Genomic DNA, 51,850 nt, shown 5'->3' with positions numbered 1-51,850 from the left:
CGCGAGACGCGCCCAGAAGCCTTCGTAATCCTGCTCGGCCTCGGCGGCCAGCGCCTGGTAGGCCGGCATGCCGGAAAGGGTCGCGCGCTCGCGCGTGTCGGCCGACGGTTCGAAGATTCGGCGTTCCTGCAGGATCGATACGAGGGCAGTCAAGGTGTTCTCCATGGAAATCGTAGGGTGTGGCCTGACTGTTGAAACGCAACTTGCATGCCAATCGCGCGGGTATTCGGCCGGAACGGCGTACGTGCGCGTTGTCGTGCGGCTTTCGCCAATCTATCTGCACTGCAAAGCAATTACCGCTCGAACGCCCGGCGATCCTGTCGGCCTGCGTGTTGCGTCGAAATGCAGCAGCGGGTGTTGCAGGCGTCAACACGGCGCACGATGCGCGGCGTGCACGCCGCGGGCCGGACGCCGTGCTATGCGATGAACGACCGGAGCACGTCGAGCGCGTCGGACGCACGCAGGCGCGCGAGCGCCGACGCCTCGATCTGCCGCACGCGTTCGGCGGACAGGTTCAACTGGCGGCCGATGTCGCGCAGCGAGCAGCCTTCGTCCGTGTGCAGCCCGTAGCGCAGCCTGAGGACCATCGCCTCGCGCGGCGGCAGCCGGTCGATCGCGGCAGCAATCGTATTGCGCAATTGCATGGCGCCGGCGGCATCTTCGGGCGACGGCGTCGACACGTCCGGCGCGACGTCGGCGAAGGTCATGTCGCCTTCCGGCGAGACCGGCACGTCGGCCGACACCGGTTCCTTCACGATCGCCATCAGGTCGCGCACCTTGTCGACGGGCTCGCCCATGTGGACGGCCAGTTCGGCCGGCGTCGCCGCCGTGCCCGCGCGTTGCCGATGCTCGCGCGCGAGCCGCGTCAGCTTGTTCAGCGCGTCGACCGTATGCGTCGGCACGCGGATCGTCCGGCCGAGGTCGGCGAGCGCATGGGTGATCGCCTGCCGGATCCACCAGGTCGCGTAGGTCGAGAACCGGAAGCCGCGCCGGTGGTCGTAGCGCTCGATGGCTTTCAACAGGCCGATGTTGCCTTCCTGGATCAGGTCCGCGAACGGCAGCCCGCGATCGGGATAGCGCTTCGCGATCGACACGACGAGCCGCAGGTTCGCGTCGAACAAGCCCGTGCGCGCCGGCTGCATCGCGCGTTCGATCGCACCGAGCCGTGCATCGAGCGACGCGGTCGCGCCGGGCGGCAGTTCCGACGCGGGGGAGCCGCGCACGATCGCGTCGCGTGCATCGACGAACTCGGCCGCGCGCCGGGTCAGCGTCGGCCCGCAGGCGGGATGCGCGGCAATGCATGACGCGAGCCAGCCGGCGTGGTCGTCGCCGGTTGCCTGTGCGAACGAGGGCGGGATGCCCACGCCGGCCAGCAGTCGCTCCAGCCGGCCGCGCAACGCGCGATGCCGGCGTGCGCGCACGCGCAGCGGCTCGTTCATTCGCTCGAGCGCGCGGGCGGACAGGCGCAGGGTGCCGAGCAGCGCCGCGGCGTCGCGTACATGCGTGCGATACGCGGCGCAAGCGCTGCCGCCGGACGCCAGCGCCGCACGCAGGCCGTCCGCGAGAGCGTCGATGCGTGCGAGCCGCGCCACTACCGCGTTGCGCCAGGCCGCATCCTCCGTCCGCGTATCAGTCTCGGTGTCGTCACGCGCGGGGTCGTCGGTGGTGGCGGCTGGCGAAGCGCCCGCATCCGCATGATCGGCCGGCGTGTCGTCGCGCGGGCCGTCGTCGAGAAAGGTCACATAGGTCGCTGCCGCGGTCCGGCATGCGGCGATTTCGGTGCGGATCGAGACCAGCGCGTCGAGCGCGTCGGGGTCGCCGCACAGTACCGCGACCGACGCGGCACGGCCGCGCTCGATTCGCTGCGCGTACGCGAATTCCTCGTCGCGCGTGAGGAGCGGCGTCGTGCCCATCTCGCGCAGGTACAACCGGACCGGATCGGTCGTGCGCGGTGCGAGCAGGTCGGCCGCGGCGAGCGTGCCGACGCCGTCGACCCACGCGCGCGCGGGCGGCGCGGGCCGGAAGTAGCGCTCGAGCGTCCAGCCGCTCGTGGCATCGGCGCTGTCGCGCACCGCGATGCCGAGTTCGCCGAGCACCGCGGCGGCCGCGTCGATGTCGCTTTCGTTCGCATCGTCGTCGGGCAACGCGTCGATGATGTCGCCGTGCGTGACGAATCCGCGTGCCAGTCCGGTCGAAATCAGCGCGTGGAGATGGGCGGCCGCGCGTTGCGGTGCGTCGTTGTCGGGGCCGGCGGCGGACGCCGGCGCGTGCCGCGGTGCGGACCGCGCCGGCATCTCGCCGCGCGACGCGTCACGCGCGCTTGGCATACACGTTGCACCAGCCGTCCGCGGCAACCGACTTGCCGGCGAACATCGCGCACGTGCCGGCGGCATCCGCCGCCTCGCCCTTGTAGAAGCGGCAGTTCGAGCAGCGCTGGCCGGGCTGGTATTTCGGGAATTGCGCGGCGTCGACGCTCGACGCGCGGGCGCGATAGCCGAGCGCCTTGGCCGCGGCGTCGTTTTCGTCGACGAGGGGCGGGGCAGCCAGCGCGGGGCGTGCCGCGGCAAGCGCCGCGCACAGTCCGATGGTCCGGACGATGAAGGTTCTGCGAGTCGTGGTGTGCATCACTGTCGTTTCCTGGTGAAGAAGAAATCGTGGCGCCGTGCGGCCCGGCATGCGCATCCGGGCCGCAGGCGCGGTTACTGGCTGGCTTCCCTGTGTCCCGCCGGGCCGACGACGAGCGGCGCGGCCGATGCGCGCGCCGTATCGGCGCTCAGCTTGTTCTTGCTCGCGGCATAGCCGTTCGATGCGAGCAGGAACGCCATCAGGTCCGCATAGTCGTCGTCCTTCAGCTTGCCGGGCTGGTCGGCGGGCATGTTGGTCGCCATGTAGCCGAACACGCCGCCGATCGTCAGGTGCGAATGCGCCAGCGGCGCGAACGACGGACCGCTCAGCGCGGGCGCGGTGTCGCCTTCGAGGTTGGCGCCGTGGCACTTGGCGCACGCATTGCCGTACAGCGTCTTGCCATGTTCGACCTGGGCCGCATCGAATGACGGCGCGGCATCGCCGGTGCTCCCGGAGACCCGCATGAAGCCGCCGCCGGCCGGTACGCCGCGCGCGCGCAGCAGGCCGGCGCGCGACGGTCCGGCGGCCGCCATCGCGCCGTCGAGAAAGCGCGGCGTCGCGCGCGAATCGTGCGCCTCGAGCGCACTGCCGGGCAGCGCCCACTTGCGGGTCAGCGCGGCGAGCCGGCCGTTGTTCTTCATCTGCGCGAGTGCCGCGTCGATACGCTGCTGCAACGCGGCCGAGCGCGGCGCGAACGCGAACGTGAGCTGCCACTCCGCATACGGCGACGAGGTCGCGCCGATGCGGAACGCCTGCTTCGGATGCGCGGCCTGATACGCGACGACCGCCGGGTACCAGACGATCGCGCGATGCGCGCGGCCGCTCGCCACGGCGGCGACCGTTTGCTCGGACGTGTTCTCGAGATCGAAGCGCGCGTTCTTCTGCTGGACCGCGATCAGCTGCGCGGGGCTCGCATAGGTGGCCGCGACGATCTCGCGGTCGGTGGCCGCTGCGCCGGCATCGCGGCGCGTGACGCTCACGTAGCCCGAGCGCAGGTAGCCCTGCGAGAACAGCAGCTTCGTTTCGGATGCGTCGGCGATGGCCGAGCGCGGAAAGCCGGCGAGCACGTCGCAATCGCGTTCGAGGATGCCGGCGAGTTCGTGCGCGGACACGCCGTCGTCGTCGCTGCCGCCGGCGTCATGCGCGGCGAACGTCGCGGCGATGCCGGCCGTGCGGAACGCCTCGCGTGCGACGGCCTTGTCGAGCGAGGCCGTCGGCGTACCGGGCAGCGAGCAGACGCGCACCGGCGTCGCGGCCGTGGAGAGCGCCGGTGTCAGCGCCGTGCCTGCCGCGAGCGCACAGGCCACGGCGAGGCGGGAGAGTCGAATGTTCATGATCGTACGCCCGGATGGGAAGGGGGGAAGGCACCCGCGCCGGCGGCGCGGGCACACTGCGGGTGGCCGGAAGACGGTCAGCCGCGATCGAGGGCGAACACGTACAGCGTGCCGCCGCGCGGCACGTCGTCAGCCGCCTTGGCCATCGGGCCGCCCCAGATCGGGTTCGCACCGCCGTAGCCGGCGAGTACTGCTACGTACTCCTTGCCGTCGACTTCGAACACCGACGGCTGCGCGATGATCCCGCTCGCGAGCTTCGGGCTCTCCCACAGCACCTTGCCGCTGGTGACGTCGAACGCGTACAGGTGGCCGTCGAGCGAGCCGCTGAACGCGAGGCCGCTCGCGGTCGTCGCGACACCGCCGTTCCACGGCAGCTTGCTCCAGTGGCTCCACACCTTCTTGCCGGTGTTGACGTCGATCGCCTGGAGCTCGCCGTAGCCTTCGCTGCCCGGCTCGGGCTTGATCTCGAAGCCTTCGCCGAGATACGGCAGCCCTTCCATGTAGTTGACCGACTTGCCCGACAGGCTCATGCACGCATGCAGCGCCGGCACGATCGCGAGATGGCGTTCGGGGTCGTACGACACCGACCACCAGTTCTTGCCGCCGAGGAAGCTCGGGCACGTGTCGATGGTCGTGCCGACCTTCGGATACTTCGCGGGATCCTGGATCGGCGCGCCGTCTTCCGTGTAGCCGGTGACCGATGTCGCCTTCACGAACGGCTCGGCATAGATCAGCTTGCCGCTGTCGCGGTCGATCGCGTGGAAATAGCCGTTGCGGTCCGCGTGGATGATCGCGTCGTGCTCCTTGCCCTTGTACTTGATCGTCGCGAGCACCGGCGTGTTGACGCCGTCATAGTCCCACGTGTCGTGCTTCGTGTACTGGTAGTGCCACTTGAGGTCGCCGTTCTTCGGGTCCAGCGCGAGCAGCGAATCGGAGTACAGGTTGTCGCCGGGGCGCAGGTCCGCGAGCCACGGCCCCGGGTTGCCGACACCCCAGTACAGCGTGCGCGTCGCCGCGTCGTAGGTGCCGGTCAGCCAGGCCGGTGCGCCGCCGTGCGCCTGCATCCCGTCGGGCCAGGTATCGGCGTGCTTCTCGCCCTGGCCCGGGATCGTGTAGCGCTTCCACAGCAGCGAGCCGTCGTTCGGGCTGAGCGCGGCGATGAAGCCGCGCGCGCCGTATTCGCCGCCCGAGCTGCCGACCACGAGCGCGCCGTCGAGCGCGAGCGGCGCGAGCGAGAACGAGTAGCCGAGCCCCGGCTCGAACATTCGCTTCTTCCACACGAGTGCGCCGGTCTGTGCATCGAGCGCGGCCACTTCGCCGCTCAGCATCGCGACATACACGTTCTTGCCGTACAGCGCGACGCCGCGGTTCACGACGTCGCAGCACGCCGTCTTGAACGACTCCGCGCCGAGCTTCGGCTCGTATTTCCACAGTTGCGCGCCGGTGGCCGCATCGAACGCGTACACGTTGTCCTTCGGCGTGGTCACGAACAGGTAGCGGCCGTTGACGATCGGCGTGGCTTCGAAGCCCTGCTTCAGCTCGGCCGGAAACTTGTAGCTCCACGCCTGCGTGAGCTGCTTCACGTTCGACGCGTCGATCTGCTTGAGCGGCGAATGCGCCTGGCCGTTGTACGTGCGGTAGTAGGTGAGCCAGCCCGGATCGCGTTGCGCATCGGTGAGCCGCTGGTACGTGACGGCCGGATAATCCGCGGCGGCGTCCACGAGGCCGGGATTCAAGGCGATGGCGGCTGCTGCTGCGATTCCGATCGTTGCCAGTCGGCTCGTCGAAGCCGAGAGTTTTTTCATGGTTGTCTCCTGAGTCATTGTGGTCGCACCGCGGCCAACACATGGCCGGGCCGGCAGGGGTGGGGATCCGGGTCCAGTGCGCAACCAGTCACGCAAATCGCATGCCACTGCGGCGAGAGCCTTGCCGCGCAAGACAGAGCGGTCGATTGCGCGCGAGGCGGCGATGCGCGCGACGCGGTGCGGGTGACCCGCGTGTGTTGCGTTCGGGGACAGCCGCGGGCGGAGTGTTGCGAAACATGACAGTGCGGTGCGCGCTCAGGCGCATCGTCTGCGCGGCGCATGGCGAATTGCGGCGGCCTGCCGTGCGTGCATGCGCGAACGCGTCGACGTGCGACCGCGGGAATGCGGTCGCCTTCGACGAAGCGGGCCGATCTCGCGCGGCCCGGTGCGATCGACGCATGTGGCGTGCACGGTGTGCACCCCGGAAACGCGATCGTTCCGGGCGACGAGCGCACGCGCGCCGGGAGGGATACCGTGCCGGTGACCCAAATTGGCACAGGTTCGACAGGGGTGGCACGAACGGCAAGCTGTCGCGTCGCTCGGCCCACCTGCTCGACAGGCGCTACGCGAGCGTCGGGATGCTCGGCCGGAACTTGTTCGACGGTCCGAATCATTCGTTCGACGGGCGCAATCCCGTCGACGCGAAGTTCGTCGGACTGGGCGCGACGCGCGGCGCGTGGGTCGGCGCGCGCTATGCGTGGGACGGAGCGGGCGACCCGGCAGCGGGTGGCGCGTCCGCGCTGACGGCCAGCATTTCGCGCAGCGCGCGAGCGACGCCATGCGCGAGCGCATCGTCGCTCGCGAGATGCCCGGCTCGCACGCGTTCGACGGTGGCGGCCGGCACCGCGCGCGCGAGACGGCCGACGTTGTCGACCGGGCACACGCGATCACGCGTGCCGTGCACGGCATGCAGCGGCACGCGGGCCTGCGCGGCCTGTCGGGCCAGCGCGAGCAGCCGGCGCTCGCCGAGCCAGCACGCGTGTTGCAGGTAATGCGCCTGGATCCGGTATTTGTCGATCAGCCGGTCGACGGCGGGTTGGGTCGGCCGAGCGCCACGTGCCGGCCGCCCCGTCAGGATCGCGTCTTCATACGCATTCCAGGCCAGCGCGACCGCACGTTGCCGCGCCGCGCCGGCCCCCGGCTGGAGACGCCGCGCGCAGCAGGCGATCAGGCGATCGGCACGCGCGGTGCCGGCGGCGGCTGTGAGGCGCTGCCATGCCCGCGGTGCCCGCGCGCGCGCGCCGACGAAGAGGCCGCGCACTTCGCGCGACGATGTGAGGAACAACCCGCGCAGCACGACGCCGGTCACGTGCGACGGATGGTGTCCCGCATACGCGAGCGCGAGCGCCGCGCCCCATGACCCGCCGACGACCGCCCAGCGTGTGATGCCCAGACGGATGCGCAATGCCTCGAGGTCACCGATCAGCCGCATCGTGTTGTTGTGACGCAGGCCGCCGCGCGGCGTCGACGCGCCCGCACCGCGCTGGTCGACCAGCACGACGCGCACGCGCGTCAGGTCGAACAGGCGCAGCACCGCCGGCCGGCTGCCGCTGCCGGGCCCGCCGTGCAGTACGACGACGGGCTGGCCGAGCGGATTGCCGGCATCCGTCCACGCGATCCGGCATGCGTCGCGGGACAGGGCAGGCCGGGAGCCGGAAGCGGAGCGGAGCAGTCGGTGCGTCATGGCGTCATGTCGTCGGGGTATCGGGAGCGGCGTCGCGGCCGGGTGCCACGGAAAGCGCGAACAGACCGGGGCTTGATCCACATCAAAGCCAGAATCGCGCCAGCGACCACGATCGGGATGGACCGGGTAGCGGCGGCGGGCGGATTCGCGATATGACGTCAGCAGTCGTCGCTTCGCATGCGGTCGACTGTTTCTTTCATTATGCTTTCGACCGGCGTCGGCGCAACGATATCCGGCAATCGGCCCGGGCGCCGCCGGCAGCGTGGCCCGAAGCTTGCTTGATCCAGCACAAAGAGTCCGGCACCGACCGGAAGGATCCCCGGAGGAGACAATGCGCGATGACGTTCATCCGACGGCCAACGCACGGGCCACGCATGCGCCCGGCTGGCCGACGCCGACGATCCAGAAGTCCCATGAGCGGTCCGAGACGTTCGGCCTGCAGGCATCTGCACGTCCCGACTACGACCTGCTGTCCGGCGCGGCGCTGGCGCTCAAGCGCGAGCAGAACCGTGTGCTGTGCGTGCATGCGATGCCCGTGATGGAGTCGCTGCACGAACAGATCGTCAATACGCAAAGCATGATCGTGCTGACCGATGCGGAAGGGTTGATCCTGCACTCGATCGGCGACGACGACTTCCTGCGGCGCGCGGAACGGGTTGCGCTGCGCCCGGGCGCGAACTGGGCGGAGAACCGGCAGGGCACCAACGCGATCGGCACCGCGCTCGCGGAGCTGTGTCCGATGGTCGTGCACGGCGACCAGCACTACCTGGCCGCGAACCATTTCCTGACCTGCTCGAGCGTGCCGATTCTCGATCCGTACGGCGACGCGATCGGCGTGCTCGACGTGACGGGCGACCACCGCAGCTATCACCAGCACACGATGGCGCTCGCGAAGATGTCGGTGCAGATGATCGAGAACCACCTGTTCACGACGACCTTCCAGGAGACGCTGCAGGTGTCGTTCCACGGCCGCCCCGAATTTCTCGGCACCTTGATGGAAGGGATCGTCGCGTTCACCGCGGACGGCCGCTTCCTGTCGGCCAACCGCAGCGCGCAGTTCCAGCTCGGGATGCCGCTCGCCGCACTGCGCGCGCATACGCTCGCGTCGCTGTTCGACGTGACGAGCGCACAGCTGATCGACCGGATGCGCGCGAGCACCGAGCCGCACGTGTCGCTGAACCTCGGCAACGGCGCGGTGGTCTGCGCGCGCGTGCAGTTCCGGCGCGCGTTGCGGGCCGAGGGCAGCCGGCCTGCGGAAGTGCACGACGGCGCCGCGCGGCCGCCTGCCGCGCAGGGCGCGGCGAGCCTGTCGCGGCTCAGCTATCTCGACACCGGCGATCCGCAGGTCGCGGCGGTGATCGCGAAGGTCCGCAAGGTGATCGGCAAGGACATTCCGGTGCTGATCACCGGCGAGACCGGGACTGGCAAGGAACTGCTCGCGCAGGCGATCCACAACGACTCGCCGCGCCGTGACGGGCCGTTCGTCGCGGTCAACTGCGCATCGATTCCGGAGACGCTGATCGAATCCGAGCTGTTCGGCTACGAGGAGGGCGCTTTTACCGGCGCACGCCGCAAGGGCGCGACCGGCAAGCTGCTGCAGGCCAACGGCGGCACGCTGTTTCTCGACGAAATCGGCGACATGCCGTATCCGCTGCAGGTGCGGCTGCTGCGCGTGTTGCAGGAGCGCATCGTCAACCCGCTCGGCTCGACGAAGGCGATCGGCGTCGACATCGCGATCATCTGCGCGACGCACCGCGACCTGCGCGACATGATTGCGCAGAACCGCTTTCGCGAGGACCTGTACTACCGGCTCAACGGCCTCGTCGTGCGCCTGCCGCCGCTGCGCGATCGCACGGACCTCGCGGTGGTCGTCCAGAAGATGCTGCAACGGGAGACGCTGTCGGGGCCCGGGCGCCGCCCGCTGAGCGTCGCGCCCGACGTGATGGCGCTGTTCGAGCGCTGCGCGTGGCCGGGCAACTTCCGGCAGCTCGCGAACCTGCTGCGGACGGCATCCGCGATGGTCGAAGACGACTGCGAGATCCGCTGCGAGCATTTGCCGGACGATTTCTTCGACGACGTGCGGCGCGACGGCGGGCCGGCGGCGCAGGGCACCTGTGCGCCGCCGCTCGCCGCGCAAGCGCCTGCATGCGTGGCCGCGGCCGCGGCCGGCGATGCGCGGTTGCAGGACGTGGCCGCGTCCGCGATTGCGGCCGCGCTCGCGCGCCACGGTGGCAACGTATCGGCCGCCGCCCGCGCGCTCGGCGTGTCGCGCAACACGATCTATCGCAAGATGCCGGCCGCCGGGCCGGATGCGCTGGAGCCGGACGAACCCTGACGGCCTGCGCGACTGTCACACGGGTGTGTCAGGTTGCAACACCCGGTGTTCAGGGATTCAACACTTGTTCAACCGGCCGCGCATGCCACGAGCCTTCGCCGGAAGGCTGTCGAAATATTTCCGTATGAAAATCGAAAGAATCCCGGTGGCGTGACCCACCGGCGGCTGCCGCATGCCCGCGCGCGCTGCTGCGCGATGCAAATCCAGCCCCGGCACGCTCCTTGCTGAATGGGTATCGGCCGCTCGATCGATGCGGTTTCATCGACTCACTTACTCAACCAGGAGACACATCATGCAATGGACCACCCCGGCTTATACCGACCTGCGTTTCGGCTTCGAAATCACGATGTACATCGCCAACCGCTGATCGACGCGCGCAGTGCCGCCCGCAGCGACGGACACGATGCGGGCGGCACCGGGAGCACATGCAGATGAAGATCAAGATACTCGGCTCGGGCGCCGGCGGCGGATTGCCGCAATGGAACTGCAACTGCGGCAACTGCCGTCGCGCGCGGGCCGGCACCGACGGCATCGTGCCGCGCACGCAATCGTCGATCGCGGTCAGCGGCAACGGCATCGACTGGGTGCTGGTGAACGCGTCGCCGGACATCCTCGCGCAGTTGCGCGCCGCCCCCGACCTGCAGCCGGCCCGCGCGATCCGCGACAGCGCGATCGTCGCCGTCGTGCTGTGCGACGCGCAGATCGATCACGTGACCGGCCTGCTGATGCTGCGCGAGCGCACGTCGCCGCTGCCGCTCTACGCGAGCGCGCCGGTGCTCGACGATCTGTCGACGGGGCTGCCGCTCGTGCCGCTGCTCGGCCACTACTGCGGCGTCGATGTGCACCCGATCGCGCCGGGCGAGCCGTTCGCGATACCGGGTGCCGCCGGCATCCGCCTGACCGCGGTGCCGGTCGACAGCAAGCCACCGCCTTATTCGCCGCGCCGGGAGGCGAGCGTGCCGGGCGACAACATCGCACTCCTGATCGAGGACACGGCGACCGGCCGGCAGGCGTTCTACGCACCGGGGCTCGCCGACGTCGACGACAGCGTGCGCGCCGCGATGCGCGACGCCGATCTCGTGCTGGTGGACGGCACGTTCTGGACCGGCACGGAGATGATCGACCTCGGCCTGTCGTCGAAGCACGCGGCCGACATGGGCCATCTCGCGCAGTGCGGCGACGCGGCGCGGCCGGGGATGATCGACCGGCTGCGGCAGTTGCCGGCGCGCACACACAAGGTCCTCACGCACATCAACAACACGAATCCGATTCTCGATCCGGGTTCCGCGCAGCGTGCGCAGTTGCGCGAACACGGCATCGAGGTCGCCCACGACGGCATGCAATTCGAGGTCTGACAATGAACGCACCGATTCCCGCCGCGGCACTGCACGCGACGCCCTGGAGCGCGCAGGAGTTCGAGGCGCGCCTGCGCGCGCTCGAATCGCGCTACCACATCCACCATCCGTTCAACCGGCGCCTGAATAGCGGCGCATGCTCGCCGGCGCAGATCCGCGGCTGGGTCGCGAACCGTTTCTACTACCAGGTCAGCATTCCGCTGAAGGACGCGGCGATCCTGTCCAATTGCCCGGACCGCGATACGCGCAGGTTGTGGGTCGAGCGGATTCTCGACCACGACGGTCACGGCGGCCAGGAAGGCGGGATCGAGGCATGGGCGCGGCTCGGCGAAGCGGTCGGCATCGAGCGCGCGGAACTGTGGTCGCTCGCGCACGTGCTGCCCGGCGTGCGGTTCGCGGTCGACGCGTACGTCAATTTCGCGCGGCGCGCGCCGTGGCAGGAAGCCGTGTGCTCGTCGCTGACCGAGATGTTCGCGCCGCAGATCCACCTCGACCGGCTCGCGGGCTGGCCGTCCCACTATCCTTGGATCGAGGCGGACGGGCTGCAGTATTTCCGCAGCCGCGTGCCGCTCGCGCAGCGCGACGTCGAGCACGGGCTCGCGGTGACGTTGAGCCATTTCACGACACCGGACGCGCAACGGCGCGCGCTCGACATCCTGTCGTTCAAGCTGGATGTGCTGTGGTCGATTCTCGATGCGATTGAAAAGGCGTACCCCGCATGAACTCCAACGACGCCGTCAGCGGCGTGCCGCTGCGCCCCTCGCTGAGGGGCATGTACCGCCTGCAGTGGGAGGCGGCCCAGGATGCGTACGTGCTCCTGTATCCGGAAGGCATGGTCCGGCTCAACCCGAGCGCGGGCGAGATTCTCGCACGCTGCGACGGCACGCGCGAGCTCGACGACATCATCGACGAACTCGAGCGGCTGTTCAGCACGTCGGACCTCGCGTCGGACGTCTACCGCTTCCTCGATCATGCGCGACTGCGCGGCTGGCTCGACTGACATGGACATGACACCTCCTCCGAACCGGCCGTCCGCGCCGCTGTGGCTGCTCGCCGAGCTCACGTACCGGTGCCCGCTGCACTGCGCGTTCTGCTACAACCCGGTCGACTTCGCAACGCACGGCGCCGAGCTCGATACCGACGCGTGGCGCACGGTGATCAGCGATGCACGCGCGCTCGGCGCCGCGCAGATCGGCTTTTCCGGCGGCGAGCCGCTGCAGCGCGACGACCTGGAGGTGCTGGTCCGGCATGCGCGGTCGCTGGGTTTCTATACCAACCTGATCACGTCGGGCGTGGGGCTGAATGCCGCGCGCATCGACCGGCTCAAGGCGGCCGGGCTCGATCATATCCAGCTGTCGCTGCAGGATTCGACGCGCGAGCTGAACGATTTCCTGACCAGCACGCGCACCTTCGACCTCAAGCGCGGCGTCGGGCGGCTGATCAAGTCGCACGGCTATCCGATGGTGCTGAACTGTGTGCTGCACCGGTACAACCTGCCGCACGTCGGCCAGATCATCGAGATGGCGCTCGACCTCGGCGCGGATTTCCTCGAGCTCGCGAATACGCAGTACTACGGCTGGGCGATGCTGAATCGCGACCAGTTGATGCCGACCGCCGAACAACTGCGCGAAGCCGAGGAAACGGTCAACCGCTACCGGAAGCTCGTCGGCGAACGGTGCAAGATCCTGTTCGTCGTGCCCGACTACTTCGAGCAGCGGCCGAAGGCCTGCATGAACGGCTGGGGCTCGGTATTCCTCGGCGTCGCACCGGACGGCACCGCGCTGCCGTGCCATGCCGCGCGCTCGCTGCCCGGCCTCGCGCTGCCGAACGTGCGCGACCGGTCGCTGAAGGAGATCTGGTACGACAGCGATGCATTCAACGCGTTTCGCGGCGACGGCTGGATGCGCGACCCGTGCCGCACCTGCGACGAGCGCCACGCGGATCATGGCGGGTGCCGCTGCCAGGCGTACATGCTGGCCGGTGATCCCGCGGAAGCCGATCCGGTCTGTGCGAAGTCCGCGCATCACGGCCGGGTCGAGCAGGCCGTGCAATTCGCGCGACGGGCAGGGCGCCAGGACGAGCGTCCGCTGATCTTTCGCAGTGCTGCCAATTCGATCGGCCGTTGAGCGGTGCAGTCCGCCGTATTGATGCCGGTCATTCAAACGCACGTTTGATGCGTGCGCGGCGCATTCGTGTGCCGTGCCGCGCGTGCCCGCCCGAGACAGATTTCCCCCATTCGACCGACGCACGACGGTCATGAAAACGATTCGACCGGGATGCGATTCGGTTCGAGCACACGTCGGACGAGAACGAGATCGCATGCGAAGAATGCATGCCGACAATTCCTCTGAATGATAGAGGATTCACGTGGCATATGAGTCTCGAGTAATCCCGGGTAATGCTGCGTGATCCAATGTAATCGTTCACCGGTAAATCCGTTTCAATGATAACGTTTGCGCGGCGCTATTCCGGCGGATTCGACGATGACATCGATATTTCATTGTCGATGCGAGACGACACATTGTCTGAATTTCCATTCGCGTTCGATGAAAATTGCCGTATCGGACGGTTGTGCGAAATCGAAGCGTGTACGATGCAAACGCGGCATCACCGATTCGCATACCGCGATTCCTCGACCGAACTCGCTCAATTCGGTTGACTGCCGCCCGCACGACGTTTAAAGCCGGTGCGTTCGGCTCCGGCGTAAACATTCCGCGGAAATACTCGTTTCATCGGAGTGGTGGCCCGGATTCGGGCCTGGCGGCTCGCCAGCGCGGGTTGCCGCGTGCTCCGCTGACCGGCCTGCTTAACCCGAACCTGCGCGGTATCCGACCATGCACGATTGAAACGAACCCCGACAGTGGCCGCGCATTGACGTCGCGATACTGTCCCTTCGTCCGTTCCGGCAGTGCCAGCCGGAATGGATGACGCATTCCACTGATTTCGGCCTTCTCCGTATTCATCTGGAGATAGGCTGGCCCCCAATATCCCGAATCAAATTGCGGATCGTTGATGCATGTCAATTGTTCGCGAATTTTCATGAATGTATTTACGTCAGACGTGACGAATCTCAACAAATAGTGCCATACCACCGGCTTGATTGATTCCGACAACAACACGGCGAAAACAGACATTGGGAAATCGGCGGGCAAGGGTCGCCCCTATGATGCGGCGCAGAAAACAACGAATGTAAGAAATTGTTAAAGGGCCGAAATGATGCAAACAGTGTCGAATCATTCATCGACGGGGTTAAGCGTGAATCGTGGTAGAAGCGCCGGCAACGGGCATCAACGAGCAAGCGTAATCGTACTGTTGCTCGAAGGTTTCTCCATCATGCAGATGGGCAAGCTGGCGGCCGTTTTCGAACTCGCGAATCAACTCGGACGCGCCGACGGCGCATTCACCGACCGTTACGAGTTGCGGTTGTATTCCGTGCATGGCGGCCCGGTTCGCTCGTCGTCGGGCGTCGGCATCTGGACGGAAGCGGCCCGCACGCTCGAAGCAAGCACGGTGCACGCGATGTTCGTGTTGAGCGGTCAAGGCGGGATCGACACGCTCGACGAGCAGTTGATCGCGTGGCTCAGGCATGCGCACCAGCGCGCGCGCGTCGTTCGAGGCAGCCATGGCGGCCGCAAGTTGCTCGCGCAGATTCATCTTGCGCAGAAAGAGGTCGAGAAGGCCGCGCCGGCCGCGGACGGCGGCGGCGCCGCCGCGTTCGCGGGACGCGATGACGCCGAACCGGCCGGCGACGAAGACGACGGGCCGTTCTCCGACGCGTTGTCGATCGTCCGGGTGGACATGGGCTACGAAATCGCGCAGGAAATCGTGATGTGCATGGTGTCCGGCGCGAACCGCAAGCTGACCGACGTGCTGTTCGGCGCACGGGTCGCGCGCGCGAGCACGTTGATCAGGATGGCTGCGCATCACCTGCGCGTCAACAGCGAGAACCGGATTTCCATCGCCGACGCGGCGCAGGCCGCCGCGATGAGCGAGCGCAATTTCCTGCGGCGCTTCAAGAACGAAATCGGCGTCACGCCCACCGAGTTCGTGCTGAGAATTCGCCTCGAAAAGGCGTGCCGCATGCTGATCGAAACCGATCTTCCGGCGGACAAGGTCGCGCGACGCACGGGCCTCGGCAGCGGGGACCGGATGGCGAAACTCTTTCGCCAGCACTTGCAGACTTCGCCGACCGAATATCGGGCGGCCGCACGAAAAGGCGGCGACGCGTCGACGGACATGCTGTACGCATCGGACCTCGGCGACTGGATGAGCGACGCACCATTCTAGACGGGCGATTGCAATTCGCCGTGCGCCGCCATTCGGCGAAATGGTATTGCGCGGATTCAATTCGATATCCGGATATTAATGTTCCGTCCGAATGACGGTGCCGTTATTCGGGCGTGAAAAATGCCGGATATAAACCGGTCTCCATGCGACGAAGGCGGATTCGGCCACAATCGTGGCGCGGTCCGACACGAGGCGCTCAAAACCCATTTCCACTGATTAAGTTATCGACTGGCCTTTCGAGGAGGCGGCACCCCGGCACTCCTCGGAATTTTGCCTGCCGTGTCGCCGTGAGCGCACTGTGCAGGCCTTTTTATTCGTCGAGCGAGCATCCGGCCGGCCGATCCGGCCGATGCTCGCTTGCAGGTTTGGGGTAGCGCCAGGCGATGCATGCGCTGCCCGATGCGCCGGCAATGGCGAGCGCGATGAATTGCAAATCGACATGAATCGACGTGCCTCCCGAGCGATTGAAATTCGAGCATGAATCGCTACGTGCGCACGTTATTCGTGCATCGCATATGGATCGCTTGATTCGTGAAATCGATCGAATAATTCGCGTGCGAAATCGGCCTTGATTTGTTCCGCCATCAACAAGGCGAATTCGGACGCGGGCGATAAAAGCACGAGTCGCGACGAATATGATGCACTGCGGAAACGTTGAAACGACGGTTTCGCAACGAGCGCGCCGCGTGGAATGCGCATCGCATCCGGCCGGGATCGTGATGCTTCGGAGCCGCGGCAGGCCGCCGCGGCGAAATCGAGTGGACGACCGGGCGACATGCGTGGCAGACGTGACATGCCGCTGCACCGCGAACGGACGTTGGATGATGAATTAGGAGTTCATATCAATGAATTCGTTGATCAATCGAGCGACCGATATCGGACTGATCGTGCTGGGCGCGTTCATTCCCGCGTTGATCGGTGCCACCGGCGGTGCGCGCGGAACCCTGTTCGACGGTGCGCTCGTCGCCTTTGCCGCCGCGCTGGCGCTGTCGGTATTTCCCGCGTGCGGCATCTACGAGGCCGCGCGCACGCGCTCGGCGCTGCACGTGCTCGGCCGAACGGTGCTGGCCTGGATCGTCGTGCAGGGCATGAGCACCGCGCTGCTGTACGTGCTGCATCGTGCGCACGTGCTGTCGAGCGAGTGGTTCGTGTACTGGACGCTCGCGAGCGGGATCGGCCTGATCGCGTTCCGCGCGCTGACGCTCGCGATCTTCGGGATGATCGAGCGCGCGGGCGACCAGGTACGTGCGGCAGCCATCGCGCACGCGGACTTGCGCGGGCAGCGCGAGATCGGCCACCGGACGGTCGGACGCATCAAGCGGATGGTCAAGCGCAGCTTCGACCTGGTAGGCGCATCGTTGCTGCTGGTCATGCTGGCGCCGGTATTGCTGGGCATCGCATGGACTGTGCGGCGCGACGGCGGCCCGGCGATCTTCGGGCACGAGCGGGTCGGCCGCAACGGCCGGCGGTTCAAGTGCCTGAAATTCCGCTCGATGGTGACGAATGCCGATGCGGTGCTCAAGGCGCTGCTGGAGCGCGACGCCGACGCCCGCGCGGAATGGGATCGCGAATTCAAGCTGAAGAACGATGTCCGCATCACGCCGATCGGCCGCTTGCTCCGCAAGACGAGCCTCGACGAACTGCCGCAACTGCTGAACGTGCTGAAGGGCGACATGAGCCTGGTCGGGCCGCGCCCGATCGTCGAGGCCGAACTCGAGCGCTACGGCGTCGACGTGCGCTACTACCTGATGGCGAAACCCGGCATGACGGGCCTGTGGCAGGTCAGCGGCCGCAACGACACCGACTATTCGACGCGCGTATCGCTCGACGTGTCCTATGTGCGCGAATGGTCGCTGCGCCGCGACATCGGCATCTTGTTCCGGACGATCAACGTGGTGGTGCGCGGCTCGGGTGCGTATTAGCGGCTGCCGCGCGCCCGTGCGCCGCGAAGGATGCGCGGCGGCGGCGCGTGACGACGGCAGGCACGGCGGTATTCAGCAGCAGGCAGTGGCAGCAGGCATGTCCGGTCTCGACAGGGGTGCTGTACTCGCGGTCGACACGACGCGGGGCGACCGGCGCAATTTCAAATTAAAAAAGTGCGAGGTAGTAATGCAGAGGTTGCGTCAAATGGAGTCGGCGCGCGCGTGCGCGCCGCGCCGACCGTCGCGTGTCGGTCCGCTCGTGATGATCCTGCCGCTGTGTGCCTTGCTGGGCGCGTGCGGCATCGCGCCGGGCATGCGCATGCAGCAGCCGGCGTCGATTCCGCTACAAAGCGGTGCCACGCCGGCCGACAGCGCCGCGCTGCCGGTTCCGGTCACGAACATCGACCTGACGCTGATCCGGCGCATGCGCGATACCGAACGCAGTACGCGCGGCGAAGTCCGCGATATCGGCGTCGGCGCGCCGCCGGACGCGTACACCATCGGCCGCGGCGACGTGCTGCAGATCACCGTATGGGACCACCCCGAACTCGCGGCGGCGCTTGGCGCGCCGGCGCAGGCCGCGCCGCGCGCGGCGGATGCGCCGCCCGGTTTCGTCGTCGACCAGGACGGCACGCTGCAGTTTCCGTTTGCAGGCCGGCTGGCGGTCGCCGGACTGACGGCCGAGCAGGTGCAGACGCAGCTCACGCGCCGCCTCGACAAGACGTTCAGGAATCCGCAGGTCACCGTGCGCATCGCGTCGTTCCGCGCGAAGCAGGTGTACATCGAGGGCGAGGTGCATACGCCGGGCTCGCAGTCGGTGAACGACATCCCGATGACGCTGTATGACGCGATCGGCCGGGCCGGCGGCTTTTCGGCGGCGGCGGACCAGAGCCGCATCGTGCTGGTGCGCGACGGCGTCGAGCGACGGATCGACCTGACCGAGATGGCCGAGCAGGGGCGCAATCCGTCGAAGATCGTGCTGCGCAACGGCGACCTCGTGCGCGTGCTGCCGCGCGACGAGAGCGGCGTGTTCGTGATGGGCGAGGTCAACAAGCCCGTGACGGCGTTGCCGATGCGCAATGGCCGGTTGACGCTGAGCGAGGCGATCGCGCAGGCCGGCAGCCTGAACGCGAACACGGCCGATGCCGCGCAGCTCTATGTGGTGCGCGGGATGCAGGACGAGCAGCCGCAGGTGTATCACCTCGATGCGCGCTCGCCGGTCGCGATGGTGCTGGCGAATCAGTTCCAGCTGAAGCCGAAGGACGTCGTGTACGTCGACGGCAACGGGCTCGTCCGCTTCAGCCGCGTGCTCAGCCTGTTGCTGCCGGCCATCAACGCCGGCCTGACCGCGGCGATCGCGACCAAATGATGGAATCGATCCTGATCGTCTGCGAGGGCAACATCTGCCGCAGCCCGATGGCCGAAGCGATGCTGCGTCAGGCCATGCCCGGGCGGCGCGTCGCGTCCGCCGGCCTGAACGCGCTGGTCGGCATGCCGGCCGCGCCGTATGCGCAGGACGTGATGCGCATGCGCGGGTTCGACGTGTCGACGCATCGCGCGCAGCAGATCGCCCGCTCGCTGTGTACCGACGCCGACCTGATCCTCGTGATGGACCGTCGGCAGCGCACGTCGCTCGAGAACCAGTTCCCGTTCGTGCGGGGACGCGTGTTCCGTCTCGGCGAGTACACGGATTTCGACGTGCACGACCCTTACCGCCAGCCCAGATTCGTGTTCGAACGCTGCGCGCGCCTGATCGAACTCGGTGTGACCGAGTGGTCGAAGCGCCTGCGCATCGTTTGAAGCGGCCGTTGGTCGATGCCCCACTGGAACCCAATACGCCTCATATCGTTGCCATGACCCAACCCTCCGCCCCGCAGCAGCACACCGCCGAAGACGGCAGCGAGACCGATTTCGTCGCGGTGCTCGACATCCTGCTGGAAAGCCGCTGGCTGATCGCGACCATCACGTGCGTGCTGCTGGCCGCCGGCCTTGCGTACGCGATTCTCGGCAAGCCGGTGTTCGAAGCCAACATCATGGTCCAGGTCGAGGACAGCCCTGACACGTCGGCCGCCAAGTCGTTGCTGGGCGATGTGTCGGCGCTGTTCGACGTCAAGTCGTCGGCGGCCGCCGAACAGCAGATCCTCGCGTCGCGACTGGTCGTCGAGCGCGCGGTCGACAAGCTCAACCTGTTCATCGACGCATCGCCGAAGCGCTTTCCGATGATCGGCGACTGGATCGCGCGCCACCGCGACGGCCTGTCCGATCCCGGCCTGGCCGGCTTCGGCGGCTACGCGTGGGGCCGCGAGCGCATCGACGTGCCGCGGTTCGACGTACCGCGCAAGAACGAAGGCGACGCGTTCACGCTGACGAGCCTCGGCGGCAAGCGCTATCGGCTCGAAGGCGGCGATCTCGACGCCGCGGTCGACGGCACCGTCGGCGAGCTCGAAACGTTCCGCTCGCCGCGCGGCCCGATCACGCTGCAGGTCGCGTCGATCGCCGCGAAGCCCGGCACCGCGTTCGTGCTGGTCCGAAACTCGCGGCTGAAGACGATCGAGGACATCCGCGACCGCCTCAACGTGCAGGAGCGCGTGAAGCAATCGGACGTCGTCGTCGCCAGCCTGCAGGATACCGATCCGAAATGGGTCAGCGACACGATGAACGAGATCGGCCGCCAGTACGTGCGGCAGAACATCGAGCGGAAATCGGCGGAGGCCGCGCAGTCGCTCGAATTCCTGACCGCGCAACTGCCGCAGCTCAAGCAGCAGCTGACCGATTCCGAAGCGCGCCTGACGAAGCTGCGCAACGAGCACGGCACGGTTGACCTCACCGAGGAAGCGAAGCTCGCGCTGGCCCAGACCGCCGACGCGAAGACGCGCCTGCTCGAGCTGCAGCAGAAGCGGCAGGAGCTGATGTCCCGCTTCACCGAACGGCACCCGAGCGTGGCCGTGATCGACGAGCAGATCGCCGCGCTGAACGGCTATCGGAACACCGCCGAGCTGCAGATCCGCCGCCTGCCGGACCTGCAGCAGGAAGCCGTGCGGCTGATGCTCGACGTGAAGGTCAACACCGACCTCTACACGGCACTGCTGAACAACATGCAGCAGCTGCAGCTCGTGCAGGCCGGCAAGGTCGGCAACGTGCGTCTCGTCGATACGGCGGCGGTGCCGGAAGTGGCGGTGCGCCCGAAGAAGGTGCTCGTCGCGCTGGCGTCGCTGCTGCTCGGGCTGCTCGCCGGCTGCGGCACCGCGATCGTCCGCTCGATGCTGTTCCACGGGATTTCCGATCACAACGAGATCGAGCGCCGTCTCGGCCTCGCGGTGTACGCGACGGTCCCGATCAGCGAGCATCAGCACGAACTGGCCGAGGAGGCCGCGCGCAAGAGCGGCCACAAGTCGATCCTGTCGATCGACTTCCCGAACGAGCCGGCCGTCGAGTGCCTGCGCAGCCTGCGCACCGCGCTGCAGTTCGCGATGCTCGAGGCGAAGAACAACATCGTGCTGATCGCCGGTCCGGCGCCGGGTGTCGGCAAGACCTTCCTCTCGTCGAACCTCGCGGTCGTGATGGCGAGCGCCGGCAAGCGCGTGCTGCTGATCGACGGCGACATTCGCAAGGGCCGGCTGCACGACTATCTCGGCTTCCCGCGCGGCCACGGCTTCACCGAGCTGATCGCCGGCAGCGCGCGGTTGGAGGACGTGATTCACCGCGAGGTGGTCGACGGCCTCGACTTCATCTCGACCGGCACGATGCCGAAGAACCCCGCGGAACTGCTGCTGAACCGCAATCTCGCGGCGCTGGTCGGCGAGCTGTCGTCGCGTTACGACATCGTCGTGATCGACTCGGCGCCGGTGCTCGCGGTGCCGGATACCGGCATTCTCGGCGCGGTCGCCGGCACCGCGCTGCTCGTCACGATGGCGGGCAAGACGAAGCTCGGCGAGATCAGCGAATCCGCGAAGCGCTTCGCGCAGAACGGCGTCCGCCTGAACGGCGTCATCTTCAACGGTGTCAATCCGCGGCTTGGACAGTACGGGTACGGGTCGAAGTACGGCGGTTACCGCTACGTCGCCTACGAATACGGGGCGCAAGATGCGTGATGCGCGCAGCGCCGCCGGCGGCGGCCCGGCCCGTGCATCCGGCCGCACGCGGCGCACGGAGGCGAGATGATCAATCCGCGGGATTCGATCGTGTCGCTGGCCGGCGTCGTGGTCGGGCAGATCGCGCTGTTCGTCTGCATCTTCGTGATCGGACGACGCTTCGGGCCGGCGTCGCTCGGCCACTTCAACTACCTGCTCGCGCTGGCGACCTTCGCCGGCACGCTGCTCGCGTTTCGCTACGAACTCGCGTGCGTCGACGACGCGCCGGGCGAGTCGTTCAACGCGTTCGTCAACGTGACTGCGCTGAGCCTGGCCGTCGTCGCGGTGTTCGGAATCCTGATCGCCGTCGCCGGACGAGCGGATCTCCATCTTGTCGCCGTCTATGCGCTGGCGTCGTTCGTGCAACTGGCCGCCGGATCGTATCTGAACAGCCTCAGGCGCTACGGATGGATCGCGCTGTCGCGCGTGGCGGTCAACGGCGCGTTCCTCGCCGGCCTCATGCTGTCGCTCGCGTGCCCCGCGTGCGGGCAGGTCGACGTGTTTGCGCTGTACGCCTGGGTAACCGCGGCGGTCTCGATCGTGATGGCCGCTGCGATCCTGTTCTCCGGCTATCGGGCCGGGTATTCGTTCCGCCTGTCACGCGGGTTCTTCGTCAGGAATCGCCGCTTTGCGCTGTATATCCTGCCGTCGACGCTGTGCGCGTCGGTGTTGACCTACGCGCTGTCGATCGCGATTCCGCACTGGTTCGACGCGCAGAGCGCCGGCTACTTCGCGGCGGCTTACCGGCTCGGGTTCTTTCCGGTGTCGCTGATCGCGCAGAGCGTCGGCGGGGTGTTCCGCCGCGACGCGATCGGCGCGATGGCGCGACCGGACGCGGGCACGACCGTGCCGCGCGTGTACCGGACCTATGCGCGCGCGCTCGCGGGCCTCGCGGCCGTGTACATGGCCGGCGGGCTGCTGCTGTTCGCGCCGCTCGTCAACCTGTTCTTCGGCGAAAGCTGGCGCGGCTCGGTCGGGTTCTATCACAGCCTGATGCCGCTGTTCGCGCTCCAGCTGATCTACGTGCCGCTGTCGCAGATCTTCCTGGCGACGCGCGCGCAGCGCATCGATTTCCTGTTTCAGCTGACCTGCGGCGTGTGTCTTGCGGGCGCGCTGGGCATCGCGCGGCTGATGAACCTGTCGGCCCCCACGAGCGTGCAGGTTTTTTCCCTGACCGGCGCGGCGCTGATGGCGGCCGGCATCGCGCTGACGTACCGGGTCCTCGACACGAACCTGTCCCGATCCCGGGCGCTGGCGTGAGATCGCCGATACGACGAACGAGCACACCATGATCCTGATAGTCATCGATTCCCTCGAGCGCTACTACTTCGCCACCCGCCTCGTGAACGCGGTGCGGCACGAGTACGAGTTCGCGTTCCTGACGAGCGAACCGGTCGCGCATCTCCGCCTGTTGCTGGGCGGCTTCCGGTCGGTGTACCTGAACCGGCTGATGCCGATCGACGTGCCCGACGGCCAGCCCACCGACCGCACGCCGTACCAGCTGTCGATCGAGGTGCTCAACGGGCAGATGACCGAGGCCCGTGCGCAGCGCGAGTCGGCGGCGATCTTTCATATCGCGTCGGAAGTCCTGCGCGGCCTGCGGGTCGAGCAGTGCGTGATGTGGAACGGGCAGCAGCTGGTGTGCCGCGCGGTGCGGCAGGCCTGCGCGGTGCACGGCGTCGCGACCCGCTTCATCGAGATCTCGAACCTGCCGGGCAAGCTGTTCGTCGATTCGCTGGGCGTCAATGCGCTGTCGACGATCAGCCGCGATCCCGAGGTCATCGATCGCCTGCCGCTGCCCGACGAGGACACGCATGCGCGCTGGCTGTCGGCCTACGAACGCTACAAGCGGATGCCGCTGCCGCAGGCCCGGACGTCGTTCGCGCGCAAGGCGATGTCGGCGACCAACTACCTGCTGAAGGCGGCCAGCCGTGGCGTCGGCCGCCGGCGCCTGGCGAGCGTGCGCGCGCGCAACGGGATGCCGGCGCCGCGACAGGCCAGCTACCTGCCGGCCGACACGCTGGCGACCTGCCGCTATGTGTTCCTGCCGCTGCAGGTGTCGGGCGACACGCAGATCAAGTTGCATTCCGACGTCGGCAATCTCGACGCGATCCGCCACGCGTTCGAGTTCGCCGCGAACGAGAGCGCCGACCTGTTCGTGAAGCTGCATCCCGCCGAGACCGATGCGGCCGAGATCGCCGCGATCGTGCGCCTGCAGGAGACCTATCACTTCGAGATCGTCACGTCGCCGACCACCGACCTGCTCCGGCATGCGTATGCGGTCGTCACGATCAATTCGACGGTCGGGCTCGAGGCGATGCTGTACGGCAAGCGCGTGGTGTCGCTCGGCCGCTGCTTCTACAAGGAATTCGACCGTGAGCGGCTGCTGAAGTACATCCATTCGTTCCTGGTCGACGGCATCGACTATTTCGGCGCCGCGCGCATTCCTGCCGATGCGGCCCGGCGCGTGTTCGCGAGGCGGCACTGACATGGCCGTCACGTTGCGACAGACCGCCGAGGCGATCGCCGAAGACTGCCGCCGCAATGCGTTCTTGAAGACGCGCAGCGTGGTGATCTTCTACCGCGTCGTGCATTACCTCGCGTGCCGGAGCTGGTTCACGCTGCTGGCCGGCGCGCCGCTCATCGTGCTCTACATCGTGCTGTGCGACTGGCTGATGGGCATCGAGATTCCGGTGAAGACGAAGATCGGCAAGGGGCTCGCGATCTATCACGGCACCGGCCTCGTGATCAACGGCTACGCGGTGATCGGCGATTACTGCACGCTGCGGCACGGCGTGACCATCGGCAACACCATCCAGAAGGACGGCACGATCGGCGGCGTACCGACGATCGGCGACCACGTCGAATTCGGCGTGCACAGCGTCGTGCTCGGCGCGGTTCGCGTCGGCGACCGCGCGCGGATCGGCGCCGGGGCCGTGGTGCTGCGCGACGTGCCCGACGGCCGCGTGGCCGTCGGCGTCCCGGCGCGCATTCTCGACAACGGGCAGGTACCGAAATGAAAGTGTTCATTCTGCATCCCGGCAAGGCGAACTATCCGGAGATCGCCGCCTACGGCCGTCGGCTGAGGACGCACGGGTTCGAGGTGTTCGACGGCGATCTCGATGCGTACATGCGCTTTCCCGATCGGGACGCCTGCATCCTGTGGTGCATCATGGGTTTCTATCGCGCGCTGCCGCCGGCGCGGTTCGTGATTCACGACTATCGGTCGCTGTCGGTCGGGCGGCTCGCGGCCGTCAAGGACCGTGTGAAGCGCGTGCTGAACGTCCGGCCCGACTTGCGGATCTTCCAGAACGAGCGGATGCGCGACGCGATGGCGTTCCGCGACGGCGTGCGCGCGTTGCTGCTGCCGATGGGCGTGCCGGACTGGATCTTCAATCCGGGCGACGGCGAAGCGACCGACAAGGGCAACGACGATGCCGCGCAAACACCGTCCGGGCGGTTCTGCTATATCGGCGAGATGAGCCGCGAGCGCGGCTTTCACAAGGTCTTGGCCGCCTACCGCGACGCGCGGCGCGACGAATCGGACACGCTCGTGCTGGTCGGTAATCCGGAGCCCGAAATCCGCGCGGCGTTCGTCGACACGCCGGGCATCCGCTTCGTCGGCCGCGTGCCGCAGCCCGACGCGCTGCGCATCGTCCGCGACAGCGAATACGCGGTGTGCTTCTTTCCGTATCACAGGCCGCATTGCTTCCAGACACCGACGAAGCTGCTCGAATACGCGTCGCTCGGCAAGAAGATCGTGTGCAACGACGCGCCGTCGAACGTGCGCACCGCGCACGAGCTCGGCATCCAGTGCCACGTCACCGGCGCGACGATCTTTGACGAACTGTTTCCGCTGTCGCGGATCCGCGCGACGCGCCCCGACCCGGCGGCGATGAAGTCGCTCGAATGGGGGCGCGTGATCGAGCGGTCGGGCGTGCTCGCGTATATCGATGCGGTCGCGGGGCGCGGGCCGGAAATTTGAGGACGGGACATGAAAGCGTTTTCTCTCTTTGCGGTTCGCGGTCAGGAGCACTTGATCCTGACCGCCGCCATGGCGCTCGGTGGAGTCTTCGCGCTGCTGTTTCCGTTCGGCGCCTTCTATTTCTATTTGCTGTTTCTTGCGCTCGCGGGTGCTGAACGAAAGCCGGACCGATTTCTTGTGCTCGTTGCGTGCGTCAGCGCCGTCGTCGTGCTGGGTCCGATGATCGCGCTCAAGTTGCCGATCCAGGACGGCGGCAACGACAAACTCCAGTATCTGGACTTCATGTACAAGATGCAGTCGCTCGGAATCTGGCAGTACATGATCCGGCAACCGGAGATCGTGTCGTTCTCCGTCCTGCATGGCGCCGCGAGCCTGGTCGGCATAACCGATACCGCGTTCCTGCTGATCTTCGTCGTGTTTTTCTCGCTGCTGCTCGTCGTGATCTGGCGGGAGCAGTACCAGGCGATTCCGCTGTTTCTCGTCCTGTTGCTGTCTTCGTCGTCGTTCTTCGGCACGTATGGAAACGTGATGCGGCAATCCATGGCATTTCCGTTGCTGTTCATGGCGGTATTTTCGCCAAGCAAGCGCAAGGCCGGACTGGCCGTCGTGTTGGCCGGGTTGACGCATATACCGTCGCTGATCGTAAGCGCTCCATTCCTGCTCTATCGGGTGTTCGGGCGGATCGTGATCTGGTGTTCGCTTGCGTTGACCGCAATCACTGTACTGGCGTCGAAGTTGGCGCCAGGCTTGTTTGCCACGTTCGGTAGCGACGATTCGTATCTGACGAGCAAGATCAATCTCTACACGACGTGGGATGCATACAGTGTCGCCGGTGTCGCTGCCGTGGCGTTGGTGATATTTGCCCTCAGCAACGCACTGTGGCGCAGGCGGGAGAAGTGGCTGAAGATTGATTCGGGGAACGCGTATCGTGGCATGCGACATTGCCTGATTGCGCTGAATTTTTCCGCCTTGGCGCTTGTGGCGACCTACGATCTCGCGAAGGTGTTCGAGCGCATCTACATCTATTTCTTCGTGATCGCACTGATGTACCTTTCGCTGTGCATGGCGCATGTGCGACGCGGTCCGATCAAGGCGCTCATCGTGCTCTTTCTCATGGCCTACGGAATCTACGGATTCGCGAAGAACCTGTCGATCCAGACGCTGCTGTATACGGGCGACCCGATTGCATTTCTCACTGCGAGTCTGTTCGAAATGTACAGCCGTTTCATGTAATGGATGCCCATGAAGATCGTCCACATAGTCGAATCCAGCGCCACGGGCACGTTGTCGATGGTGTGCCTGATCGCGAATCGCCTGGCTCGCGAAGGCCACGATGTCCATGTCATTTACTCGGTGCGGCCCGATACGCCGCCCGGTCTTGCCGCGATGTTCGACGCGCGGGTATCGCTGCGCCACGTCCAGATGAAGGGCGCGGGCCTGTTGCGGACAGTGGGCCGGCTGCGCGCGACGCTCAACGAGATCGGTCCGGATGTCGTGCACCTGCATTCGTCGTTCGCAGGCTTTCTCGGGCGGCTGTCGACGTTGTTCGCGCTGCCGAAAGCGGCGTTCTTCTACAGCCCGCACTGCATTTCCTTCATGCGTCGCGATATCTCGCGCCTGAAGCGCCTGGCGTTCGTCGGTCTCGAATGGGTCGCGTGCGTCCGGAGATGCCTTTACGTCGCGTGCTCGGAAAGCGAGGGCCGCGCGATCCGCGCGTGGCTTCGCCAGCCGGTGGTGGTCGTCGAGAACGCCGTGAGCGACGCCCCGTCGTCCGAGCGTTCGGGCGACGCCGAGCGACCGGCGGAAGGCCCGCCGTGCATCGTGACCGTCGGCGGCATCCGCGCGCAAAAGAATCCCGAGCTGTTCGCGCAGATCGCGCACGGCATGCGTGCGCGCGGCGCGCGCTTCGTGTGGATCGGCGACGGCGAGGCTGCGGAAAAGGCGCGGCTGGCCGCGGCCGGCGTCGAGGTCACCGGGTGGCTGCCGCACGACGAGGTCGCGCGGCAGCTCGAACGTGCGGACGTGTATCTGTCGACGTCGTCGTGGGAAGGCATGCCGGTGTCGGTCATCGAGGCGATGCTGGCCGGCCGGCCCGTCATCGTGTCCGACTGCGCCGGCAACGTGGACGTCGTGCGCCATCTGCAGACCGGCGTGATCTACGCGAGCGCGGCCGACGCGGTCGCATGGCTGGCGCGTCTCACTGGCGATGACGCGCTGCGCCAGGAACTGGCCCGGCGGGCGAGCCGCGAGGCGCGGCAGCGCTTCGGCGAGGAGCGCTTGTTCGGGGAGCTCGCGCCGCTCTATGCTGCATGGGTGGCCCGCTGACGACAGCATCCGGCTGCGATCGACCGGCGCGATCGCGCGGCATCCGCTGCGGCGCAACGCGTACACCGCTGCCTCAATTTCGTGGAGAACTGTATGAATGTAACCATTACCCCGGACGTCACCGTCGGCAACAACCTGCCGTTCGTCCTGTTCGGCGGCCTCAACGTGCTCGAAAGCCTCGACTTCACGCTTGACGTCTGCAACGCGTTCGTCGAGGTCACGCGCAGTCTCGGCATTCCGCTGGTGTTCAAGGCGTCCTTCGACAAGGCCAACCGCTCGTCGATCCACTCGTATCGCGGCGTGGGATTCGACAAAGGGCTCAGGATCTTCGACGAGGTGAAACGCCGGTTCGGCGTGCCCGTGATCACCGACGTGCACGAAGTATGGCAGGCCGAGCCGGTCTCGCAGGTCGTCGACGTGCTGCAGGTGCCGGCGTTCCTCGCGCGCCAGACGGACCTCGTGGTCGCGATCGCGCAGACCGGCAACGCGGTCAACATCAAGAAGCCGCAGTTCATGAGCCCGACGCAGATCGAGCACGTCGTGTCGAAGTGCCGCGAGGCCGGCAACGACAAGGTGATCCTGTGCGAACGCGGCTCGTCGTTCGGCTATGACAATCTCGTCGTCGACATGCTGGGTTTTCGCCAGATGCGCGACGCGACGGGCGACTGCCCGGTGATCTTCGACGTCACGCACAGCCTGCAGATGCGCGATCCCCACGGTGCGGCGTCGGGCGGCCGGCGGCGCCAGGTGCTCGATCTCGCGCGCGCCGGGATGGCGGTCGGGCTGGCCGGGCTGTTCCTCGAAGCGCATCCGGATCCGGACCGCGCGCGCTGCGACGGCCCGAGCGCGCTGCCGCTCGCGCTGCTCGACGCGTTCCTGCAGCAGGTGAAGGCGGTGGACGACCTGGTCAAGCGGCTCGAGCCGCTCGATATCCAGTGAGCGGCGCGGCGTATCGCGGGCCCGTGCGCCTGGTGTTGTTCGACGTCGACGGCGTGCTGACCGACGGCTTGCTGCATGTGACGGCGGAAGGCGAGTTCATGAAGAGCTTTCACGCGCACGACGGTGTCGCGGTCGCGCTGCTGCGCGCGCATGGCATCCGCACCGGCATCCTGTCGGGCAAGCACAGCGGCGCGCTGGCGTGGCGCGCGAAGCAGCTCGGCGTCGACGTGCTCGTGACCGGCTGCGACGACAAGGGCGCCGGCTACGCGAACATCAAGGCGCAACAGCAGCTCGACGATCACGAGATCGCCTATGTCGGCGACGACGTGAACGATCTCGCCGTCATCGAACACGTCGGCGTGTCGTATGCGCCGGCCGATGCGCATCGGCTCGTCCGCGCGCGCGTCGACCATGTCGCGTGCACGGGCGGCGGCCGCGGCGTCGCGCGCGAGGTGGCCGAGCACCTGCTGACCGATGCCGGGCTGTCGCTCGACGATGCGTACCGGCCGTTGCTCGAACAATGGAGCGGTCATGACGTCGTTCAATAACGGCCGGCCGGTGCACGTCGTGATTCCGGCCCGGTACGGTTCGACGCGGTTGCCGGGCAAGCCGCTCGTCGATCTGGACGGCGAACCGATGATCGTCCGCGTGCATGCGCGCGTGCGCCGCGCGCTGCCCGATGCCGACATCGTCGTCGCGATCGACGATGCACGCATTGCCGATGTGCTCGACGCGCGCGGCATCCGCTTCGCGATGACCGATACCGGCCATGCGTCCGGCACCGACCGCGCAGCCGAAGTCGCCCGCATGTTCGGCTGGCCCGGCACCGATGCGGTGCTCAACGTGCAGGGCGACGAACCGCTCGTGCCGACGGCGCTGCTGCGGGCATTCGCAGCCTTCTGCGGCGCGGCGCCGGACCTCGGTGTCGCGACGGTCGCCTGCCCGATCGGCGAAGTCGCGCTGCTCGACGAGCCGGCCATCGTCAAGGTCGTCGTCGATCGCCGTGGCCGGGCGCTGTACTTCTCGCGCGCGGCCATTCCGTTCTGCCGCGACGGGCGGCCGGCGGAGGCGGCCGGTTCGGACGGCCTGTTCCTGCGGCACATCGGCCTCTATGGCTACGCGAACGCGACCTTGCAGGCGCTGGCGAGCGCGGCGCCGTGCGAGCTCGAGCAACTGGAGAAGCTCGAACAGTTGCGCGCACTCTGGCTCGGTATGCCGATCGACGTGATGCGCTGGCCCGACGCGCCGCCCGCCGGCATCGATACGCCCGACGACGTGGCGCGGGTCGTCTCCCTTCTCAAACGGCAAACCCATGATGCAACAGAACCATATTGAATCGGCCCGCCAGGTCTTCGAGATCGAGTCGCGGGCATTGGCCGGCGTGGCCGCGCGACTGGACGCGAATTTCGAAGGAGCGGTCGAGATCATCCTCGCCTCGAGCGGCCGCGTCGTCGTGTGCGGGATGGGCAAGTCCGGCATCGTCGGCAGGAAGATCGCCGCGACGCTGTCGAGCACCGGCACGCCCGCGTTCTTCATGCATCCGGGCGAGGCCTATCACGGCGACCTGGGAATGGTGACGCCGGACGATACGTTTCTCGCGATTTCGAATTCCGGCGAAACGGACGAGGTGATCAAGCTGATCCCGTTCCTGCGCAGCAACGGCAACGACCTGATCGCGCTGACCGGCAATCCGGCATCGACGCTCGCGAGCGCCGCGCGGGTCCATCTCGACATCGGCGTCGAACGCGAGGCGTGCCCGCTGCAGCTCGCGCCGACCGCGTCGACGACGGCGACGCTCGCGATGGGCGATGCGCTGGCGGTCACGCTGATGCGGGCGCGCGGCTTCCAGCCCGAACACTTCGCGCGCTTCCATCCGGGCGGCTCGCTCGGCCGCCGGCTGCTGTCCACGGTCGACGACGAAATGGCGCGCGGCAATCTGCCGTTCGTGACGGAGGCCACGTCGACGCTCGACGTGCTGGATGCGATGACGCGCGGGCGGCTCGGCCTTGCGATCGTGAAGCGCCACGCCGGCTGGGGCATCGTGACCGACGGCGACATTCGCCGCGCGATCGAGCGGCATGGCGACGGCGTATTGCGGCGCACGGCGGCCGACATGATGTCGATCGAGCCGTCGACGGTGCGGCCCGGCACGCGCGTCGAGGATGCGTTGCTGCTGATGCAGCAGCAGCGGATCGGTGCGTTGCTGGTGGTCGACGACGGGGATGTCGTCGGCGTGTTCAAGAAGTAGGTGCTGCTGTCATGACCAAACCCACGCTTGCTCGTCTGACAAAACAGGCTGCCGCAATCATGCTCGCCGTGACCGCGATGTGCTGCAGTTCGTGCGCGCAGTATCCGGCCAAACCTCGACTGCAACCGACCCCGCCGGGTGTCGTGATCGCGCATAGCCCGGCCTCCAGTCACGTCTATCTTGGTTCGCCAGCGCTTGCGATCCTGGCGGACGGAACGTACGTGGCCGCGCATGACACGTTCGGTACGGGGGCCGCGCAAGACACCGAGACGTTGTATGCATCACGCGATCGCGGGCAATCCTGGCGAAAGCTCGGCGAGCTCCACGGTCAATACTGGTCCTCCCTGTTCGTCGAGGGCCGGGCGCTGTATATCATCGGGACGAGCGGGTTCTCGGGTGTGCCGGTGATTCGACGCTCACTGGATGGCGGGAAGACATGGACCGTCCCGCGCAATGGCGACAGTGGCGTGCTTGCGAACGCCGGCCGGTATTTCACCGCGCCCGTGCCGGTGGTCGTCGCGAACGGTCGAATCTGGCGGACGATGGAGGCGGTGGAGCAGACCGGGATCTGGCCGTTCATGATGTCGGCGCCGGTCGGCAGTGATCTGCTGAAGGCCGATAACTGGACGTTCAGCAATCGCCTCGCGCCGAATCCGGGATGGCTCGGCGGAAAATTCGGCGGCTGGCTCGAGGGCAACGCGGTGGCGAAACCGGACGGGAGCGTCGTGAATGTTTTGCGTGTCTATTACAACGCACTGCCCGAGCACGCGGCGATCGTGACGGTCGACGGCAGTGGCGCCGTGGCACGCTTCGACGTGTCCGCCGGATTCGCGGACATGCCCGGTGCGGGCAAGAAATTCACGATTCGTTTCGATCCGCGCACGAAGCTCTACTGGTCGCTGAGCAACGCGGTCACCCATCTCTATCGGGGCAACAACTACGAACGCGCGCGCAATGTCGTGGCGCTGATTTCGTCGCCGGACCTCGTGCATTGGACGATGCGCCGCACGGTGCTGTCCCATCCGGACTGGAACAAGCACGGCTTCCAGTATGTCGACTGGCAGTTCGACGGGGACGATATCGTCGCTGTCGCACGCACGTCTTTCGACGATCCGGAGGGCGGCGCGCATTCGCAGCACGATGCCAATTTCGTCACCTTCCATCGAATCGCCGATTTTCGCGACAGCGGGACGACCGAGTAGGGCAAGCCGACGAGAGCCGGCGCAGGATCAGGACTTTGTGGCGCGCTGGAGAGGATCCGACGCTGTCTCGGTGCGGGTTGGAAGATTGCTGAACCAGCGTGCCGACCATCGGCGTGTCGCGTCTCGGGCAGGCGCTTCGATAAGCCGGTAGGTTTGTGTCGAGATCAGCAGGACGATTGCGATATAGCCGAGGAGAATGCAGATCTTGGCCACGATGGAAATGGGTTTCAGCGTGAGATGGCCGACGAATACCAGCGGTGCATGTATCAAGTAGACCGAATAGGAAATTCTTCCGAGCGACTGGCACACAGGCATCTGGAGCAGTCGCGCGAGCGGCCCACGGTCACCGGAGAGCGTCAGCACGACGACGAAGAAGAGCGGCATTGCCGCAAAGGCCAGCCCCGGCATATTGATCGATTTCCACATCACGATGATTGCCATACCTGCTGCCGCAAGTTGCGTAACAGCTACGCAGCGGTCCGGGACACGCTCGATGAGCGTCGCAAGTCGCTCGGCGAAAACGCCGAGGAAGAAGCTCCCGATGCAGCGCGGGAACGCGTATGTCAAGTGAGAATCAAGGCAATGACCCGCGTACATGCAATGATCGACGTACAGGCTGCCATAGACGGACAGCGCGAGTCCAGAGAGCGCAATGATCGCAAAGGCGAGCAGTCGTGAGCGCGCTTTGAGCAGATACACACCGAGCGCCAGTATGAGATACGAATAGAATTCGGTGCTGATGCTCCAGCTGGGCCCGTTGATCTCGAATTTCGCGAACGGACCGATACCTTGCAAAAGAAGCAGGTTCGTCATTATCTCGGGAAGGCCCGGAAACGTGATGACGTCGACTCCCGGGGCACTGAGGACCGCACCCAGGCCGCTATGCGCCATGATTGTCTTGAGCAGGCGCGATCCGCACGTCACGCCGACAAAGAAGCATGCGGAAAAGATGTGAAGCGGGTAGAGCCGACCGATGCGTCGGACGACAAATTTGGCGAGCTTGGGCCAGGACGACAATTGCTCGTCGTATGCACGATAAATGACGAAACCGCTCAGGATGAAAAACAGGTCGACCAGGAGATAGAAACTGTCGACGATCGTGTCCGGCCGCAGGAATCCGTTGAAGTGATAGATCGCAACCGCTAGCGCCGCGATACCTCGCAAGCCTTCGAACGATTTGATCGATGCGTCGCCTTTCATCATGTTCCGTGTTGTATCCATGAGGTATCCGGGCATCGCCGGGTAGGCGTGCTTGCCGTTTCTCCGGGCATCGGGCGCCTGATTTACATGCAAACTTCGATGGCGGAATGCTGGTGGGGAGGCAACGTGCAGCGAGAGGCATGCACGCTTGCGGGCACTGAAGGCGGTGAGCGTTCGAGCGACGAGAATCCCGGCAATAGAGTAGCAATCTCCGGCGTTCGACATCGGACAGAATGTGGCCGATTCGGCCGGTATCGTGCGCGCAGCGAAACGAGCTTTCTCCGTTAGGATGAGGGGCGTCTTCCATTTCATTGGCGACAGCATCGCGCCGCCGCTTCGTTGATGTGTCCGGAAAATGAATCTACGTGCGATGCTTGGTCTGTTTGTTGGGGGCGTGGCATTGGTAATGGGGCCCGTCGCTTGTGCGGAGGGCTTCCATCTCCGCAATGGTGACGCCGTTGTATTCATGGGCGACAGCATCACCGAAGGCGGTGCGTATACGAGCGCGATTGAAGACTATGTCGTGACGCGTTTTCCGAAAATGCATGTGCGTTTCGTGAACTCTGGCGTCGGCAAAGATACGGTTGCCGGTGGTCTCGCCGGGCCGATGAGCGAACGTCTGCATCGCGATGTCGTGCCATTTGCACCGACGGTGGTGGTAATGATGTACGGCATGAATGACGGACGGTTCAAGGCGTTCAACCCACAGGTCTACGCGGCATTTCTGTCAGGCTACCGAAACGCTCTGACATCGCTCGTTCGGGTGGTGCCGGACGCGAGAATCACACTGATTCGTCCGTCGCCGTACGATGATGTGACGCGTCGCGAATTGTTCGACATCGGCTACAACGCCGTACTGCAGCGGTTTGGTGAAGGCGTCGCACAACTTGGTTCGGAAATGCGCGCACAGGTGGTGGACTTGAACGAGCCGGTAGTGAGCGATTTGAGGCGGCTTGCGCAGATCGAACCGGGTATTGCCAGAGCGTTGTTTCCCGACCGGGTTCACCCCGTGCCTGCCGGCGGAATGTTGCTTGCAAAGGCGTTGCTTGAGAGTTGGGGCGCGACGTCGCTGGTGTCCGCCGTCGACATTTCGGTCGGCAGTCAGCCGTCGATTGCTGCGCAGCATGCCGCTGTACGGCATTTCCGTGCGGGCACGACGCTGAGCTGGGAGGCGATCGACGACGCATTGCCAATGCCGATTCCGGACGATCAGACGTCCAGATTCGTTGCGCTCAATACCGATTTCATGGAGAGCCTGAATCAGCAGAACCTCCGGGTCACGGGCGTTCCGGCGCGGGCATACCGGTTGTCGATCGATGGCCAGACAATCGCGACTTTTAATGCCGCGGATTTGTCACGCGGTATCAATCTTGCCCGGTATGCCAGTCCGATGAATGCGCAAGCGGCCGACGTGCACGCGTTGACGTTGGCACATAACGCGATACGCGCGACCCGTTGGCGCCGCGTTCAGATGCTGCGTGCGACGGGTACGCTGACTGGCCGTTTGCAGGTGTTGCAGGCGCTCGATCGCGCCGAAGCCGAAATCGTCACGTTGCAGCGCGAGGCTGCGCAACCCGTATGGCACACGTTTGAACTCACCCCGCTATAACCGGCAAGGTGGGGTGTCCGTACAGAGCCGCCAGGTGGAACCGCCCGCACAAAAACGGCGAATACAGCTCGATCGCCGCCTGAATCGGCGCATGCCGACCATACGCGACCGCCGACACGGCCAGTAGCGAGCCGGCGACGAGCGCGCGATACCGCGCGTCGACACGCGGCGCGCCGTGCCGCCACACGAACGCCAGCGCGACCGTCGAGCCGACGAGCCAGCCGGCGACGACTTCCGACGGCGTGTGCGCGTCGTCGAACACGCGTGCAACACCGATCAGCGCGCCGAGCGCGAGCCCGAGCGACAGCGACGCACTCGCCCGCAGTTGCGCGCCACCGCTCAGCGCAAGCACGCACGTCATCGGCCAGACCGCCGCCGCGAGCATCGTGTGCCCGCTGATCACGCGGAAATCGATCGCGCGGATCTGGATCCCGCAACCGGCATACAGCATCTTGGTGGTGCCGACGAGCGCCATGCCGGCCGCGAGCATCAGCGCCCACGACGCCGCATGATGCCGCCCGGCCGTCGAGCGCGTGAGCCACGCAATGCACACGACGGCCAGCGGCAACGTCATCGCCGCGTCGCCGAGATCGCTGACGGCCGTCCACATGACCGGGTTCGCGACGGCCACCCGGTCAGGCGGCCAGCAGCGCCGACATGCGCGTGGCCAGATAGCTTTCGAAATCCGCGGCCACTTCCGGATGCCGCAGCGCGAACTCGACCGTCGCCTTCAGATACCCGAGCTTGCTGCCGCAATCGAAGCGCGTGCCGTCGTAGCGATGGGCGAGCACCTGCTCGTCCGACAGCAGCGACTGGATCGCGTCCGTCAGCTGCAGTTCGCCGCCGGAACCGGGCCGCAGCGCGCGCAGATGCTCGAACACCTTCGGCTTCAGCACGTAACGGCCCACCACGCCGAAATTCGACGGTGCCTTCGCCGGCTCCGGCTTCTCGACGATCCCGGACAGCTTGAACAGGTTGTCCTCCCAGCGCTTGCCGTCGATCACGCCATACGACTTCGATTCCTCGGGCGCGATTTCCTCCACGCCGATCACCGACGCGTGATAGTGATCGAACACGTTGATCATCTGCCGCAGCACGGGTGTCGGCCCGTCGAGCAGGTCATCGGCGAGGATCACCGCGAACGGCTGGTTGCCGACCAGCTTCTCCGCGCACAGCACGGCATGGCCGAGCCCCAGCGCTTCGGCCTGGCGCACGTAGAAGCAGTCGACGTGGCTCGGCTTGATGCTGCGAACCAGCGACAGCAGCTTTTCCTTGCCGCGCGCCTCGAGCTCCGCTTCGATCTCGTAGGACTTGTCGAAGTGATCCTCGATCGCGCGCTTGCTGCGGCCGGTCACGAAAATCATTTCGGTGATGCCGGCGTCGATCGCTTCCTCGACCGCATATTGAATCAGCGGCTTGTCCACCACCGGCAGCATTTCTTTCGGGCTGGCCTTGGTCGCAGGCAGAAATCGCGTGCCGAGACCGGCGACCGGAAATACGGCTTTCGTCACTTTCAACATGATTGTCGGATTCCATCCGTTCGGGGTCAGGCATCGACGATGCCGAGGAAGGCGACGACGCGCGCATGCAATCGTCGTTCGCCGCTGCCGTATCGTTCGCGCAAACGAATCCGCGCGCCGTCTGAAAATCGTATGGGCGTTCCGGTTTCGAGGGGTGACCGAATCTAGGCTGAATCCGACAGCGGCGAATTGTGACGAATTGCGAATCGCGAATTGCGCGCGCCGATTTCATGAATGTCGGATGCCGTCTAGGAATTGTCGGCATGACGCCGATTGCATGACTTAGATTCAGGCATTCATTACTGGACGGCCGGTCGCTGCACGCGCAAACCGCCGTCGGCTCAGGAGCGTTCATGACGGGGCAAGGCGATATCTTCGATGCAATCGCGGAATTCAACCGCGCGTATCTCGTGCTCGCGCAGCGCATGTTGCGTATCGACTACGAGCAGGGCAAGCGGCAATTGGGCATATCTGACGAAATTGCCGCATCGATTGACGCGTTGACGCTGAATCAGATCGACGAGCTGGCGGCCAGCGGCGAATTGGTGTGTGAATTCCGCGCCGAAAACGCGCCGGGCCGCGCGTGATCCGTTTTCCGATTTTCCCGAATGGGCGTCCGACTCACGGCCTTCAAGCGGATTGCGTGATGGCAATCCCGCGCCCATTCGGTCTTTTATCACGCCATGAAAATGTGGAGGAGTCGCATGTCCGGTTATCGCGAATTGAAGGCGCAAGCCGATGAATTGATGAAGCGCGTCGAGGAAGCCCGACTCGCCGAACTCGAGGCCGTCATCAACGAGATTCGCACCCGCGTTGCCGAATACGGCCTGACCGCCAGTCAGATCTTCGGCCGCCACGGCGGCACCGCAAGAACGACGTCGCGCAAGAGCGCATCGGCGCCCCGGTATCGCGATCCGAAGACCGGCGCGACGTGGAGCGGGCGCGGTCGCGAGCCGCGCTGGATCAAGGGCGGCCGTCGCGAGCGGTTCCTGATCGAGCGCAATCCCGTTTGATTCGAGCGGGTAACGGCTCAGCGGGGCGCGGAGGACGGCGGGCGGCGCCGCTCGCGCGCCGCCTGTTCGAGCAACACCGCGAACGCCGCCTCGTCCACGCGTAGCCCCCTCGGCGTGCGGCGCACCTCCGGCGCCGCGAGCACCCCGGCCTCGAACGTATCGAGCACCACCGGATGGATGTAGCAGCGCCGGCACACGGCCGGCGTGTTGCGCAAGATGTCGGCGACGGTCCGCACCGTTTCGACGATCTGCTTGCGCGCATGCGTGACGCCCTGATGCGGGAGGCGCCTCAACAGCGCGAGCGCCTGCACGCTGCCCGTCCACGTCCGGTAGTCCTTCGCGGTGAACGCCGCACCCGCCGCGTCGCGCAGATAGTCGTTCACGTCGGACGAGCCGACCGAATGGCGCGTGCCGTCGTCGTCCACATACTGGAACAGCTCGTGCCCGGGCAGCTCCGCGCAGCGCCGCACGATCCGGCCGACGCGCGGGTCGTCGACGGTCACGTCGTGTTCGATGCCGCTCTTGCCCGTGAAGCGCAGGCGCACCTGTCCCGGCCGGATCGTCACGTGGCGCTTGCGCAGCGTCGTCAGCCCGTACGACCCGTTCTCGCGTGCGTACTCGGCGTTGCCGATCCGCGCGAGCGTCGTGTCGAGCAGCCGGACGATCGTCGCGACGATCTTGTCGCGTGGCATCCCGGGCAGCGCCAGATCGCGTTTGACGCGCACACGGATGCGCGGCAGCGCGCGGGCGAATGCCGCCATCCGCGCATACTTGTTCGCGTCGCGCGTCTCGCGCCACAGCGGGTGATAGCGATACTGCTTGCGCCCGCGCGCGTCGCGGCCGGTCGCCTGCAGATGGCCGCGCGGGTCCATGCAGATCCTGACGTCGGTGTACGCGGGCGGAATCGCAAGCGCATCGATGCGGGCGATTTCGTCGGCATCGCGGATCCGGGAGCCGTCCTGCGCGTAGTACGCGAAGCCGTTGCGCAGGCGTCGGCGCGTGTAGCCGGGACGCCGGTCGTCGACGTGGCGCAGCGGCACGGCTGAACGCGCGACGGCTTCGGCGTCACCGCAAAACGTACGCTTCATCATGCTGCGATGCACCGGTCGACCGAAGCATTCGCGCACGGCGTGCTGCGTTCCCGCACGGGGGCATCGTGGTTCTCCTCGTTGCAATCGGGCCGCGGCGATGCGCGAGCGGTCCTGCCGGCGCGGCAGCAAGATTCGTGCGCCGGCGACGGATTTTCCGCCGAGCCGCGTTGAACGGACATCGCAACGACACGACGAGGCCGACGATGCTGAAAATGGGGATGAATCCAGGATGCCGCGCGACATGCCGCCGATGGCGCGCGTCGCTCGCGCTGGCAACTGCCGGCGCCATGGCGCTGGCTACGGGCTGTGCGCCGCCGCCGCCGGCGAGACCGACGTCGCCGGATGCCGCCGAGGTTCGCGAGCAGGTGTTTCCGGCGGCCGACTGGGCACGGGCCGCCCCGGCCTCGCACGGCTTCTCGCAGGACGGGATCGACCGCGCCGTCGCGTATGCGCAGCGACAAGGCTCGACGTCCGGCATGATCGTCCACGGCGGAATGGTGATCGCGCAGTGGGGCGACGTCGCGCGCAAGTCGAACCTCCATTCGGCGCGCAAGAGCTTCCTGAGCGCGCTGGTCGGCATCGCGGTCGCGCGCGGGCAGATGCATCTGGATGACACGCTCGCGCAGCTCGGCATCGACGACACCGCGCCCGCGCTGTCGCCCGCCGAAAAACAGGCGACCGTACGGATGCTGCTGGAGGCGCGCTCGGGCGTGTATCACCCGGCGACGTACGAAACCGTCCGGATGAAGGCGCTGCGGCCGCCGCGCGGCAGTCACGCGCCGGGCACGTTCTGGTACTACAACAACTGGGATTTCAATACCGTCGGCGCGATCTACGAACGCAGCACCGGCACGCGCATTTTCGATGCGCTGCGGACGGAAATCGCGATTCCGGTCGGCATGCAGGACTATGCGCCGTCGGACGGGCGCTACGTGCCGGGCGGCACCGTCACGCGATATCCGGCCTACCCGTTCGACCTGAGCGCCCGCGACTTTGCCCGGTTCGCGCTGCTGTACCTGCACGACGGCTGCTGGCGCGACCGGCAGGTCGTGCCGGCCGGATGGGTCGCCGAATCGACGCGTCCGTATTCGGACACGCGCACGGGCGGATACGGCTACCTGTGGTGGACGAGCGCATCCGCGAGCGGCGCGCGCGGCCGCGACGCGATGCTGGCGCGGCCCGCGTTCTGGGCCGACGGCCATCTCGGCCAGTACGCGGTGGTCGTCCCGTCGCTCGACCTGGTGGTCGTGAGCCTTGTCGATGCGCGGCTGGCATCGAAGCGGATGGGCCAGACGAAGATGGAAACGCTGGTGACGCTGGTCGAGGCCGCGCACGCCGGCGAGCCAAGCGACGGTGCGCCACCCGCTTAGGTGTTTATACGTATGCCGATACCGATATCACTTCAATCCAATATTTCATTGGAAGGTTATCGGACTTGTTCCTAGACTGATCCGGGGTGCACAAACCGGGCCGGCCGCAAGCGCCGGCCGGCGCCGCCCTGAACCGCGCCCGCGCCACGCAGAACCACAACAGCGCAGCACGGCACCGCGCCGGGCCGGCGCCGCGGCATACAACGACACCATCGGAGACGGACCATGACATTCATCAGGAAGCTGGCGGCCGGCGCAATCGTCGCGGCGGCGGCGGTGCTGGCCACCGGCGCGCACGCGCAGCAAAAGCCGATCACGCTCGGGTTCTCGCAGGTCGGCGCGGAGAGCGCGTGGCGCACCGCGAACACCGTGTCGGTGAAGGGCGCCGCGAAGGACGCCGGCATCAACCTGAAATTCTCGGACGCGCAGCAAAAGCAGGAGAACCAGATCCGCGCGATCCGCTCGTTCATCGCGCAGAAGGTCGACGTGATCGCATTCTCGCCGGTCGTGGAGTCGGGCTGGGAGCCGGTGCTGACCGAAGCGAAGGCGGCGCATATTCCGGTGATCCTGACCGATCGCGGCGTCGACGTGAAGGATCCGTCGCTGTATGTGACGATGATCGGCTCCGACTTCCTCGAGGAAGGGCGGCGCGCCGGCCACTGGATGGAAGAGCGCTACAAGAGCGATCCCGGCCCGGTCAACATCGTCGAGCTGCAGGGCACGGTCGGCTCCGCGCCGGCCAACGATCGCCGCGCGGGCCTGCTGGAAGTGATCAAGAGCAATCCGAAGTTCAAGGTGATCGCGTCGCAAAGCGGCGACTTCACGCTCGCCGGCGGCAAGCAGGTGATGGAAGCGTTTGCGAAGACCTACGGCAAGCAGATCAACGTCGTCTATGCGCACAACGACGACATGGCGCTCGGCGCGATCCAGGCGATGGAGGAGGCCGGCATCAAGCCCGGCAAGGACGTGAGCGTCGTGTCGTTCGACGCGACCAAGGGCGGCTTCCAGGCGATGGTCGCCGGCAAGATCAACGTCGACGTCGAATGCAGTCCGCTGCTCGGCCCGCAGCTGATGACGGCGGTGAAGGACGTGGTCGCCAGCAAGCCGCTGCCGAAGCGCATCGTCACGAACGAGACGGTGTTCCCGATGAGCGTCGCGGCGCAGGTGCTGCCGACCCGCAAGTACTGAGCGCCCCCAAACCTGTCGCGTCGCGCCAGGCCCCCCGAGGGGGCAATCCCCCAAGGGGACGTCCTGCGGGGCGGAAAACTTGGCGCGGCCCGGCGTTTTCTTGAGAGTCCCGACGGACACGGACGGCGGCGCGGCTGCCGCCGTCCGTCCGGCAACTGCTTCGAAGCGAGGGCGATCCATGACGAATCCGCCGGTGGTCGAGATGATCGGCATCGACAAGGCGTTTCCGGGTGTCCACGCGCTGCAGCGCGTGGATTTCCGGCTGTTTCCGGGCGAGATCCATGCGCTGATGGGCCAGAACGGCGCCGGCAAGTCGACGCTGATCAACGTGCTGACCGGCGTGCATGCGCACGACGCGGGCGAGATTCGCGTCGGCGGCGCGCCGGTGAATTTCGCCGCGCCGCGCGAGGCCGAGGCGGCCGGGATCCAGACGCTGTACCAGGAGGTGAACCTGTGCGCGAACCTGTCGGTCGCCGAGAACATCTTCGCGGGCCGGCAGCCGATGCGGCGCGGCACGATCGACTGGAAGACGATCCATGCGCGGGCGCGCGACGCGCTCGCCGAACTCGACCTGTCGCTCGACGTCACGCGCTCGCTCGACGCCTATCCGATCGCGGTGCAGCAGATGGTCGCGATCGCGCGGGCCGTGTCGGTCGACGCGCGCGTGCTGATTCTCGACGAGCCGACGTCGAGCCTCGACGACGGCGAGGTCGCGCGGCTCTTCGACGTGCTGCGCCGGCTGAAGGCGTCGGGCATCGCAATCCTGTTCGTCACGCATTTTCTCGAACAGACCTATGCGGTGTCGGACCGGATCACGGTGATGCGCAACGGCGAGCGCGAAGGCGAGTATCTCGCGCGCGACCTGCCGGTCGACCTGCTGGTCGCGAAGATGACCGGGCGTGAGCCGATGTCCGGCACGCTGCAGGCCGGCGCGGCGGCCGTGCAGCACGATGGCGGCGCGGCCGCGCCGTTCCTGTCGATGCGGCAGGTCGGCCGGCGCGGGATGATGAGCCCGCTCGACCTCGACGTGCGGCCCGGCGAAATCGTCGGGCTGGCCGGGCTGCTCGGGTCGGGGCGCACGGAAACCGCGCGGCTCGCATTCGCGGCCGAGCGCACCGACACCGGCGCGATCGAGATCGACGGCGCGCGCAAGCGGCTCGCGTCGCCGCATGACGCGGTGCGCAACGGAATCGCGTATTGCCCGGAGGATCGCAAGAAGGAGGGGATCGTGGCCGCGCTGTCGATCCGCGAGAACATCGTCCTCGCACTGCAGGCGCGGCGCGGCTGGTGGCGGCTGATCGGCCGCGCGCGCCAGCGCGAGCTCGCCGACACGTACATCGCGCGGCTCGGCATCAAGGCGCGCGACGCGGAGCAGCCGATCGGGCTGCTGTCGGGCGGCAACCAGCAGAAGGTGCTGCTCGCGCGCTGGCTCGCGACGGAACCGAAGCTGCTGATTCTCGACGAGCCGACGCGCGGCATCGACGTCGCCGCGAAATTCGACATCATGGAGCGCGTGCTCGCGTTGTGCGCGCAGGGGCTCGCGATCCTGTTCATCTCGTCGGAGATCAGCGAAGTCGTGCGCGTGAGCCACCGGATCGCGGTGCTGCGCGACCGCCGCAAGGTCGCCGAGCTGAGCGGCGGCGACGCATCGGAGGAACACGTGTACCACCTGATCGCGGGAGGCCGGTCATGATGCGGCTTCGTACGTTGCTTCGTCATCCGCTCGTCTGGCCGGTGCTGACGCTTGCGCTGCTGTTCGCGCTCGACGTCGCGCATCGGCCGGGCTTCCTGTCGGTCTCGCTGCTCGACGGCCACCTGTTCGGCGCGCCGATCGACATCCTGAACCGCGCGGCGCCGCTCGTGATCGTGTCGCTCGGGATGACGCTCGTGATCGCGACACGCGGGATCGACATCTCGGTCGGCGCGATCGTCGCGATCGCCGGCGCCGCCGCGGCGATCGTGCTCGACGGCGATCCGTCGCGGCTCGGCACGGCGCTGGCCGCCGCGCTCGGCGTCGGCGTGCTCGCGGGCGCGTGGAACGGCGTGCTCGTCGCGTTCGTCGGGATGCAGCCGATCATCGCGACGCTGATTCTGATGGTCGCCGGACGCGGCATCGCGCAGTTGCTGACCGGCGGGCAGATCATCCCGATCGGCGCGCCCGGCTACCTGGCACTCGGCGGCGGCTATCTCGCGGCCGTGCCGTGCTCGGTCTGGATCGCGATCGCGACGATCGCGGCGACCGCGCTGCTGGTGAACCGCACGGCGCTAGGCCTGTTCATCCGCGCGATCGGCGTGAACCCGGTCGCGACGCGGCTCGTCGGGCTGCGCGCGGGGGCGGTCGTGTTCGGCGTGTATCTGTGCTCCGGCGTGATGTCGGCGCTGGCGGGCATCCTCGCCAGCTCCAACGTGCGCAGCGCCGACGGCAACAACGCGGGGCTGCTGCTCGAGCTCGACGCGATCCTCGCGGTGACGCTCGGCGGCACGTCGCTGCTCGGCGGCCGCTTCAGCCTCGCCGGCTCCGTGCTCGGCGCGCTGATCATCCAGACGCTCACCTACACGACCTATTCGATCGGCGTGCCGCCGGAGGCGACGCTCGTCGTGAAGGCGATCGTCGTGATCGTCGTGACGCTGATCCAGTCGGACGCGGCGCGCGCGGGCGTGGTCCGGCATGCGTCGCGGCTGCTGCCTTCCGCGCGTTCGCGCGCCACCACCGGAGCCACGCCCCGATGAACCGATTCCTCGCACGGCTCGCCGACCCGCGCACGCTGCCGATCGTCGTGACGATCGTGCTGTTCGCCGCGCTGTTCGGCTTCGGATCCGTGATGTACACGGGCTTCTTCTCGATGCAGGTGTTGACCGGGCTGCTGGTCGACAACGCGTTCCTGCTGATCGTCGCGATCGGGATGACGTTCGTGATCGTGTCGGGCGGCATCGACCTGTCGGTCGGCTCTGTCGTTGCGTTGACAACGATCTTCTGCGCGATCGGCGCCGAGCGGCTGCACTGGCCCGTCTGGGCGATCGTGCCGCTGGTGCTCGTGTTCGGTGCGCTGTACGGCGCGGCGATGGGTGCGCTGATTCATTATTTCCGGCTGCAGCCGTTCATCGTCACGCTGGCCGGGATGTTTCTCGCGCGCGGCGCGTGCTTCCTGATCACGACGCAGTCGATCACGATCAACGAGCCGACGTTCCATGCGCTCGCGGGCATCAGCGTGCCGGTCGGCGGCGGAACGCTGAGCGCGGGCGCGCTGATCGCGCTCGCGACGCTGGCCGCCGCGATCTACGTCGCGCATTTCACGCGCTTCGGCCGCAACGTGTATGCGATCGGCGGCAACGAGCGCTCGGCGCTGCTGATGGGGCTGCCGGTCGCGCGCACGAAGGTCGGCGTGTATGCGCTGAGCGGCTTCTGTTCGGCGCTCGGCGGCGTGGTGTTCACGCTGTACGTGCTGTCCGGCTACGGGCTGCAGGCGCAGGGGATGGAGCTCGACGCGATCGCCGCGACCGTGATCGGCGGCACGCTGCTCACGGGCGGCGTGGGTTACGTGATCGGGTCGGTGTTCGGCGTCGGCATCCTCGGCACGATCCAGGTGCTGATCACGTTCGACGGCACACTGAGTTCGTGGTGGACGCGGATCGTGATCGGCGCGCTGCTGTGCGTGTTCTGCCTGCTGCAGCGGGTCATCGAGCGGCATGCGGCGCGGCGGCGCACCGGCGGCACCGGGCTCGATCCGCAGCGCAGGAAGCGCGATGCCCCACAGGTGAGGCCGGCGGCGCCGGGTGACGACGCGGCGCTGGTGTCGACGATGCGGCGGTCGTAACGATCTTCGCGTCAGGCGCGATTGCCTGCGCACCGGCGATGGATTGCACGGACCGGTGTCGTTGGCTTCACGGAGGCCGGCGCTGAACAGGCGGCGCGTCGCCACGCTGCAAGGTGCGGCTGACCGGTCCGCGACGATGGCGGTGCGGCGGCCGTGCGCCGGTGGCGATCACGCAGGCCCTGCCAGATCCGGCTGCGCATCGAACGACACGTCGGCGATGCCCGTGCGTTTCAGCGATTCGGCCAGCCGCTCGATCGCGTGCAGATCGAGCGCGTCGAGACGCTCCCGCATCGTCTGCACGAACGCGGCATGGCGCGGCGCGTGCGCATGCTGGCCAAGCCATTCCTCGATATCGGTGAGGCGGCCTTCGCTGGCGAGCACGGCCAGCTCGTCGAGCGCACCCGGGGGCGGGCAGCGCATCGCGTGTGCGTCGCTTTCCGGTTCCTCTTGCTCGACCGGCTCGACCGGCCGGACGAGCGCCGACGCCGGGATCAGCGCATGCCCGATCGCCGGCGCGACGATCTGGAACGTGAACGACGTGCCGACGCCCGGCTGGCTCGACACGGCCAGTTCGCCGTGCATCGCGCCGACGATCCGCTGCGCGATGAACAGGCCGAGCCCGGTGCCGCCATTCACCGCCTGCACCTGCTGATAGGCACGGAAGATGTCGGTCGTCTTGTCGATATCGATCCCGATCCCGGTATCGGCGACCTCGAACACGATGCGCCACGCGTCGGCTTCCGGATACGCGCCGACCGACAGCGTGACGGTGCCGTCGCGCGTAAACTTCGACGCGTTCGACAGCAGGTTGAGCAGCACCTGCTGCAGCCGGATACCGTCGATCGACAGCTTGCGTGGCAGCGGCGTCAGCGGCCGGTAGTCGAACCGGTTGTCCTGTTGCGCGCACAGCGCGAGCGCATAGTCGCCGATGTCGTTCAGCAGGCCGGGCAGGTCGGTCGCGTCCGGCGAAATGCCGAGCGGCTGCAGCTCGGCCTTCGTGTACTGCAGCAACTCGTCGATCAGCGTGAGCTGGTAGCGGATGCTGCGGTCGATCGAGCGGATCAGCCGGGCCTGGCTGCGTGTCGCGCTTTGCAGCAGCAGCTTCGCGTAGCCGTTGATCGTCGACAGCGGCGCGCGCAGGTCGTGGCTCACGTAGCCGAGCGTCTCGATCTTCTGCTGCATGTGCGTCTTCACCTGGTGCAGCGCGTCGTTGAGCGCGACCGTGCGTTTGGCGACCTCGTCGCGCAGGCGATCCTGTTCGGTGAGCTGCCACTGCGCGAGCCGCTTGCGCGCCTCGGTGCGTTGACGCCCGACGTGGTCGATCCACGCGGCCAGCACCAGCAGGTGCGTGGCGAGCCCGATGATCGCGATGACGGGATTCGGATAGAGGTTGGACTTCAGCCAGAGCAGCCACGGCGGCACCGCGCCCATGCCGTCGAGCATGCGCATCAGGATGTTGAAGCTCGCGACCGCGATCGCGATCAGCATCACGCGCGCGGTCGGTGTCCTGCGGATCAGGAACGTCAGCGCGAGGCCGATGTTGACGACCCCCAGCACGGTGTTCAGCCGCAGGCAGAACCAGGTGAAGGTGAGCAGGTCGCCGAATGCCGCCCCGATGATGCCTGCGCATTCGAGGCCCAGTATCGTCAGGTAGACCGCGCGCAGCGGAATCCGGGCCTTCTCGCGGCGCGCGACCGCCAGGATGAAGACGATGAACAGCGCGACCGCGAGGTACGCGAAGATCACCTCGCCGCGCGCGGACCATTCGCGTGCGCCGGGCCACAGGATCAACGTCGTATAGCCGCGATACGTTGCCTCGAACAGCGTCGTGCACAACGCGATGCCGGCCAGCACGTGAAATACGCCGCTGCGCGAGAAGAAGCCGATCAGCAACGCGCACCACATGAGTGCCAGGAGGCCGCCGAAAAAGCCGAAGTCCCACATCGCGGCACGCATTTCCTCCGCCTCCCAGGCGTCACGGGTGAACGCGGCGGGTGCGAGCCGCATTTCCTTGCGCGACGTGACGCGAATCAGGATCGGCACTTGCTCGCCGGGACGCAGCATCCTGTCGAGCTCCGGATAGCGGGAATGCGCGCGGACGGTGCCGCCCGCGCCTGCGTCGGCCGGGAAGCGGGCGACGGGCGTCCACGTGCCGTCGCGGTTCGCATAAAAGTCCGCGCGGTCGACACGTGCGTCACGAAGCGCCAGCACCAGCGCGCGCTCGACGCTGTCGCGGTTGACCAGCGTCGCGCCGATCCACCACGCCGAGCGGGAAAACGCGATGTTGAACGACGATTGCGCTGCCGTGGCGGCGCGGCGTTGCGGCTGCGCGAGTCGCGCGGCGGCGTGGTCGACGGACATCGTCGTGCCCGGATCCTCGATGATCGACACCGCGTCCAGGTGCGCGGCGACATCCGCCGCTTCGGCCCGGTGCGCCGCGCAGGCGACCATCAGCGCCACCACGAGCAGCAGGAGGGCGTGCCAGCCCGACGCGCGGCGCCTACGCATCGCGCGGGTGATCATGCGACGCGGGCAGTGCGTCGATCGTCGGACGCTGGCGCCGCCAGTCGGATGGCGTGATGCCGAACCGTTCGCGAAACGCCGTCGCGAAATTGCCGGGCGTCGAGAAGCCGATTTCCTCGGCGATGTCGCCGATCCCCATCGACGTTTCCGCGAGAAAGTGCTTCGCGGCGCGCAGCCGCGTGTCGCGCAGGTATTCGAACACGGTCTGGCCGAGATGGTCGCGGAATATGCGCGACAGCCGCTTTTCGTGCGTGCCGACCTGCCGCGCCAGTTCGTCGAGCGTCGGCGGATTGCGCAATTCGCGCAGCAGGATGTCGCTTGCCGCGCGCACCAGCGCGGCGTCGGGATGGTCGGGTAGTTCAGGCAGGTGCGCGAACGGCTGGCCGCGCCGCGCACGCTTCAGGTGATTGCGGATTCGTGCGATCACCTCGGCCGGTTCGAACGGCTTCACGATGTAGTCCAGTGCGCCGGTTTCGAGCCCCGCGATGCGATCCCCGAGATCGCCGGCAGCGGTCAGGATGATGACCGGAATGTTTTGCGTCGACGGTGTCGATGCCAGCAGCCGGCATGCGGCGAAACCGTCCATGCGCGGCATCCGGACGTCCATCAGGATCAGGTCGGGCGCGATGGCCTGCGCGCGGTGATAGGCCTGCAGGCCGTCGAAGGCGACGCTGATCCTGCATCGCGCCGAACGCAGGATCTCCGTGAGGAGCCGAAGGTCGTTCGGGCGGTCGTCTACGACAAGAATATGCGCGCCAACGAGATCCGGCGTGGCGCGGAGCGACGCCGGACTGGACGAACGGGATGACATGGTTGCGAACGCGTAGGGGAGGTAGGCCGGGTCAGACTCGATGCATCTATGTGCACGATTGTTGCAAAAAATTATATGTCGACAATACGGCCGGCGGTGAGGATTCCGTGCGATCCGTGTGGGCATGTTTGACAGCGGCCGGAACCTGCGTGATAACCCGGCTGCGGGAAAAAATGGAGTGGGAAAAAGTGCCGAATCCGATGCGGGATATCGGTCGTTGTTTCCGTTTTTTAATTCGCGTAAATTGAATTGGCCCGAACGATGACTCGGCGCGAAATGTGTCGCGCGCGCGGCGAATTACGGTATGGAAAGAAATCATTGGTTCGGTTTCTCAGTGATTTAAGTTTTATTCATACCCGGTTAAAAAATTCTTCACATTCAAGTGCAATTCCCTGCCGGCTTGTATGAATGTAAATATCGTCCGGCCGGGAAAACAATTTGTCCGCCCGGGAAAAGGTTTGATCGGGAGAATCCCGGCACACTAGGCCCGAGGCGGATGGAATCGGTTCTTCATCAGAAGCGGCTTCCATGCGATATTTATTTGTCGCAGTGGCATGTTTGAGTGTTCAATATTCAATGTGACATTGAGTGCTGACAATCTCAAATTCCGGGATTCCGGTGCTGCGGCGAGGGTCGGCACGAGGGCGGTGCAAGCTTCTCATCCTTCGGATTGTTTGATATACGAGATGAATTGAAGGATGTGGAAGCTGATGAGAGTGTGACACAGCGGTCAGCAGGAAATAGTCAAAGAAAGTCAGTCAATTAATTAGATGTAGGGGTCATCCGGCCAATTGCCGGAGATTCCGGGAATCCGGAATCTCCGGTGCGTGCCTGGATGGAAAGGGGTGAGTCAGTTCGCGTCGGTCGCCGGGCAGTTCGATCCCCCGGGTGGCGGTTGCGCGGCGCGCGCTCTCGAATCGGCGGCACGAAAAAAACATGAACATGAAAAGCGTGGCAGATCAAAGCACCGGATCGCTCGAACCGGTGTCGGCTGTCAGCGTCCGCGATCCCGCGGCGCATGCTTCAGCTCCGGGGTGTGTGGGGCGTCATCCCCCTCCCGAATGAAACAGGACCGCCGGCCTGCGGGGCAGGCCGGCATGCGTCCATTCGGCGTCTGAACGACGCTTTCTCATGAAATTCGAAGTCGCCGCCGGGCCGGCGCGACGGCGCTCGCGTGCGTCTGTTACGCGTGTGTCGCGCATCGTGCCGTCACCTGGCCCGCGATGCCGGTTTCCATGATTCGATCCATCGCGATCGGTGCTGCGCGTCGTGCGTGACGGACACGCGCGGCGTGCGGTCGTGTGAGCGCGACCTGTGTCGCGAGTGTCGTGCAGGGCCGTTCGGAAGTTCAGTTAGGTCTACGAAGTGAGTAGCGGGGCGTCGTGGGACGGGCGTACACGGAGACAGTCTTCGCCAGACCGCGTTCGCTGTTGCGTCATCCAGCACATGAGAACCGAGGGAAAACAAGATGAACAAGTCGTTCAAGTCGATCTGGAACGAAGCACTGGGGGCCTGGGTTGCGGCATCCGAGCTCGATCGTGCGCGCGGCAAGCGCGTGGCGTCGTCGAGAAACGCGGGCGTGCTTGCCGCGCACGCGGGTGCCGCCACGCGCATCGCGCCGCCGGGGCTGTCGCCCCGGCGACTCGTCATGATGATGGCGGCCGCGTATCTCGGACTGTTTCAGGCGGGTGCGCACGCGCAGTATTCGGCGGGCGGCGGCTCCGCGACCGGCGGCGCCAGCTCGATCGCGATCGGCAACGGCTCGGTTGCCACGCAGGTGAATTCCACCGCGTTCGGCAACCTGTCCACCGCGACCGGCGTTTCAGCCACGGCGATCGGCCCGGGTGCGCACGCGATGGCCGATGGTGCGACGTCCATCGGCATCAACTCGCAGGCAACCGGCGTCAACAGCGTGGCAATGGGCGTGCAGGCGATCGGTTCAGGGGCTTACTCGGTTGCGCTCGGCAACCTGTCGAGCGCGACGCAAAGCGGCTCGGTGGCGCTCGGCAGTGGTGCGGCGGCGACCGGCGTGTCCGCGATCGGGCTCGGCAACAATGCGCTGGCTTCCGGTCAGTATGCGGCGGCGCTCGGTCTCGGGGCGAGCGCTTCCGGGGCCCAAAGCGTCTCTCTCGGCTATGCCTCCAATGCCATCAGTACGGGGGCCGTCGCGCTCGGCAACCAGTCGACCAGCTCGGGCGCGGCAGGCGTTGCCGTGGGCAGCGGCGCACTGGCTTCCGGCAATTCGGGTGTGGCAATGGGCGTGAACAGCGGTGCGAAGGGGACGTCGTCGATCGCCATCGGCTGGGGTGGCACGGCAGGCGTGCCCGGCTCGGGTACGGAATCGCTCGGCACCAGCTCGATCGCGCTGGGTTCGAACACGACGGCCGGCGCCGACAATGCGCAGGCGTACGGCCTGAATGCCAATGCATCGGGTCTCAGTTCGATCGCGATGGGCGTTCAGTCGACCGCGACGCAGCAGTTCGGTGTCGCGCTCGGGGATCTCGCGCTCGCGACAGGTATTTCGGGTACCGCACTCGGCGCCGGCGCGACTGCGTCGGCCATCAATGCGACGGCGATCGGTATCAACAGTGTTGCGGCGGCCGGCTCCACCGTGGCGATCGGGGCAAGCAATTCGGTCGCTGCTACCGCGGGTGCGGGCTCGATTGCCGGCGGCAACAACTCTCAGGTGCTGGGCGGCACCGGCGCGGTGGCACTCGGCGAAGGCCAGACCGTGAGCGGCAACGGCGCGGTCGCCATCGGCGACCCGAGCACCGCGATCGGCACCGGTGCGGTCACGCTGGGGTCGAACAACACCGCGAACGGCGACGGCGCGGTCGCGATCGGCAATTCGAACAATGCGCAGGGCACCGGCTCCCTCGCGCTCGGCAATACGTCGACCGCGGCAGCGGCGGGCGCGGTGGCGTTCGGCGCGTCGGCGGTGGCGACCCATGCCAACGACGTCGCGCTCGGGTCCGGTTCGGTGACGGCCGCGCCGAATCCGACCGCGACCGGGACGATCGGCGGCGTCACGTACAGCTTCAACGGCATCAATCCGACCAGCGTCGTCAGCGTCGGCGCGGTGGGCGCCGAGCGCCAGATCACCAACGTCGCGGCAGGGCGGATCAGTTCGACGAGCACGGATGCGATCAACGGCTCGCAACTCGATGCGACCAACCAGGCGGTGACTTCGCTGTCGACGTCGACGTTGTCCAGCATCACGTCGTTGTCCACTGGCGTTTCGTCGTTGTCGACGGGGTTGTCGTCGACCAATAGTGCGGTCACGTCGCTGTCGACTTCGACGTCGACGGGGATCAGCTCACTGTCGACCGGCTTGAGCTCGACGAACAGCGCGGTGACTTCGTTGTCGACGTCCACGTCGACGGGTTTGTCGTCGGCGAATAGTGCGATCACGTCGCTGTCGACTTCGACGTCGACGGGCATTAGTTCGCTGTCGACGGGCTTGAGCTCGACGAACAGCGCGGTGACTTCGTTGTCGACGTCCACGTCGACGGGTTTGTCGTCGGCGAATAGTGC

At 66.7% G+C, this 51,850-nt stretch carries 44 protein-coding genes; 31 read left to right on the top strand and 13 right to left on the bottom strand.

Annotated elements, in window-relative coordinates:
* Positions 1–416 precede the first annotated feature (416 nt).
* The 5 genes from DIE21_RS32635 to DIE21_RS32615 all read right to left on the bottom strand — a co-directional run bounded on the left by DIE21_RS32635 (position 417) and on the right by DIE21_RS32615 (position 7,448).
* The gene (locus DIE21_RS32635; protein WP_409364665.1) at positions 417–2,327 is read right to left on the bottom strand and encodes a sigma-70 family RNA polymerase sigma factor; all 1,911 of its coding nucleotides are present in this window, start codon (positions 2,325–2,327) and stop codon (positions 417–419) included.
* Entirely contained in the window at positions 2,311–2,625 is a 315-nt protein-coding gene (locus DIE21_RS32630) for a high-potential iron-sulfur protein (RefSeq protein ID WP_124501542.1), read from the bottom strand. Before DIE21_RS32630 ends, DIE21_RS32635 begins: the two co-directional genes overlap by 17 nt.
* Positions 2,626–2,699: 74 nt before the next feature.
* Entirely contained in the window at positions 2,700–3,959 is a 1,260-nt protein-coding gene (locus tag DIE21_RS32625; RefSeq protein ID WP_124501541.1) for a c-type cytochrome, read from the bottom strand.
* Positions 3,960–4,036: 77 nt separating this feature from the next.
* Positions 4,037–5,764 (bottom strand): methanol/ethanol family PQQ-dependent dehydrogenase, encoded by a 1,728-nt coding sequence (locus DIE21_RS32620; protein ID WP_124501540.1) that lies wholly within the window; start codon positions 5,762–5,764, stop codon positions 4,037–4,039.
* Positions 5,765–6,455: 691 nt separating this feature from the next.
* The gene (locus DIE21_RS32615; protein WP_124501539.1) at positions 6,456–7,448 is read right to left on the bottom strand and encodes an alpha/beta fold hydrolase; all 993 of its coding nucleotides are present in this window, start codon (positions 7,446–7,448) and stop codon (positions 6,456–6,458) included.
* A gap of 331 nt (positions 7,449–7,779) precedes the next feature.
* Here DIE21_RS32615 and DIE21_RS32610 point away from each other — a divergent pair, with 331 nt between their 5' ends.
* From DIE21_RS32610 to pqqE, 6 genes are all read left to right on the top strand, one after another.
* Positions 7,780–9,783, top strand: a complete 2,004-nt coding sequence (locus tag DIE21_RS32610) for a sigma-54-dependent Fis family transcriptional regulator (protein ID WP_124501538.1) — start codon at positions 7,780–7,782, stop codon at positions 9,781–9,783.
* A gap of 292 nt (positions 9,784–10,075) precedes the next feature.
* Positions 10,076–10,150 (top strand): pyrroloquinoline quinone precursor peptide PqqA, encoded by a 75-nt coding sequence (pqqA, locus tag DIE21_RS32605; protein ID WP_006410019.1) that lies wholly within the window; start codon positions 10,076–10,078, stop codon positions 10,148–10,150.
* 64 nt (positions 10,151–10,214) lie between these two features.
* Entirely contained in the window at positions 10,215–11,138 is a 924-nt protein-coding gene (gene pqqB / locus DIE21_RS32600) for a pyrroloquinoline quinone biosynthesis protein PqqB (protein WP_124501537.1), read from the top strand.
* Positions 11,139–11,140: 2 nt separating this feature from the next.
* A complete protein-coding gene (pqqC, locus tag DIE21_RS32595) occupies positions 11,141–11,860 on the top strand; it encodes a pyrroloquinoline-quinone synthase PqqC (protein ID WP_124501536.1) in 720 nt (239 codons plus the stop codon).
* A complete protein-coding gene (pqqD, locus tag DIE21_RS32590) occupies positions 11,857–12,138 on the top strand; it encodes a pyrroloquinoline quinone biosynthesis peptide chaperone PqqD (protein ID WP_006751646.1) in 282 nt (93 codons plus the stop codon). The genes pqqC and pqqD overlap by 4 nt, the downstream gene beginning before the upstream one ends.
* A 7-nt stretch (positions 12,139–12,145) precedes the next feature.
* Positions 12,146–13,264, top strand: coding sequence for a pyrroloquinoline quinone biosynthesis protein PqqE (gene pqqE, locus DIE21_RS32585; protein WP_124501535.1), 1,119 nt, complete (start codon positions 12,146–12,148; stop codon positions 13,262–13,264).
* A 603-nt stretch (positions 13,265–13,867) separates the two neighbouring features.
* Here pqqE and DIE21_RS32580 read toward each other — a convergent pair.
* Positions 13,868–14,272, bottom strand: a complete 405-nt coding sequence (locus DIE21_RS32580) for a hypothetical protein (protein ID WP_124501534.1) — start codon at positions 14,270–14,272, stop codon at positions 13,868–13,870.
* A gap of 79 nt (positions 14,273–14,351) precedes the next feature.
* Between DIE21_RS32580 and DIE21_RS32575 the strand changes: the two genes are divergently transcribed.
* Positions 14,352–15,425 carry a helix-turn-helix domain-containing protein gene (locus tag DIE21_RS32575; protein WP_124501533.1) on the top strand — a complete coding sequence of 358 codons (1,074 nt, stop codon included), beginning with the start codon at positions 14,352–14,354 and terminating at the stop codon, positions 15,423–15,425.
* Between the two features lie 498 nt (positions 15,426–15,923).
* Here the strand turns inward: DIE21_RS32575 and DIE21_RS32570 are convergent, their stop codons facing one another.
* Complete coding sequence (locus tag DIE21_RS32570) at positions 15,924–16,220, bottom strand: hypothetical protein (protein WP_124501532.1); 297 nt, start codon at positions 16,218–16,220, stop codon at positions 15,924–15,926.
* Positions 16,221–16,270: 50 nt separating this feature from the next.
* On the opposite strand from DIE21_RS32570, the gene DIE21_RS32565 reads away from it, so the two are divergent.
* The 15 genes from DIE21_RS32565 to DIE21_RS32495 all read left to right on the top strand — a co-directional run bounded on the left by DIE21_RS32565 (position 16,271) and on the right by DIE21_RS32495 (position 32,176).
* Positions 16,271–17,347 (top strand): sugar transferase, encoded by a 1,077-nt coding sequence (locus DIE21_RS32565; RefSeq protein ID WP_124501531.1) that lies wholly within the window; start codon positions 16,271–16,273, stop codon positions 17,345–17,347.
* A gap of 205 nt (positions 17,348–17,552) precedes the next feature.
* Complete coding sequence (locus DIE21_RS32560) at positions 17,553–18,716, top strand: polysaccharide biosynthesis/export family protein (RefSeq protein WP_409364664.1); 1,164 nt, start codon at positions 17,553–17,555, stop codon at positions 18,714–18,716.
* Positions 18,713–19,147 (top strand): low molecular weight protein-tyrosine-phosphatase, encoded by a 435-nt coding sequence (locus DIE21_RS32555; protein ID WP_124501529.1) that lies wholly within the window; start codon positions 18,713–18,715, stop codon positions 19,145–19,147. The genes DIE21_RS32560 and DIE21_RS32555 overlap by 4 nt, the downstream gene beginning before the upstream one ends.
* 53 nt (positions 19,148–19,200) lie before the next feature.
* Positions 19,201–21,438, top strand: coding sequence for a polysaccharide biosynthesis tyrosine autokinase (locus DIE21_RS32550; protein ID WP_124501528.1), 2,238 nt, complete (start codon positions 19,201–19,203; stop codon positions 21,436–21,438).
* A 66-nt stretch (positions 21,439–21,504) separates the two neighbouring features.
* Positions 21,505–22,737 carry a lipopolysaccharide biosynthesis protein gene (locus DIE21_RS32545; protein WP_124501527.1) on the top strand — a complete coding sequence of 411 codons (1,233 nt, stop codon included), beginning with the start codon at positions 21,505–21,507 and terminating at the stop codon, positions 22,735–22,737.
* A 28-nt stretch (positions 22,738–22,765) separates the two neighbouring features.
* Complete coding sequence (locus DIE21_RS32540) at positions 22,766–23,965, top strand: capsular biosynthesis protein (protein ID WP_124501526.1); 1,200 nt, start codon at positions 22,766–22,768, stop codon at positions 23,963–23,965.
* Between the two features lies 1 nt (position 23,966).
* On the top strand, positions 23,967–24,497 hold the full coding sequence (locus DIE21_RS32535; protein ID WP_124501525.1) for a serine O-acetyltransferase: 531 nt from the start codon (positions 23,967–23,969) through the stop codon (positions 24,495–24,497).
* Positions 24,494–25,462: a glycosyltransferase gene (locus tag DIE21_RS32530; RefSeq protein ID WP_124501524.1), complete on the top strand. Its 969-nt coding sequence runs from the start codon at positions 24,494–24,496 to the stop codon at positions 25,460–25,462. Before DIE21_RS32535 ends, DIE21_RS32530 begins: the two co-directional genes overlap by 4 nt.
* A gap of 9 nt (positions 25,463–25,471) precedes the next feature.
* Entirely contained in the window at positions 25,472–26,695 is a 1,224-nt protein-coding gene (locus DIE21_RS32525) for an EpsG family protein (protein ID WP_124501523.1), read from the top strand.
* A 9-nt stretch (positions 26,696–26,704) separates the two neighbouring features.
* Positions 26,705–27,787: a glycosyltransferase gene (locus DIE21_RS32520; RefSeq protein ID WP_124501522.1), complete on the top strand. Its 1,083-nt coding sequence runs from the start codon at positions 26,705–26,707 to the stop codon at positions 27,785–27,787.
* 93 nt (positions 27,788–27,880) lie between these two features.
* Positions 27,881–28,726, top strand: a complete 846-nt coding sequence (gene kdsA / locus DIE21_RS32515) for a 3-deoxy-8-phosphooctulonate synthase (RefSeq protein ID WP_124501521.1) — start codon at positions 27,881–27,883, stop codon at positions 28,724–28,726.
* Entirely contained in the window at positions 28,723–29,274 is a 552-nt protein-coding gene (locus DIE21_RS32510) for an HAD family hydrolase (RefSeq protein ID WP_124501520.1), read from the top strand. The genes kdsA and DIE21_RS32510 overlap by 4 nt, the downstream gene beginning before the upstream one ends.
* Positions 29,258–30,061, top strand: coding sequence for a 3-deoxy-manno-octulosonate cytidylyltransferase (gene kdsB / locus DIE21_RS32505; RefSeq protein WP_124501519.1), 804 nt, complete (start codon positions 29,258–29,260; stop codon positions 30,059–30,061). Before DIE21_RS32510 ends, kdsB begins: the two co-directional genes overlap by 17 nt.
* Positions 30,039–30,974: an SIS domain-containing protein gene (locus DIE21_RS32500; RefSeq protein WP_124501518.1), complete on the top strand. Its 936-nt coding sequence runs from the start codon at positions 30,039–30,041 to the stop codon at positions 30,972–30,974. Before kdsB ends, DIE21_RS32500 begins: the two co-directional genes overlap by 23 nt.
* A gap of 35 nt (positions 30,975–31,009) precedes the next feature.
* Positions 31,010–32,176 carry an exo-alpha-sialidase gene (locus DIE21_RS32495; RefSeq protein ID WP_409364666.1) on the top strand — a complete coding sequence of 389 codons (1,167 nt, stop codon included), beginning with the start codon at positions 31,010–31,012 and terminating at the stop codon, positions 32,174–32,176.
* Positions 32,177–32,203: 27 nt separating this feature from the next.
* Here DIE21_RS32495 and DIE21_RS32490 read toward each other — a convergent pair whose 3' ends face one another.
* Positions 32,204–33,688, bottom strand: a complete 1,485-nt coding sequence (locus DIE21_RS32490) for an acyltransferase (protein ID WP_185642890.1) — start codon at positions 33,686–33,688, stop codon at positions 32,204–32,206.
* Between the two features lie 43 nt (positions 33,689–33,731).
* Here DIE21_RS32490 and DIE21_RS32485 point away from each other — a divergent pair, with 43 nt between their 5' ends.
* Complete coding sequence (locus tag DIE21_RS32485) at positions 33,732–34,985, top strand: SGNH/GDSL hydrolase family protein (RefSeq protein ID WP_124501516.1); 1,254 nt, start codon at positions 33,732–33,734, stop codon at positions 34,983–34,985.
* Here the strand turns inward: DIE21_RS32485 and DIE21_RS32480 are convergent.
* Positions 34,972–35,595, bottom strand: a complete 624-nt coding sequence (locus tag DIE21_RS32480; RefSeq protein ID WP_124501515.1) for a phosphatase PAP2 family protein — start codon at positions 35,593–35,595, stop codon at positions 34,972–34,974. The genes DIE21_RS32485 and DIE21_RS32480 overlap by 14 nt on opposite strands.
* 25 nt (positions 35,596–35,620) lie before the next feature.
* Complete coding sequence (galU, locus tag DIE21_RS32475; RefSeq protein ID WP_124501514.1) at positions 35,621–36,505, bottom strand: UTP--glucose-1-phosphate uridylyltransferase GalU; 885 nt, start codon at positions 36,503–36,505, stop codon at positions 35,621–35,623.
* Between the two features lie 353 nt (positions 36,506–36,858).
* Between galU and DIE21_RS32470 the strand changes: the two genes are divergently transcribed.
* Positions 36,859–37,092: a flagellar transcriptional regulator FlhD gene (locus tag DIE21_RS32470; RefSeq protein ID WP_124501513.1), complete on the top strand. Its 234-nt coding sequence runs from the start codon at positions 36,859–36,861 to the stop codon at positions 37,090–37,092.
* A 117-nt stretch (positions 37,093–37,209) separates the two neighbouring features.
* The gene (locus DIE21_RS32465; protein WP_124501512.1) at positions 37,210–37,518 is read left to right on the top strand and encodes an H-NS family nucleoid-associated regulatory protein; all 309 of its coding nucleotides are present in this window, start codon (positions 37,210–37,212) and stop codon (positions 37,516–37,518) included.
* A gap of 17 nt (positions 37,519–37,535) precedes the next feature.
* On the opposite strand, the gene DIE21_RS32460 is transcribed toward DIE21_RS32465, so the two are convergent.
* On the bottom strand, positions 37,536–38,609 hold the full coding sequence (locus DIE21_RS32460; protein WP_124501511.1) for a DNA topoisomerase IB: 1,074 nt from the start codon (positions 38,607–38,609) through the stop codon (positions 37,536–37,538).
* Between the two features lie 287 nt (positions 38,610–38,896).
* Between DIE21_RS32460 and DIE21_RS32455 the strand changes: the two genes are divergently transcribed.
* The 5 genes from DIE21_RS32455 (at position 38,897) to yjfF (ending at position 44,982) form a co-directional block, all read left to right on the top strand.
* Complete coding sequence (locus DIE21_RS32455; protein ID WP_185640602.1) at positions 38,897–39,979, top strand: serine hydrolase; 1,083 nt, start codon at positions 38,897–38,899, stop codon at positions 39,977–39,979.
* Between the two features lie 225 nt (positions 39,980–40,204).
* Positions 40,205–41,167 carry an ABC transporter substrate-binding protein gene (locus DIE21_RS32450; RefSeq protein ID WP_124501509.1) on the top strand — a complete coding sequence of 321 codons (963 nt, stop codon included), beginning with the start codon at positions 40,205–40,207 and terminating at the stop codon, positions 41,165–41,167.
* Positions 41,168–41,345: 178 nt separating this feature from the next.
* Positions 41,346–42,860, top strand: a complete 1,515-nt coding sequence (locus tag DIE21_RS32445; RefSeq protein WP_124501508.1) for a sugar ABC transporter ATP-binding protein — start codon at positions 41,346–41,348, stop codon at positions 42,858–42,860.
* Positions 42,857–43,897: an ABC transporter permease gene (locus tag DIE21_RS32440; RefSeq protein WP_124501507.1), complete on the top strand. Its 1,041-nt coding sequence runs from the start codon at positions 42,857–42,859 to the stop codon at positions 43,895–43,897. Before DIE21_RS32445 ends, DIE21_RS32440 begins: the two co-directional genes overlap by 4 nt.
* Entirely contained in the window at positions 43,894–44,982 is a 1,089-nt protein-coding gene (gene yjfF, locus DIE21_RS32435; protein ID WP_124501506.1) for a galactofuranose ABC transporter, permease protein YjfF, read from the top strand. Before DIE21_RS32440 ends, yjfF begins: the two co-directional genes overlap by 4 nt.
* Before the next feature lie 168 nt (positions 44,983–45,150).
* Here yjfF and DIE21_RS32430 read toward each other — a convergent pair whose 3' ends face one another.
* Together DIE21_RS32430 and DIE21_RS32425 are read right to left on the bottom strand one after the other, a co-directional pair.
* The gene (locus DIE21_RS32430) at positions 45,151–47,490 is read right to left on the bottom strand and encodes a sensor histidine kinase (protein ID WP_124501505.1); all 2,340 of its coding nucleotides are present in this window, start codon (positions 47,488–47,490) and stop codon (positions 45,151–45,153) included.
* On the bottom strand, positions 47,483–48,316 hold the full coding sequence (locus tag DIE21_RS32425) for a response regulator (protein ID WP_124501543.1): 834 nt from the start codon (positions 48,314–48,316) through the stop codon (positions 47,483–47,485). Before DIE21_RS32425 ends, DIE21_RS32430 begins: the two co-directional genes overlap by 8 nt.
* A gap of 1,468 nt (positions 48,317–49,784) precedes the next feature.
* Between DIE21_RS32425 and DIE21_RS32415 the strand changes: the two genes are divergently transcribed.
* The coding region (locus DIE21_RS32415; protein ID WP_260432571.1) for an ESPR-type extended signal peptide-containing protein at positions 49,785–51,850 on the top strand (2,066 nt) is incomplete at its 3' end.

It is taken from the genome of Burkholderia sp. Bp9140, assembly GCF_003853425.1.
GTDB lineage: Bacteria > Pseudomonadota > Gammaproteobacteria > Burkholderiales > Burkholderiaceae > Burkholderia.
The sequence above is the reverse complement of the archived record's forward strand: the minus strand, read 5'-3'. Positions and strand labels throughout refer to the sequence as shown.

Bases quoted from the DNA above. Each gene is read 5' to 3' on its own strand.
- DIE21_RS32570 (WP_124501532.1), bottom strand. From the start codon at position 16,220: ATGTCACGTCTGCCACGCATGTCGCCCGGTCGTCCACTCGATTTCGCC.
- DIE21_RS32430 (WP_124501505.1), bottom strand. From the start codon at position 47,490: ATGCGTAGGCGCCGCGCGTCGGGCTGGCACGCCCTCCTGCTGCTCGTG.
- DIE21_RS32540 (WP_124501526.1), top strand. From the start codon at position 22,766: ATGATCCTGATAGTCATCGATTCCCTCGAGCGCTACTACTTCGCCACC.
- DIE21_RS32555 (WP_124501529.1), top strand. From the start codon at position 18,713: ATGATGGAATCGATCCTGATCGTCTGCGAGGGCAACATCTGCCGCAGC.
- DIE21_RS32470 (WP_124501513.1), top strand. From the start codon at position 36,859: ATGACGGGGCAAGGCGATATCTTCGATGCAATCGCGGAATTCAACCGC.
- DIE21_RS32630 (WP_124501542.1), bottom strand. From the start codon at position 2,625: ATGCACACCACGACTCGCAGAACCTTCATCGTCCGGACCATCGGACTG.
- DIE21_RS32480 (WP_124501515.1), bottom strand. From the start codon at position 35,595: ATGTGGACGGCCGTCAGCGATCTCGGCGACGCGGCGATGACGTTGCCG.
- DIE21_RS32635 (WP_409364665.1), bottom strand. From the start codon at position 2,327: ATGCCAAGCGCGCGTGACGCGTCGCGCGGCGAGATGCCGGCGCGGTCC.
- DIE21_RS32625 (WP_124501541.1), bottom strand. From the start codon at position 3,959: ATGAACATTCGACTCTCCCGCCTCGCCGTGGCCTGTGCGCTCGCGGCA.
- kdsB (WP_124501519.1), top strand. From the start codon at position 29,258: ATGACGTCGTTCAATAACGGCCGGCCGGTGCACGTCGTGATTCCGGCC.
- DIE21_RS32575 (WP_124501533.1), top strand. From the start codon at position 14,352: ATGATGCAAACAGTGTCGAATCATTCATCGACGGGGTTAAGCGTGAAT.
- DIE21_RS32550 (WP_124501528.1), top strand. From the start codon at position 19,201: ATGACCCAACCCTCCGCCCCGCAGCAGCACACCGCCGAAGACGGCAGC.
- pqqD (WP_006751646.1), top strand. From the start codon at position 11,857: ATGAACTCCAACGACGCCGTCAGCGGCGTGCCGCTGCGCCCCTCGCTG.
- DIE21_RS32620 (WP_124501540.1), bottom strand. From the start codon at position 5,764: ATGAAAAAACTCTCGGCTTCGACGAGCCGACTGGCAACGATCGGAATC.
- DIE21_RS32560 (WP_409364664.1), top strand. From the start codon at position 17,553: ATGGAGTCGGCGCGCGCGTGCGCGCCGCGCCGACCGTCGCGTGTCGGT.
- DIE21_RS32425 (WP_124501543.1), bottom strand. From the start codon at position 48,316: ATGTCATCCCGTTCGTCCAGTCCGGCGTCGCTCCGCGCCACGCCGGAT.
- DIE21_RS32450 (WP_124501509.1), top strand. From the start codon at position 40,205: ATGACATTCATCAGGAAGCTGGCGGCCGGCGCAATCGTCGCGGCGGCG.
- pqqC (WP_124501536.1), top strand. From the start codon at position 11,141: ATGAACGCACCGATTCCCGCCGCGGCACTGCACGCGACGCCCTGGAGC.
- DIE21_RS32440 (WP_124501507.1), top strand. From the start codon at position 42,857: ATGATGCGGCTTCGTACGTTGCTTCGTCATCCGCTCGTCTGGCCGGTG.
- kdsA (WP_124501521.1), top strand. From the start codon at position 27,881: ATGAATGTAACCATTACCCCGGACGTCACCGTCGGCAACAACCTGCCG.
- pqqE (WP_124501535.1), top strand. From the start codon at position 12,146: ATGACACCTCCTCCGAACCGGCCGTCCGCGCCGCTGTGGCTGCTCGCC.
- DIE21_RS32465 (WP_124501512.1), top strand. From the start codon at position 37,210: ATGTCCGGTTATCGCGAATTGAAGGCGCAAGCCGATGAATTGATGAAG.
- DIE21_RS32455 (WP_185640602.1), top strand. From the start codon at position 38,897: ATGGCGCTGGCTACGGGCTGTGCGCCGCCGCCGCCGGCGAGACCGACG.
- DIE21_RS32485 (WP_124501516.1), top strand. From the start codon at position 33,732: ATGAATCTACGTGCGATGCTTGGTCTGTTTGTTGGGGGCGTGGCATTG.
- DIE21_RS32500 (WP_124501518.1), top strand. From the start codon at position 30,039: ATGATGCAACAGAACCATATTGAATCGGCCCGCCAGGTCTTCGAGATC.
- DIE21_RS32545 (WP_124501527.1), top strand. From the start codon at position 21,505: ATGATCAATCCGCGGGATTCGATCGTGTCGCTGGCCGGCGTCGTGGTC.
- DIE21_RS32565 (WP_124501531.1), top strand. From the start codon at position 16,271: ATGAATTCGTTGATCAATCGAGCGACCGATATCGGACTGATCGTGCTG.
- DIE21_RS32490 (WP_185642890.1), bottom strand. From the start codon at position 33,688: ATGAAATGGAAGACGCCCCTCATCCTAACGGAGAAAGCTCGTTTCGCT.
- DIE21_RS32535 (WP_124501525.1), top strand. From the start codon at position 23,967: ATGGCCGTCACGTTGCGACAGACCGCCGAGGCGATCGCCGAAGACTGC.
- pqqB (WP_124501537.1), top strand. From the start codon at position 10,215: ATGAAGATCAAGATACTCGGCTCGGGCGCCGGCGGCGGATTGCCGCAA.
- DIE21_RS32610 (WP_124501538.1), top strand. From the start codon at position 7,780: ATGCGCGATGACGTTCATCCGACGGCCAACGCACGGGCCACGCATGCG.
- galU (WP_124501514.1), bottom strand. From the start codon at position 36,505: ATGTTGAAAGTGACGAAAGCCGTATTTCCGGTCGCCGGTCTCGGCACG.
- DIE21_RS32520 (WP_124501522.1), top strand. From the start codon at position 26,705: ATGAAGATCGTCCACATAGTCGAATCCAGCGCCACGGGCACGTTGTCG.
- DIE21_RS32615 (WP_124501539.1), bottom strand. From the start codon at position 7,448: ATGACGCACCGACTGCTCCGCTCCGCTTCCGGCTCCCGGCCTGCCCTG.
- DIE21_RS32580 (WP_124501534.1), bottom strand. From the start codon at position 14,272: ATGTCTGTTTTCGCCGTGTTGTTGTCGGAATCAATCAAGCCGGTGGTA.
- yjfF (WP_124501506.1), top strand. From the start codon at position 43,894: ATGAACCGATTCCTCGCACGGCTCGCCGACCCGCGCACGCTGCCGATC.
- DIE21_RS32525 (WP_124501523.1), top strand. From the start codon at position 25,472: ATGAAAGCGTTTTCTCTCTTTGCGGTTCGCGGTCAGGAGCACTTGATC.
- DIE21_RS32460 (WP_124501511.1), bottom strand. From the start codon at position 38,609: ATGATGAAGCGTACGTTTTGCGGTGACGCCGAAGCCGTCGCGCGTTCA.
- DIE21_RS32530 (WP_124501524.1), top strand. From the start codon at position 24,494: ATGAAAGTGTTCATTCTGCATCCCGGCAAGGCGAACTATCCGGAGATC.
- DIE21_RS32445 (WP_124501508.1), top strand. From the start codon at position 41,346: ATGACGAATCCGCCGGTGGTCGAGATGATCGGCATCGACAAGGCGTTT.